We start from the raw sequence: 48183 nt of genomic DNA, 5'->3' as shown, positions 1-48183 counted from the left end.
GACCTATTTATCCTTTAATAATGGATAAAGGTTTCGTGTTTATTAATTTTAAAATTAAGAATTTTTATGTATATATATTTAAAAAATGCAGGTTTAGTCCTGTCTTTATGTATGGCTGTGAGTTTTTCAGTTGCCACTTATGCCAAACAGAAAAGTATTTCATGGCTAGATAGTCAAATAAATAAAGATCCCGAAGTTGTTGCGGCTAAAGAGTTACTTAATGCAAGTAATCATAGAGCCAAGAGCTTAACTAAAGCCGTATATAACCCAGAGCTTGAAGCAAGCTATGAAAAAGAGGGTGATTTTGATAATTATTCTATTGGTATCAGTCAAACGATTGATTTTTGGGATAAGCAATCAGCAAATAAAAGCATTGGTGAAATTGGTGTTTATGCAAACCAGCAACAATTGTTATCTCTACTCGATTCTAAAAAGGCTAACGCTTTAACTGCAATAGTTAATTGGCAAGCAGCAAAAAAGGTGGCTCAGTTACTTTCAGTAAGAGAAAATCAATTACAAACGCTCGTTGGAATTATTGAAGATAAGCGAAAAGCAGGACTTTTAGAGCCACTTGACGCTGAACTGGTTTATTTAAACTTGTCCCAAGTTTTCAGTGAAATATCTGAGTCGCAAATTGCTTTGAAAAATGCAGAGGTAAATGTTCAGGAGTTATTGCCTGATTGGACGCCTAATACTACCAATTTGTTTTCATTTACTTTTGGAGCAACAAACTATTCATTTAACTCTCAGTGGGTTGAGGAACATCCAAAAGTTAAACTCGCTAGAGCGCAATGGAAGATAAAACAATCTAAAGCTCAACTAACCACTATGGAATCTAAAGCCAATCCAACCATTGGAGTTAACGCAGGGAAAAGTGGAGATGAAGACTTGATTGGCGTGACTTTCTCAATGCCTTTAAATATCAGAAATAACTATTCAGATACTGTTAAAGCCGCTTATTCAGAAGCAATTGCAGCAGAGGCTAACTTTCGGTCGGTTTATCGAAAGCAGTCATTTGAAGCAAAAGCTAATTATGAATCGCTTATTGTCAGTAAAAAATATTATGAGCAATGGCAAAAACTGACAAAAGGCAGATTAGATAGCAGCGAAAACTTATTAAATAAGCGCTGGGAAGCTGGTGACATTAATACTTCTGACTACTTACTTGCATTAAATCAACGTGCGGAAGGGCTTCATGCAGGAATACGTTTGGAAAATCAATTCAAGCTTGCAGAAATATCCTTCATTTTAAGTATGGGTCAGTTATCCAAATTTGAGATTTGAGCGCTTTGTTTTTTCAGTAGCGAAAAACGAAATCTTAAATTTATTAAAAATATAGGTTACAAAAATGAATACAGTAATTAGTAAAAAATTTTTAGCCGTAGTAATTAGCTGCCTGTTAGTTGGGTTTACTACAAATCATGATGCTTTTGCACAGTCGTCAGATGGAACTGGTTCTGTCACAAACGTTTCGAAACAAGAAGAAAAAGAACATCAAGATGAGCATGAACACGAAAAGGGACATGAAGAAGATAAAGGTGACCATGACGAGCACGGCCATGAAGGTGGTAATAAAGAGGGAGAAGAAGGACATGAAGAAGGTATCACTATTGATCCAAAGAAGATGTCGCTTGCTAACATTAAAGTGGAAAGTGTTAAGCCTGAATATCAATTTAGCTCCGTATATGCACCTGGCGAAATAAAAGCTAATGGCTATAAAAGTTATGTGGTATCACCACGTACAGAGTCAGTCATTATCAGTCGCCATGCAGCGCTTGGCGAGTATGTAGAAATAGGTCAGAAGTTAGTTACATTATTTAGTGAAGCAATGGCACAAGCACAAGCTGACTATTTAATCGCTTCAACCGAATGGCAACGTGTAAAAAAGCTGGGTAATAAGACGGTGAGTGAAAGTCGATTATTACAAGCTGAAACAACATACAATGCGAGCTATGGCAAGCTCATTGCTTTAGGGTTAACTGAAAAAGCAATAAATGGTATTTCTAACAAAGACATTAAAGCATTTGGACAATATGCATTAACGGCGCACCGTGAAGGTGTCGTGCTTCAAGACGACTTTATCCAAGGGCAACGTGTTGATGCTGGGGATTCAGTCATGTTGTTAGCTGATGAAAAACAACTATGGGTTGAAGCAAAAGTTTCTCCAAATAAAAAGCTAAATTTATCAATTGATTCTCCTGCGGTACTTAAATTAGAAGGCCAGAGTTACAATGCCAAAGTTATCCAAGAAGCCCATACAATTGATCCCGTAACTCGTACAAGAATTATTAGATTGGGGGTACAGAATGCTGATGATAACCTTCATTCAGGTATGTTTGTAAAAGTTTACTTTCAGTTTGCCACAAAGCAGAAAGTGATGGCTGTGCCAGAAGAAGCATTGATCCGCAGCGCAGATGGTGATTGGACCGTATTTGTCGAAGACCACCCTGGAGAATTTAAAGCTGTAGAAGTAGAACTAGGCCGAGCCTTAGGTGATTTTAGGGAAATCATTGGCCTTGATAGTGGGACGCGAATTGTAACCAAAGGCGCATTTTTTGTTGCTTCTGAAATCGCTAAAGGCGGATTTGATCCGCATAACCACTAAGGAGCAAGACTATGTTTAATAAAATAATAGATTGGTCTGTTAATAATAGACTCCTGATTTTGATTGCGCTGTTTGCCACAATTGTCGGCGCAATTATGGTTATACCAAAACTAAATTTAGATGCCTTTCCTGATGTTACTAATGTTCAAGTTGCTGTAAATACTGAAGCGCCAGGACTAGCTGCTGAAGAAGTTGAACAACTCATTACGTACCCCATTGAAGCGGTCATGTATGCCTTACCTGATGTAGAACAAGTGCGCTCAATTTCTAAAACAGGCTTGTCTGGCGTCACGGTTGTTTTCAAAGAAGGCACCGACATTTACTTTGCAAGACAACTTGTATTTGAGCGTCTTCAAGCCGCAAAAGAACTGATACCAGAAGGTGTCGGCACACCCGAAATGGGGCCAAACACCTCAGGGCTAGGCCAAGTATTTCAGTACCTTCTTATTTCAGATAAAGATGCAGGCTATGATGCTATGGCACTCAGGAGTCTCAATGATTGGGTAGTAAAATTACTCGTTATGCCTGTCGATGGTGTTACTGATGTACTCTCCTTTGGAGGTATTGTTAGGCAGTACCAAGTAAATGTAGATCCATCTAAGCTTCTTTCTTATAACCTAACGCAAGAAGACGTTGTTGGTGCCCTAGATAACAACAATGCCAATGTTGGCGGATGGTATATGAACCGTGGGCAAGAGCAGCTTGTTATTAGAGGTGCAGGTTGGTTTGAAAGTGGTGACGCTGGTATTAGTAATATCAAACAAGTTCCCGTCAAAACAGTTGATGGGACAGTTGTGACGGTTTCGGATATTGCTAAAGTTGAAATGGGCAGTGAAATTCGTCAAGGTGCTGTCACAATGACGCGCAAAACCGAAGACGGTAAAGTCGAAAATTTAGGTGAAGTTGTCTCTGGCATTGTCTTAAAACGCATGGGGTCTAATACTAAAGCCACCATTGATGGTATCAATGCAAGAATCCCATTGATTAATCAAGCATTGCCTAAAGGTGTTCGCTTTGAACCATTTTATGATCAGGCTGATTTGATTGAAAAAGCCGTTGATACAGTAGTTGATGCACTATTACTAGCATTTATTTTCATCTGTATTGTATTAGCACTATTTTTAATGAATATACGTGCAACCTTCCTTGTCCTAATATCTATTCCAATTTCAATTGGTATCGCGTTAATGATCATGGCTTGGTGGGGCATTTCTGCAAACCTTATGTCATTGGGTGGCATTGCCGTAGCCATTGGTATGCTAGTTGATGGTTCAGTCGTGATGGTTGAAAACATGTTTAAGCATTTAAATAGACCAGACTCTACCCATTTAAAAACTGTAAAAGAAAGAGTGCCTAGTGCTGATACTGATCCACATGATGTAGAACAAGATGAGCATGGTATTAAGTTACGTCTTCAAAATGCGGGTAAAGAAGTGGCTCGTCCCGTATTTTTTGCAGCTTCTATTATTTTAGTCGTATTTACGCCTTTATTTAGCTTTGAAGGTGTTGAGGCAAAGTTATTTCAACCTATGGCAATAAGCATCATTTTAGCTGTTATATCTGCTATTGTGGTTGCGTTGTTTGTTGTACCCGCTTTAGCTACTTATTTATTTAAGTCAGGTGTAAAAGAGAGGGAAAGCTTTGTTCTTAGGCCATTAGACAAACTCTACAGAAAAGGGCTTACATTCGCACTAAAACGCACCAAATTAGTCATTTCAGCCGCACTTATATTAGTTTTCTCTGCCTTTGCATTAGTTCCATTAATTGGTACTGAATTTGTACCTGAGTTAGAAGAAGGGACGATAAACTTAAGAGCAACGCTTGCACCTTCTTCCAGTTTAGATACCGCGCTCACTGTGGCACCAATTCTAGAAGAAAAACTAATGGCTTTCCCTGAAGTAACCTATGCATTAAGCCGAATTGGTCGAGCAGAAATAGGTGGAGACCCAGAGCCTGTGAATAACATCGAAATTTACATAGGGTTGAAGCCTGTTTCTGAGTGGACCAGTGCATCTAATCGATATGAACTTCAAGGAAAAATGGAGAGATCTTTAGAAGAATTCCCTGGGTTGCTACTCAACTTTTCTCAACCTATTGCGACTCGTGTCGATGAGCTACTATCTGGTGTTAAGGCTCAGTTGGCGATAAAGTTGTTTGGGCCTGAACTTGAGGTACTGGCGGCTAAAGGTCAAGAAATAGAAACAGCAATTAAAAACATTGAAGGTGCAAGGGATGTTGCATTGGAGCAAATTGCTGGTGAAGCGCAATTGGTGATAAGTCCTAACAGGCAAGAACTATCACGCTTTGGATTGTCTGTGAGTGACATAATGGAGGTTGTGCGTGATGGTATTGGTGGTGTTGAAGCCGGACAAATAATCAATGGTAATGAACGTTATGATATTTACGTTCGCATAGAGGAAGAGTACCGAAGTAACAAAGAAGCTATTGCTGATATTCGGCTTCAATCACCTACTGGTGCTTGGGTGCGGCTGGGTGACGTAGCCTCAGTCTCATTTGAGTCAGGCCCACCACAAGTTAGACGCGATGATGTACAACGAAGAGTCGTTATCCAAGCAAATGTACAAAATCGAGATATGGGAAGCGTGGTTGCCGATATCAGAACGGTAATTGCTGAAAAGGTTGACTTACCTTCAGGTTATTCTGTTTCGATTGGCGGCCAGTTCGAAAGTCAAAAACGTGCTCAAAATAGGTTAGCTATAGTTGTACCTTTATCGTTAGCACTAATCGCACTACTACTTTACTTTGCCTTTGGTTCTGTTGGTCAAGCTATGCTGATATTGGTCAACGTGCCGCTTGCTGTAATTGGCGGAGTTTTCTCCTTATATTTATCTGGACAATACTTGTCTGTACCAAGCTCCGTTGGCTTTATTACCTTATTTGGTGTAGCGGTATTGAATGGGGTCGTTATGGTAGAAAGTATCAACCAACGTATTAAAGACGGTCTAGAAGCATCTAAAGCCGTTTTTGAAGGCGCTACTTCAAGATTAAGACCTGTACTTATGACTGCTATAACATCAGCTTTAGGTTTGATACCGATGTTAATGTCTAATGGTGTTGGTGCAGAAATACAGCGCCCATTAGCGAGTGTTATTGTTGGCGGCTTGGTAACTGCAACACTGTTAACATTATTTGTTTTACCTGTTTTATATCGCTGGTTTTCAGAGAAAAAAATAAAAGAGCTATCCAGATAAAATTACTGTGAACTCTAACCCCACGCTAAAGTCACGTTTAGCGTGGGGTTATTGAGTAGATGAACGAAAAGAAAGATTAGATTTAACAATAAACTAATAGTCATGACTGCTTTGTCGGAATATTTGTCGTTAAACAGGCCAAAGCTAACTTCCGCTTTCGTATCTTTGCAGTCTTAATCTCTATGTGTCTCAAGGTCGGATTATGGCACGTGCCAGACTCTAACTTCGAGTCTGGCTTAGGTTCAAATTTAAGCATCGATCTGTTCTGATACTTCTAACGCATCATCAACTTCTATTCCCAAGTACCTGACAGTGCTCTCTAGTTTTCTATGGCCAAGTAGAAGCTGACAGGCTCTTAAATTTTTAGTTTTTTTGTAAATTAGTGATGGTTTGGTACGTCTCATTGAATGAGTGCCATATTGAGTCTTATCTAACCCAATTGAGGTGACCCAAGAGTCAACTATACGTCCATATTGACGGGTTGAAAGGTGTTCAGAGGAATGAATTCGTGACTTAAACAAGTAATCATAAGAATTGAGAGTAAATTGCTCTATGAGCGCCACAATTGATTTCCTTGTATTTCCAGTAATTTCAAATTGAACAGGCATACCAGTCTTTTTTTGAACGACTATTGCCCGTGATTGGATTGCTTTACCATGTGCAATGTCATTAACTTTTAGTGAAACTAAATCACACCCTCTTAGTTTGCTATCTATGGCTAGGTTAAATAGTGCTAGATCTCTTATTTTATGAAAAAGTTCCAGTCGTATTCGGATAGCCCATATTTGCTGTAATTTTAGAGGTAACTTTTGTCCTACAAGCTTATTTTTATTCCAAGGCTCTTTAGGCTGATATATAGTTAACTGGTGCATTAGTTGTACTCCGGTGTTTATGGAGTTTTAAGCTTAGCTCGCTACAAAAGAATTCGGGTATGAGCGAGGAGCGGACACTGAAAAGTTAAATTTATTATTACTTCTTTGAGTAAGAGCCTAATTCTGTTCGATAACATTATTAAACGCCGCTTTGGGGAAAAATAACATGCTTAATATCTCGCTATTTTAATTACTTGTTTACAAAGGAAATTATTGGTGAAATTATCGGGGTATGTAATATACGCCGTTTTGGTGTGTTATAAACCACCAAAACGGTGTTCAATAAGCTGTTAGCCATTAATTCATACGTACGGAGTTTATATGCTTACCCATTCCTTCGAAGACCTGACTCAAACGTTTAGAGTTCTGCTTGAATCGAATCAAAGATTAAAACAATTAATTGATATTGATAGAGCAGAAGCCGTGGGTACTGTGGAAACTGCAATTAACGCAAAATTAAATGCATTCCATAATTTATATGATTTGATGGCGCAAGAATTAGGAAAGCCAGTAGATTGGTATTCAGTCCCTGAACTTTGCATAATTCTGGCAATTCGCAATGCTCGCCACCATAACAAAGCAAACAGAATTAGAAGTTTATGGAACTACCATAATCAAGTTTGTGAAAAGCCTACAAACAAAAAGAAGTATCTATACGTAAATTCTGTTGTACCTGAAGAGGAAGAAGGTGGAGGGTACTTTGATATACCTCTATCTTGGTCTGATTTAGACGATTTGTTAACTTTGCCACGAAATGAATCAAGATTGAGAGCTAATGCTAGAGATCTAATTCGTAACTATTTAAATGCAGATAAATTTGAAGAAGAGGCAAAATCTTTAGGTTTCAGTAAATCTCAAATATTTTTCAACTTTGTGCCTTTGTCTCTGAATGCAGGAATTGCATTGCACCCATTTGTGAAAGAGCATGTGACACCTGATTCAGTAGAGTCTGAATTTTTTTTACAGCACTTTGAAAATACAGCCTCAGCACTGACTAAAGAACACGACTATCAAGAGTTCACATTTTCACTACCAGAGTAAATGGCTAACAAGAGTCTAAGGTTACGACAGTCCGCAAATGGCACTCAGCCGATAGTCGGTATAGAGTGGTTTAACTTACAGTGTAAAGCAGTTATATATCGCTAACGTGGTAAATTAGATTGTTTCTGGTAAATTCATCATTTTTGTCGGATGGCGTGGCTCCGCCACTTATCCGACCTACGTCAAAATGTAGGTTGGTTAAGCCGAAGGCGCCACCCAACAGGCTTTCAAATTCACTTTTTATCCGCTCATGGCACAAATGCGACTGTTAGATTTGATAAAGTCCTACAGTTTAAACCTGACAGTTCAAGTTAGTACTTATTAAAATAAACGAAGCTAACTACTTGAACTGGCTTATTCGATGTCGCTTATCATTCTGCCCGAACCCCGAACCCCGAACCCCGAACCCCGAACCCCGAACCCCGAACCCCGAACCCCGAACCCCGAACCCCGAACCCCGAACCCCGAACCCCGAACCCCGAACCTCGCAATTAAGCTATCAGTTTCTCCGCAAGGTTGAGTTCCATTGTGGCTTTTAGCAATCGGTATAAATTAATAGATGCGTCTATTTCTTCTTTACGGTTGGTTAAGCTTTCAATATTTAAGCCCAGCGGCACACCTAAGTGGGCGCAGCTTTTTAAAATTGAGTCGAGGTTTTCGCGACAAATACGCACCGATTCGCTTAATGTATTTTCCGAATCAAGCATGCGCCATTTAGTTGCCTCTGGCACTGAGATACCTAGCCACTGCATAAACTCCAAGGTTTTTTCACCACCACAAGGCGTAAAGGTTAATATAATCCGATTAGGTGTCAGGCCTTGTGCTTTGCATGTGCGCGCATAACTGGTTATTAAATCTATAGTTGCTTGTGCGTTGTAAACGGCTTGAGAGATAAAAAACTGGCACCCTTGTGCTGTTTTTTCTATTAAGCGTTGGTGCTCGTTGCGCTTATTGGCATGGCGCTCAGCAATGGTTACACCACCTAAAAAGAAGTCTTCAGACTGCTCTGCCAGTGTTTTATAGGCATTCGGTAAGCTCAGCTTTATATCTCCCGCTGATGAAGGACTACCCACTAACACCACGTTTTTTAAATCGTAGTCATTTTTAGTTTCATCTAACCACGCTTTAAACTCACTCACACCGCGCTGAGCTACACTTTTATAAGTAATTACATCAAGATCAGATAAGCCTCGTAAGAGTTGACTGTACTCGCGCGGATCAACTGTTTGCTTAAATGCAAATGGGCGCGCTTGCTCTGTACGGCTGCTTTCATCTTGAATGTCATAAATAATCACACCGTCATATTCAATTTCGTGTAAACGGCCTAATAATTTTTCGGCAATGACTGTTAATTGCGCTTTATCAGTCCCAATTTTTGGCGGTGTTGTGCCAATTAGGTAAACACCTTGGTTGGTGTCCTGTATTTTTTCTTGAAGTGATAAAGCCATAATCCTCATTCCAGCTTAATTTGTGATGATGGATTTAATATAGCAGCCATTTAGACGTCTAGATAGATTTATTTATTGAAAGTTTCTCAACTAACGTGAATTATTTTCATAGTTAAATTAAATAACTGACACAGTTGTTTACATAATTAATAGGCTTAGGGCTCTTATATTTAATTACTTTACGGCATACTTAGTTTGGTAAATGTTTTAAAAATTGCTCAATTTAAAAAGGGATAACAATGAAATTTAAATTATTGGCAACTAGCCTAGCGGTATCGCTGGCCTTAACAGGTTGTGCTATGCCGCAAAGTCAAAACACGCAAACAGCAGCTCAACAAGAACAAGTTAATAAAGCAGATGAGCGTGTTTTTTCACAAGATTACCTAATAGAAGAGCTAGATAACGGCCTACGTGTGATGGTAGTTAAAACCGATTACCCAGATGTAGTATCGCTACAAATACCGGTATCTGTTGGCTCGCGTAATGAAGTGGAAGCAGGTAAAACTGGTTTTGCTCACTTTTTTGAACACATGATGTTTAAAGGCTCACAAAAGTTTCCGCAAGATGTGTATTCAGATATTCTAAAAAATTCAGGGGTTGATAACCGCGCCTACACAACTAACGATTACACTAACTACCACTTAAATTTTTCAAAGCAACATCTTGATAAAGTACTTGAGATTGAAGCTGATATTTTTCAAAACCTAAGCTACACCGAAGAGCAATTTAGAACCGAAGCGCTAACGGTTAAAGGCGAGTACTTAAAAAATAACGCCAGTCCAATTCGTAAATTATTAAGTGCAGTACGCCAAGAAGCGTTCGAAAAACATACCTATAAACACACTACTATGGGCTTTTTTGAAGACATTGAAGCTATGCCAGATCAAATGGCCTACGGTAAAGAGTTTTTTGATAAGTTTTATAAGCCTGAATATGTATCGCTTGTGATTGTTGGTGATGTTGATCCAAAAGAGACCATGGCGATGGTTAAAAAGCACTGGGGTAACTGGCAAAAAGGCGACTATGTTGCTGATATTCCAAAAGAGCCAACTCAGCAAGCGCCAAAATATGTGCATGAGCAAAACGAGGGATTACCTGGCCATTGGTTACTTGTGTCGTATAAAGGGGCTGCATGGGAGCCTCAGAAAAAAGACAGAGCCGCATTAGATTTACTGTCGCAGCTTTATTTTTCGAGCAATTCAGATATTTACCAAGAGCTGGTAGTAGAAAAGCAAATAGCGAGTCAAATGTTTACCTATAACCCTGAAACTAAAGATCCAGGGTTACTGCATGTATTTGTAAAAGTTGAAAATGCCGATGACTTAGCCACAGTGCGTGATGCCATTAACCGTACTTATGCTAAAGCACGCACTGAGTTGGTTGATAGCCAAAAACTCAGCGATTTAAAGTCTAACCTTAAATACAGTTTTATAAATGGTTTAGATTCATCGCAAGCAATTGCCTCTACACTTGCCAGCTATATGCATTTTGAGCGCGATCCTGAGGTGATTAACCAACTGTATAAATCGGCAGACAATATCACTAGCGAAGATATTAGAGCCGTTGCAAATAAGTATTTTGTTGATAATGCGCGCACCACAATTACTATGTCGGCACTTGATAAAGCCCCTGGTTTTGAACAAGAAAGCGACTTAAATGCTTTGGTAGCCAAGTATCAGCAAACACCGAGTAAGCCTATCTTTAAGGTGCTGGATAAAACCAATAGCTCGCCGTTAATCGATATTAACTTATTATTTAATACCGGTGCCGCTGCCGATCCGCAGGGTAAAAAAGGTGTAGCGGCACTGACTGCCGCAATGCTGGCGCAAGGTGGCTCAACCTCAATGAGTTACAAAGATATTAAAAAGGCAATGTACCCGCTGGCGGGTAGTTTTGGTTATCAAATAGATAAAGAAATGCTGTCGTTTCAAGGGCGTATCCATAAAGATAATGCAGCTCAGTGGTATGCTTTAGTGAGTGAGCAGCTTCTAAACCCAGGCTTTAGAGAAGATGACTTTAAACGTCTGAAAAAAGAAATGATCGATGGCATTAAATCGGGTTTAAAAGCTTCTAATGATGAAGAGTTGGGCAAAGAAGTGCTCTACAGTGTGCTTTATAAAGGCCACCCTTATGAAAGCTATAACTACGGTGATTTATCTGATTTAGAAGCGCTTACTCTTGATGATGTTAAAGCGTTTTATAATGCTGAGCTTACACAAGCTAAACTTACTGTGGGTTTAATTGGTGCTGTGCCTAAAAAGCTTAAAGCACAAATGTTAGCTGACTTAGCGACACTCCCTAAAGGCGAACAAAGCCGCTTAACAATCCCTGATGCGCCAGAACTTAAAGGTCATCATGCAACGATTGTTGAAAAGTCAGCGCAATCAACGGCTGTGTCGTTCGGGTTCCCTATTGATACCATTCGTAGCAGCGAAGACTGGACCGCCCTGTGGTTAGTGCGCTCGTACTTTGGTGAGCATCGCAGTTCTAACAGTTACTTGTACGAACGTATTCGTCAAACGCGTGGTATGAATTACGGTGATTACGCCTATATTGAATACTTCCCTAGAGGTATGTTTCAAACAAAACCTGATGCAAACTTAGGGCGCTCTGAGCAAATATTCCAGGTGTGGCTGCGTCCACTGCGCTCAAACAACGATGCGCATTTTGCTACCCGTACCGCATTATTTGAACTAGATAAGCTAATTAAAAATGGCATGACTGAGGCTGATTTTGAAGCTACACGTAACTTTTTAATTAACTTTGTGCCACAAATGGTTGCTAGTCAAAATCGTCAGTTAGGTTATGCGTTAGATAGCGAGTTTTATAACACCGATAGTTTTGTAAACTACGTCACAAGCAAACTGAAAACATTGACTGTTGACGATGTAAATCGAGTGATTAAAGATAACCTACAAACTGAGAATATTCACTATGTGTTTGTTACCGGTGATGGTGAAGATATGCAAAAACGTTTAGCAACTATGCAAACCTCGCCTATGGTGTATAACACCGATAAGCCTTCCGAGTTAGTGGCTGAAGATAAGGTAATTGCTGATTATAAACTGGCAATTCCTGCAAAAAATATTGAAGTAGTAAAGGTGGATAAAGTATTTCAATAATTTAAGTTTTTAAGTATTAAAAAATGCCCCTGTGCATTAAGCATTGGGGCATTTTTATATTTTAGGTTTTAAATACTAGTTACTTACTAAAAGTACTGAGGCTGCACCAAGAGCAAAACTAATAACAGAGCTAATAATCAAACCTGCAATAAAACTTTTAGATGGACTGTTATTGGCATCATTTTGGTTGTTTTCATCAAGCTTAATAAGCTCACCTTGGCGTACTTCAAATACCGCACATAAGGCCATGGTGGTTTCTTTTGAGGCTGCACCTTCTTTTTCTACTCGTTGAATGGTTCGTAAGCTTACATCGCAGGCATCGGCAAGCTGTTGTTGTGTCCAATCGAATGTGTGCCTGAGCGACTTTACCGTTGTAGGGTTTAATTGCATGTTAAAGTTTCCCTACAAATAGTTCCATTACTGCTGCAGTGGTATAGCCAAATACTGCACCACCTAATGCACAGCCTAGAATAAATAAAGCTGCTTTTTTAGGATCGCTAGGAAGACTACTTTGAACTTGCTTGGCAAGCACTTCTTGATCTTTGTAAAGAGTGCATTCAAGTCGTCCTGTCAGTATATTGAGCATGTCAAATTTCACTTGGTACTGCGAATTTTCAAAATCAAATGTGTGTGAGCTTTTTATATTAACGCTGCGTCTGCTGCTAACTAAGTCATCGTTAATATAGACTTCTTCTTTACCTGTAAAGTAGCTTCCAAAACAGGCTATTTGGTTATCGCCATCTTGAAAGTAAAATTTATAGCCTAATTTTTTTGTATTTAATATGTCGTTTTTCATCATCGTTATCCTTGTTGAGTTGATGATGCTAATTTAGCGTTTATTATTATTTTTTACGCCGTCAGCAGTACGCCAGTGGCTATTTTGGCACATGACACACGTGCTGTCATATATTGTTATTTATTGATTTTTATTAACTTATTTTATTTTTGCACAAATGCTCAAACCTTCCTAGCTGTCATATAGTATGGCTTTGAAAAAGTAATATAAGCCTGAAATTTAACTAGTTATATATAATAACCAGAACAAATAACGAAGGGATTAACACCTAGGCGGCTAAATCCGTTAGAATTGGCGGTAGGCTCTTTGTAATAACTTAAGGCAGTATTATGCGTCATGAAATTTGGCAACAGCTTCGTAGTGAAGCAAATGAAGTAGTAACTCGTGAACCCCTTTTAGCGAGCCATGTGTATTCGTGTATTTTAAATCATGAGTGCTTAGGGTCGGCATTGAGTTTTATTGTTGCTAACAAGCTAGCTGATGCTGTGGTTTCTGCTTTTACAATCCGTGAGCTGTTTGACCAAGCTTTTGTAAAGTGTGACCGCATGCTGACACATGTTGCTCATGATATTAAAGCAGTAAAAGATCGTGACCCTGCCGCCGAAACCTACCTTACTGTGATTTTAAATTTAAAAGGGTTTCATGCGATACAAGCACACCGCTTAGCTAACTGCTTATGGCAACAAAACCGTAAAGAGCTTGCGCGCTTTATTCAAAGTCGTACCTCAGAGGTGTTTGGGGTTGATATTCACCCTGCTTGTAAAGTAGGCCAAGGCATCATGTTTGACCATGCCACCGGTATTGTTATAGGTGAAACCGCCGTAATTGAAGATAATGTATCTATATTACAATCGGTTACATTAGGTGGTACGGGTAACGAGCAAGGCGATCGCCACCCTAAAATCAGAGCGGGCGTACTTATTGGCGCGGGCGCTAAAGTGTTGGGTAATATTGAAGTGGGCGAGGGCGCACGTATTGGCGCAGGTTCAGTGGTATTAAGCCCTGTACCACCTCACACAACTGCTGTTGGCGTACCTGCAAAAATTATTGGTCGTCCTGATTGCGAGTGTCCGGCAGAAAGTATGAACCAAAACTTTTTAGAATATCCCGAGCCAGAAAACGAATCGCACACCAGTGCAATGCTTTAAAAAATAAAAATTAAAGGGAATTAAAATGAACAAACATAGTTTTTTAATGCTTCTTGGTGGTTTTGTGTCAGGTGTTAGCTTAACGTGGGGTTATTTAAATTTTTTTGCTGCTGCACCTGAAAAGTTTGTTATTACAGAAGTTGAACATCAACAGCCTAGTATTGTGCAACACAAAAAAAGCGATACGACCAAAGTGACAGACAACATTAATAGTGTAGTTGCAAATAATGCCGCTGCTTCAAAAGAAATGAACGATGTGGACTCAAATTTATTAGCAGCTTCATCTGTAGATGAGCTACCTCTTGAAGCACAAGTCGTTGAATTAAAAAAGCAGCTTACTGAGCAAAAAGCAACCATGAATCGTGTTCTAAAAGAGCTGCGTGCCCCAAATGATGTCGAAGCCGCTTTACAAGCACAGTTCGATGAACAAATACGCAATGAGGAGTGGGCTTATCAAACTGAAACAGCACTGCAAGACTTTTTACTTACTGCAGATTTAGTCGCAATGCCTGATATTATTAGCGCAGAGTGTAAAACATCGGTTTGTAAATTTAAATTAGCCGCACCAACAGATAAAGATTCGTTCGACCATACCCACTGGCGAGAACTCAATGATAAATTAATGAAACAAGAGTTTTGGCTGCAGTTTAAAAGAACAACCTCAACCTCCAGCGACAGTGAATTAACCATGCTAATGACAACAGAGCTTTAGCTAAAATGTTTACGACGCTGTTGATTTTATTGTGCCATTGCCAAGCTCTGTAATTAAAACATCACCTGCTTTTACATCTTCCACTGATTTAACCACTTTATTTTGCGCTGTTTTAGTAATGCTGTAACCGCGCGCTAATACATTAAGGGGGCTGACCGAATCAAGCCGACTCGCTTGTAAGGCAAGCGTATTATTTGCGTGTTGTAGTTGCTGCTGCATCGCTTGATTTAGCCTTGCATGGAGCTGTGCTAACTGATGGTTTGCATTTGCTAGCTTTTTATCTGGTGATTGGCGCATTAGTCTGGGTGTTAAATTAGCTAACACGCGTTCTTGTTGATATAAACGCTGACGCATTGCCTGTTGCAGTGCAATACTCAACTCATCTAAGCGTTGTGATTTTTGGTTTAGCTGATTGCGCGGGTGGCACAAATTTAAGCGATGCTGTAGCTGAGTTGCCAGTGCACGTTTATCGGCAATGTCGTGTTTAAATGCATTCGCTAAACGACTAATTAACTGATTAACCCTATTATGCAGCTCTTGTGTATTGGGGCTTACGAGCTCTGCGGCTGCAGAAGGAGTTGCTGCGCGTACATCAGCGACATAATCGCTAATTGTGGTATCTATTTCATGGCCAACAGCGCTCACAATTGGCAGCGAGCTTTGATAAATAGCACGAGCAAGTTGTTCATGGTTAAAGCACCATAAATCTTCTAATGAACCACCGCCGCGCCCGAGTATGATAACGTCGACTTCATTACGTAAATTTGCCAGCTCTATTTGCTTGATTAAATGGCCATGCGCTTCTTTGCCTTGCACCATCGCAGGGTAAATAACCACTTCTAATTGCGGAGCACGACGCTTTAAAACAGTTAAAATATCTTTAATTGCGGCGCCTGTAGGTGAGGTGATCACCCCTATGCGATTTATGTTTTGGGGCAGGGGCTTTTTATAAGCGGAGCTAAATAAGCCCTCTGCAGCCAAACGCATTTTTAGCGCGTCAAACTCTTGCTTAAGTTGCCCTTCGCCGGCAGGCTCCATATGTTCAACAATAAGCTGGTAGTCACCACGGGGTTCGTACAAAGATACACGTGCTTTAACGGTTACTTGTGCGCCGTTAATTGGTCGGTAACTTTGGTTGCGATTATTGCCTCGCCACATGGCGGCTTTAATTTGCGCTTTATCGTCTTTTAACGAAAAATACCAATGCCCAGAAGCAGGCGCAATAAAGTTAGAAATTTCACCGGTGAGTACTAAAGACGCAAAACCTTGTTCAAGTAAGGCACGTATTTCACGATTAAGGCGAGATACGGTATAAACCGTTTGCGAGGGCTTAGAAAACATAAAAACTACCAAAAAACATTTATAAATCTAGCTTATCATAAATAAATACAAAATATTATTTACTAGTGCCTACAACGCTGTTAAAATTTGGCCGCAATTCCTTATCTTAGATCCACATGTGAGAAGTTGCCAAAATGCTTAGAATCGCTAAAGAAGCTCTTACCTTTGATGACGTACTTTTAGTACCTGGTCATTCTACTGTTTTGCCACATACGGCAAATATTTCAACTCGCTTAACGCGTGGTATCAAACTTAACTTGCCGCTCATTTCAGCATCTATGGATACTGTTACTGAAGCTCGTTTAGCTATTGCACTCGCGCAGGAAGGTGGTCTTGGTTTTATTCATAAAAACATGACCATTGCAGAACAAGCGAAAAATGTTCGTAAAGTTAAAACCTATGAAGCAGGTATTGTTTCATACCCTGTTACAGTAACCGCCGATCTGACTATTGCTGATGCCGTTGAGCTGTCTCAGGAAAAGGGATTCTCAGGTTTTCCGGTCACCGATAGCGAAAATAACCTAGTAGGTATTGTAACTAGTCGTGATATGCGCTTTGAAACTAAGCTTGAACAGCCAGTTTCAACAGTGATGACGAAAAAAGAAAACCTAGTAACGGTTAAAGAGGGAACGGCTCGCGAAGATATCTTGAGCTTAATGCACGAACACCGCATTGAGAAGATTCTTGTGGTTGATGATGCGTTTAAACTTAAAGGCATGATCACCGTAAAAGATTACCAAAAAGCACAAGACAAACCAGATGCATGTAAAGACGAGCAAGGTCGTTTACGTGTAGGTGCTGCGGTAGGTGTTGGCGCGGGTACTGATGAGCGTATTGCTGCATTAGTTGAAGCCGGTGTTGATGTACTACTAATCGATACTTCTCATGGTCACTCACAAGGCGTTATTGACCGTGTTGCAGCGACTCGTCAAGCTTACCCTGATTTACAAATTGTTGCGGGTAATGTGGCAACTGCCGAAGGTGCTATTGCGCTTGCAGATGCCGGTGTTGATGCTGTTAAAGTAGGTATCGGCCCAGGTTCTATTTGTACTACACGTATTGTTACTGGTTGTGGTGTACCACAAATAACAGCTATTTCTGATGCGGTTGAAGGCCTTAAAGGTCGCGATATTCCAGTGATTGCCGATGGCGGTATTCGTTTTTCTGGTGATATTGTAAAAGCATTGGTTGCGGGTGCATCGTGTGTAATGGTTGGCTCTATGCTCGCGGGTACTGAAGAAGCACCAGGTGAAGTGGAGCTTTATCAAGGTCGCTATTACAAGTCTTACCGTGGTATGGGTAGCCTAGGTGCGATGGATCAAAAAGAAGGGTCATCGGATCGCTACTTCCAAAAATCAAACCAAGCTGACAAGTTAGTACCAGAAGGCATTGAAGGTCGTGTTGCTTATAAAGGGCCAATTGCGACCATTATTCACCAACAAGTGGGTGGTCTTCGCAGTGCAATGGGCTTAACCGGTTGTGCCACAATCGAAGAATTAAACACTAAACCACAGTTTGTACGTGTAACTTCTGCTGGTATGGGTGAGTCGCATGTTCATGATGTGCAAATCACTAAAGAAGCACCGAACTACCGTTTAGGCTAATCAGCCTTTAACAACTTGAAAAAAGTGGGCTAACCTTTGTTAGCCCTAATATAGTCACACAGCTTAAGCTGGTGGCGTTTAGCACCTGACTTTACGAGATACTTCATGAGCAAAGACATTCACGATTCACGAATCCTCATTTTAGATTTTGGTTCACAATACACGCAGTTAATCGCCCGTCGCGTGCGCGAAATTGGTGTTTATTGTGAGCTTTGGGCTTGGGATGTAACCGAAGAGCAAATTCGCGAGTTTAACCCACAAGGTATTATCCTTTCTGGTGGCCCAGAATCAACCACGCTTGAAAATAGCCCGCGTGCTCCTGAGTATGTATTTAATGCAGGCGTTCCAGTACTTGGTATTTGTTACGGTATGCAAACTATGGCAACGCAGCTTGGCGGCCGTGTACATAGCTCAGATAAAAAAGAATTTGGTTACGCACAAGTTGAAAAAGTGGGTAACTGTGCATTATTTGATGCCATTGAAGATCATATTACTGATGGCGGCAATGGCGTACTAGATGTGTGGATGAGCCACGGTGATAAAGTAATGGAAATTCCAGATACGTTTAAAACCACAGCTAAAACATCTACCTGCCCGCATGCTGCGATGTCTAACGAAGAAAAACGCTTTTACGGTGTACAATTTCACCCAGAAGTAACGCACACACATCAAGGTCAACGTTTACTAGAGCGTTTTGCTATTGATATTTGTGGTTGTGAAAAATTATGGACGCCAGCAAAAATCATTGATGACGCCATTGAGCGTATCAAAGAAACTGTAGGTGACGACGAAGTTATTTTAGGCTTATCAGGAGGTGTAGATTCATCGGTTGTGGCTATGCTTATTCACCGTGCTATTGGTGAGCGCCTAACCTGTGTATTTGTTGATAACGGTTTACTTCGTTTAAACGAAGGCCAGCAAGTTATGGATATGTTTGGCAATAAGTTTGGTTTAAACATTGTTAAAGTAGATGCCGAAGATCAATTTTTAAATGACTTGGCAGGTAAATCAGACCCAGAAGATAAGCGTAAAGCTATTGGCCACACGTTTATTAATGTATTTGATGAGCAAGCTAAAAAGCTTAAAAACGCGAAATGGTTAGGTCAAGGTACAATTTACCCTGACGTAATCGAATCAGCGGCATCAGCGACTGGTAAAGCACACGTGATTAAATCGCACCATAATGTGGGCGGCCTACCAGATGACATGCAAATGGGCTTAGTAGAGCCATTACGTGAGTTATTTAAGGATGAAGTACGTAAAATTGGTTTAGAGCTAGGTTTACCGTACGACATGCTTTACCGTCACCCATTCCCAGGGCCAGGTTTAGGTGTGCGTGTACTTGGCGAAATCAAAAAAGAGTACTGTGACTTACTTCGCCGCGCGGATGCTATCTTCATTGAAGAGCTTCACAAAGCAGAGCTTTATCATAAAGTAAGCCAAGCGTTTACTGTATTCTTACCGGTTAAGTCGGTAGGGGTTATGGGCGATGCACGTAAGTATGATTGGGTTGTTTCACTTCGTTGTGTAGAAACCATCGACTTTATGACTGCGCGTTGGTCACATTTACCGTATGAGTTTTTAGGTGTGGTTTCTAACCGTATCATTAACGAAATCGACGGTATCTCACGCGTTGTTTACGATATTTCAGGAAAACCACCTGCCACTATCGAGTGGGAATAATCCTATGCTGCAAGCCATTATTTTATTAATGGCTTGCTTTTTTATATGGAGATTAATTTTTTAACCATCGCCCAATTATAAACCCACCTAATTTAAAACCACCAAGCAGAACTTTATTAATACAATGACACAGTAGGGTGCATAAGAATATCAATCAAAACCTTAATGGCATTGAATAAGCTCGGTAAACTGTCCTTGTAGCGCTGCGCTTTGTAGACACTGTAAAAAGTACGGCTAAATTTGAAAACGTATCTATAATATAAATGAAAACAAACAACTCAGGTATGAGATCATAATTTTATCCTTATTTGCAGTATACGATGTAAGCCCTTTCGCTGAAACTAGCTACAAATTAATAAAATGAATGTGTTAACACAGGTAAGAATAAAAGCGTTTTATTAATGCTTTGCTTTTCTACTGTAATGCTTAGAGCTCCATATTGATAACATGGACAAGCAAGCAAAAATACGCTGTTTATTGGAGGAGGAAATTGTTAAATACCATCCTACGTCTCCTATAGCTATTTATTGAAGCATAACTTGATATAAGGGTAGTGAGGTTTTTTGTGATAACTGATACATCAACGGTTAATAGGTTCGAAGAGCAAATGCAACTTTTCATCCTTTGGTTATTGTGTGTGGGTGGATTGTTAACTGCAACTAGCTTACTTATACTTGAGCTGCAGAATAATATATTATCACTAGTGATAATTGGTGTGTGGGAGTTATGCACATTAAGCGCTATTGCCTTTAAAAAAATTCGACAACGCTTATTAACGCTATTGGCTATTTTGATTACGTTGGCTTTTCCTTTTCTTATTTTGGTTAATGGCGTTATCCCGGTAAGTCTAGCGCCGCTTTTTGTGGTAGTATTAGTGCTCGTCTTAAAGAGCAAAACGCGTATTATCTGCATTTGCATCTTAAATATTGCGCCATTAATGTTACTTGCCAATGCTGAGCCCCAAACCACAGCGATAGTGGTGCGCATTGTGTTTAGCAGTATCGTTCTTTCCATCTTAGTTTATTATTTTCTTAATAGTTATCAAGCCCTAGTCGATAAAACTCAATCGCAATTAGATACCAACGAACGAATATACGGGGTCATTGGGCATGAGTTGCGAACACCCGCTGCAACCATAAAAATGCTGATAGATATTGAGCTTGAACAAAACTGTTCGAAAAATATTTTAGAGGTGCAGCGGTTATCAAGTCACTTACTGTGTGTATTAGATGATATGAAGACGTCCTCTAATAGTACTTCGTTAGGCATGTACAAAAATAATGAAACTATATCGGTTCATGATACTGTTGAACGGGCGATTGAAGGAGTAAAGCCTTTAGCCGAAAAGTATAATTTTATTATTAACTTCTCAGCAAAAAGAGCAGTTACAGAGCATCATATAGGCTCCACTAAAGCTATCTTCCAAATTATTCAGAACTTAATTAAGAATGCCATATTACATAGTGGTGGCAGCACAGTCACTGTAATTAAATCAACCGAATCTTTAAGTCATGATAAAACCCATTATCGTATTAATGTTATTGATGATGGTAAAGGTATAGATGCTAAGTTTCGAGATAAGATGTTTAATGCATTTGAGCGTGGCGAGACATTGAGTGAAGGCACTGGACTTGGGCTTAATATCTGCAAGCAAATAGCTAACACTTTGGTAGAGGGGGATTTAAACTATATTAGTAGCAAAAACGGTGGCGCTAATTTTGAGCTTACCTTTGTTTTACATAGTGTTGATGAGGATGATGCAACTTCATTATTAACAGATGATTTCGAATTACTACAAAACCTAAAAATACTATTAGTCGAAGATACACCAATTTTGCGCATGGTAGCTAGTAAGATCCTTAGCCAAAATGGCGCGATAGTGACTGAGGCAGAGGATGGTATTATTGGTTTAAATCAGGCAGGCACAGGCGATTTTGATTTAGTCATTACAGATATCATGATGCCAAATTGTGATGGCTACGAACTAACTACTAAACTTCGTGAGCAAGGCTTTGCTAATCCTATTATTGGTGTAACAGCTGCCACGGTTGGCAGTGAAGCTGAACGCTTAATTTCGTGCGGCGCGAATGCGGTTTTACCTAAGCCACTAACACTTTTAAATATTACAGAAGAGCTGAAGAAGTTAAAAGTAATTAAAGTTTAAGTGTTTACTGGTAATTACTCTATGGCTAATTTGAAGTCAGAGTATCTATTTTAGTTTTACACTGTGTGAGCTAAGACAGTATAAGCTAGTGAGAGTGGTTGTTAAAAAGTGAAAAATCATAAATTAGCATGCTAATTCGCCGTTTTGTTTATTTAAAAAGCAAACAAACCAAAAAGTTGATTTTTTACTTTACCTTTGTCAAAAGGTCTTTATAATTCATCGTCATTGCAGGGGCGTAGTTCCAATTGGTAGAACAGCGGTCTCCAAAACCGACGGTTGGGAGTTCGAATCTCTCCGCCCCTGCCATTTCTTCTTTACATCGTTTTGATTACTTCCTATATTATTCATCTTACTAATCCATCGAGTTGTTATGCATTCACGTTACGCATCTGTTTTTGGTATAGAAAAGCTTGAACTTAATCAACACTTTCGCCCAGCTCAAGCTGAGTTGTCAGCGACTTCATCGTTAATACTCTGTGATACATTAAAAGATGATATTGAGCGTGCCTTTGCACCTGTAACAATAAACTCAATTGTTAAATCATCAACCATTGAGTTTAGTGAGCAACAATTAGGCCTGCCTGATTCTAACCTAACCTGTGCGCAAAAACGTGCGTTATGGGCTTTAATGAGTGAACACCTTGATACACTTTAAGTCGGTTACCGATGAGAATATCAATGAGCTGATGGCCATTGAAAATGCCTGTCATACACACCCTTGGACGTTAAAAACAATGCAGTCGTGTTTGCAGGGTCGCTATTTCAATTTAGCTGCGTTCAAAGACGAGCAAATGATAGGCTTTTACATTGGTGAAAAAGCAGGGCCCGATTTTACCTTAATGGATATTTGTGTTGCCCCGAGCTTTCAGGGACAAGGATTTGCTAAGCAGTTATTAACGCAGTTTATAGCGTACGGCGAGCAACACAGTGCCGAAAACTTATTTTTAGAAGTGAGAGAGTCTAATACGCGGGCGATTGCTTTGTATGAGCGTGCGGGCTTTATTGAAATGTCAGTACGTAAAAATTATTACCCCAGCGATGCGCCAAATAAAAATGGCTTTGAAGATGCGATTTTAATGGGCATGGCACTGGGTTTAAATTTTTAATGATTACTTATTAGCGATGGCTTGTTCTATTGCTGTAATGAGTTCTACAACGCGTTTTTCTCTTTGAGTCATATCATTGCCTTTTAAACTTTGCTCAAGCGCTGATGCGCTATGGTAAATATCATCAAAGTTAAAACAACCGGCACTGCCCTTAATACTGTGGGCAAGTGCGCGTAGTGTTTCGCAATCTTGGTTGTTATAAAGGGTTTTTATCTGCTTTAAGTAATCAGGTAAACTTGCCAAATAATTAGCATTTATTTGCTGAAATTTCTCACTTTTTAATAAGCTATCCCACTTATTTTGATTATCGCGTTCAAGGTGTAAATAGCTGACTAATACATTTTCTAGTGCGTCTTTATCAATGGGTTTACCAAGCGCTTTGTTACAGCCTGCTTCAAGGTAAGTATCTATATCATGGTTCATGACATTAGCGGTTAGGGCGATAATTGGGCCATCGTAGGCGGCATCTCTGAGCATTTTAGTTGCTTCTAAGCCGCCCATAACCGGCATTTGCATATCCATGATTATAAGCTGGTAGTCGTTCACTAGTGCCATTTCTACTGCTTGTGCGCCATTATTGGCTATATCAGGCTCTAACCCCCATGTTTGAAGGAGTAATTTTATCAGCAACTGATTATCGGGGTTATCTTCTGCCACTAAAATATGCGCATCAAAGTTATTGGTTGCAAAAGAAAGTTGCGGGTCTTTTTCGGGTGATAGCTGAGAGTGTTCAGTCAAAAGCAGGTTACTACTAAGCCCATTACCTAAATGGCAATCTATATCGATAGTAAAGCAACTACCCACACCCACTTCACTGGTGACGCTGACATCGCCACCGAGCAGCTGAGCCAAGTTTTTTGAAATACATAGCCCTAATCCTGTACCACCAAATCGGCGTGTGGTTGTGGCATCAGCTTGTTCAAATGGCGTAAATAATCGACTTATTTGGTTTGCCGACATGCCTATACCGGTGTCTTCAACTATAAATGTAAGAATTTTTGGTGCTTGAAACTTTGCTGTAATTGTTACTTGGCCTTGCTCAGTAAATTTAACTGCGTTACTGGCAATATTAATCAGTATTTGTTTTAAACGAGTAACGTCACTATTTATGGTATGTGGTAATGGTAGCGAATAATTAATTGTAAATGAAAGCTGTTTCTCTTGTGCTAAAGGTTTAATGATTGATTCAACATCATGAATAAGCTGCACAACATTTAATGGTGTTTGCTCAACAGCGAGTTTTTCGGCTTCAATTTTTGATAAATCGAGGATGTTATTAATAAGCTCTAATAAATGTTTTGAATTACGAAGAATAGTGCCTAAATGATGTTTATCGTTTGTTTTCTTATCGCTATGCAGTAGTTGCTCGGTAAAACCCATAATAGCAGTGAGCGGAGTGCGAATTTCATGACTCATATTGGCTAAAAAACGGCTCTTAAGCTGGTTTGCTTGCTCTGCTTGAGCGATGGCTGTTTCAAGCTTGCTATTCATTGATTCAAGTGCCTTAGTACGGCTCTCTACTTTGTCTTCTAAGTGATGCTTATATTCTTCTAGCTGCTCTTGATAGTGCTTAATTTGGTTAATCATGTGATTAAAGTCGTTAAACAGTATGCCTACCTCATCGGTTGTATAAGCAGGCAGTGTTACTGAGAGGTCGCCATCACCAACGCGATGACTTGCTTCACCTAGTAATTCAATTGGGTTAAGCAGTAAATTGCGCACCACAATAAAAATTAAGATCGGTAGGGTGATCACAGAAATAATTACAATTAACCCTGTGATGACACTAATTGCCTTACCTGATTGATACAGTACCGCTTTAGGAATGGTCGACACATAATAGTAGCCGCCACTCATTTGGGCTGCGAAAATCAATCGTTCTATTTTATCAACGCTCGAAAGCTCAATGGTTGATAAGCTGCCAATATCAGCTAGGTCATTAATTTTATTAAGTTCATACTCACTAACATAGTGGCCACGCATTTTGTAATCAGAGCTAAATAAAATTTTACCATCATTGGCGAGCAGTAAATTTAAGGTGTTGTTATAAGGGGCTTCTAAAATACTGGTGTTTAAAATTGAAGGGTCGACCTTAAGGACAATAAAACCAAGTTGTTGTGGGCGTTTTAAATAGTAGTCAACGCTGTATATGCGTTGCACAAAATATAAGTTGGTGGTGCCATCTTCTTTTTGCACCATAAACTGCTGCTGGCTTAAATTGCTTTGTATGACTTGGTCAAAAAACGGATAAGACTTTGGCGCGACAGTTAAATTACTGGAGTAATAGGCATCACTTTCACCGGTTTTTGAGACTAAATTAATACTAATAATATCAGGGTAGGCTTCACTGTAACTGGCAAATACATCCATTAACGCGCCAAGGCGATAGGTATAGCTGGCGTCTTCAAATAAATCTTTAGCTAAAAAGTCACTTAGTACCGGTGAGGCAGAGAGTAACTTAGCCGTTGCATGAAAAGAGTCTATATAGTTGAATACTTTTTGCTGTTGTTGCTCTACAAAGCGACTCATTATCAAGTCAGCTTGTTTTTGCGTAGAGTTAGTTACATTAGTGAGCGTAAACCCACCTAAAAATAACAACGGCAGTATAACCAGTGGAGTTATATACCATAATAATCGAATACTTAGCTTACTGGTTTTCATTACCCAACATCAAATCCTCCATGTAATCGAACAATAATATGATTTACAGAACCATTACTCAAGCTTGGTGTTAAGTTAGTGGGCAATTTATAGCGTTATTGTTAATAATCGCTGAAAACACCAAACTTAAAAAAGATCCGTTAATAACCAACCATTGATTGTTTATAAAGCCAAGATCAGCGAAAATAGTCTTCAATTACGATTAACTTAACGGATAGCGTCACAAGAGCTAATTTGGGTTCTTGTTGGGGTATGTTGCGCTTTCTAGGTTTGCTTGTTTTTAGCCTTGAAAGCTCAGCATACTAAAATACAAATACATCCGTATATCAACTAAAAGAACCTTTTTAATGGCAGACCAAAATCTCCTTAGCGAAATTAATAAACGCCGTACCTTTGCGATCATCTCGCATCCGGATGCGGGTAAAACCACTATCACAGAAAAAGTATTGTTATTCGGACAAGCAATTCAAAAAGCCGGAACAGTAAAAGGCCGTGGCTCTAATCAGCATGCTAAGTCTGATTGGATGGAAATGGAAAAAGAGCGTGGTATTTCTGTGACTACCTCAGTAATGCAATTTCCATATAACAATGCGTTAGTTAATTTACTTGATACCCCAGGACACGAAGACTTCTCTGAAGATACTTACCGTACATTAACCGCGGTAGATTCGTGTTTAATGGTGATAGATGCCGCCAAAGGTGTAGAAGAACGTACCCGTAAGTTAATGGAAGTAACACGCCTGCGCACCACGCCGATTGTTACCTTTATGAATAAATGTGACCGTGATATTCGCGACCCAATGGAACTACTCGACGAAGTAGAAACAGAGCTAAATATTGCTTGTGCACCTATTACGTGGCCAATTGGCTGTGGTAAAGAATTTAAAGGTGTTTACCATATCCATAACGAAGAAACTATTTTATACAAAACAGGTCAAGGCCATACTATTCAAGAAGTGCGTAGCATTAAAGGACTTGATAACCCAGAGCTTGACCAAGCGATTGGTGATGAACTTGCAGCCCAGTTACGTGACGAGTTAGAGCTGGTTATTGGTGCATCACACGAGTTTGATTTAGATCTGTTCTTAGCGGGTGAGTTATCGCCTGTATACTTTGGTACTGCACTTGGTAACTTTGGTGTAGATCATGTTCTAGATGGACTGACTGAATGGGCGCCAACGCCTTTACCTCGTGAAACAGAAGACCGCCAAGTTGTAGCCACAGAAGAAAACTTCACTGGGTTTGTATTTAAAATTCAGGCCAACATGGATCCAAAACACCGTGACCGTATTGCCTTTATGCGTATTGTATCGGGTAAATACAGCCAAGGCATGAAAATGAATCATGTGCGTATAGGTAAACAAGTGAGTATTTCTGATGCGGTAACCTTTATGGCGGGCGATCGTGAGCGTGCGGCTGATGCTTACGCTGGTGATATTATTGGCTTACATAACCACGGTACGATTCAAATTGGTGATACCTTTACCCAAGGCGAAAAAATTAAGTTCAGCGGTATTCCAAACTTCGCCCCTGAATTATTCCGCCGTATTCGTCTGCGCGATCCATTAAAACAAAAACAGCTATTAAAAGGACTGGTACAGCTTTCAGAAGAGGGCGCAGTACAAGTATTCAGACCATTAATTAATAATGACTTAATTGTAGGTGCGGTAGGTGTGTTGCAGTTTGACGTGGTGGTAGCGCGTTTAAAAGCTGAATATAACGTTGATGCAATTTACGAAAGCGTGAATGTAAATACAGCCCGTTGGGTTAGCTGTGATGATGTTAAAAAGTTTGAAGAATTTAAACGTAAGTGCGAAAGCAACTTAGCACTTGATGGTGGCGATAATTTAACTTACATCGCGCCGAGTCGTGTAAATCTTAACTTGTCGACAGAGCGTTACCCTGAAGTGACATTTAATCACACGCGTGAAAACTAGCACTTAGCCTCTAGAATTAACACAAAGCCTGCTTTGGCGGGCTTATAAAGGTAAATAATATTATGAATATTCGTACTATTTTAGTAGAAAAAGCCATTGCCGCTATGACCGCCGCAGGCCTACCAGAAGATACTAACCCAGCGGTTACCCAAAGCACTCGCCCACAGTTTGGTGATTACCAAATTAATGGCGCGATGGGCGCAGCTAAAAAAATGAAAAGTAACCCGCGTGAATTGGCGCAAAAAATTATTGATCAGTTAGATGTAAGCGACATTGCCGAAAAAACGGAAATTGCTGGCCCTGGTTTTATTAATATTCACTTAAAGCCGGAGTTTTTAGCTCAAAGCGTACAAGCTGCTAATAACCACGCAAAACTTGCCGTAAATGAGCACGCCAAACCACAAAAAGTAGTGGTTGATTACTCATCGCCTAACCTTGCAAAAGAAATGCACGTAGGTCACTTACGCTCAACTATTATTGGTGATGCCGTAGTACGTGCGCTTGAATTTAGAGGCGATACCGTTGTTCGTCAAAATCACATGGGTGATTGGGGCACACAGTTTGGTATGCTAATTGCGCATTTAGAAGATCAAATTAACCAAGGTGTTGATTTAGATACTGTTGCGCTTGCTGATTTAGAAACCTTTTACCGCGATGCGAAAAAGCGTTTTGATGACGAAGAAGGCTTTGCCGATAAAGCGCGTAACTACGTAGTTAAACTACAAGGTGGCGACGCACATTGTGAAAAACTGTGGAAACTATTTATTGCCACTTCAGTTAAGCATTCTGAAGAAGTATACAAGCGTTTAAATGTAACACTAACACCTGCCGACATTATGGCTGAAAGTGCTTATAACAGTGAACTTAACGATATTATTAGCTTATTAAAAGATAAAAATATCGCAGTAGAGTCGCAAGGCGCACAAGTGGTATTTTTAGATGAGCTGGCAAATAAAGACGGTGAACCTTCAGCATTTATCGTACAAAAATCAGGTGGCGGCTTCTTATATGCAACCACTGATTTAGCAGCGTGTGATTATCGCTCAAACAAGCTAGGCGCTGAGCGTATTTTAATCTTTGTTGATGCGCGCCAGAGTCTTCACTTTAATCAAGTAGAGTTAACTGCACGTAAAGCCGGTTTATTACGTGATGAAACTAGTTACGAGTTTTGTCCATTTGGCACCATGATGGGCGCTGATGGTAAACCATTTAAAACCCGTACAGGCGGCACGGTTAAATTAGCTGATTTACTTGAAGAGTCAATTACTCGCGCAGCAGCTAAATTGGCTGAGCGTGAATCAGATTTATCTGACGAAGACCGTAGTGAAATTGCACGTAAAGTGGGTATTGGCGCAGTTAAATATGCTGACCTTTCCAAGCATCGTACCAGCGATTACATCTTCAACTGGGACAGCATGCTAAGCTTTGAAGGCGCAACAGCCCCTTACTTACAATATGCTTATACGCGTGTTCGCAGTATTTTCCGTAAGTCTGGCGTTGATGCTGCAAGCTTAAAAGCCAATGTAAGTATTATTGAGCCGCAAGAGAAAACCCTCGCGCTTAAATTATTACAGTTAGAAGAAGTTCTTGATCTGATGATCAATGAAGCCACACCGCACGTATTATGTGGTTATTTATACGAACTAGCTAGTTTATACATGACATTCTATGAAGCTTGCCCAGTACTTAAAGAGGGCGTAGAGCCAAGTGTTCGTGATAGCCGTTTAGTGTTGTGTAATTTAGTGGCAGATACGCTGAAAACGGGTTTAGATCTGTTAGGCATCGAAGTCATGGAGCAAATGTAATCTGCTACGTGTAGTTCGCTTTGACTGCGTTGTCGTGCTTTTTTAGCCTAAGTCACATACAAAAACGTATGCTCCTTGGCATAAAAAAGCACTTCGCCTTGTCAGCACTTCTACACTTGCAGATGCGAAGCTTGGCACTAAATAGTTGGCCCTAATCACATACAACTACGTATGCTCATAGGGATAAGTCGGAGTGTCCGCCTTATCTTAGACTAAACTACTTAGGTGAACGTCTGCTGCGTGTAGTTCGCTTTAGCTGCGTTGGTAAAACTATTTAGCCTAAGTCACATACAAACCGTATGCTCCTATGCATAAATAGTTTTACCGCCTTGCTAGCACTCCTAGACTTACAGATAATTTTAGGTTTAGGTGTTAGATTTATATTGACACTGTTCGGTATGTTCACCAATTTTGTAGCTGATAGCTGATAGCTGATAGCTGATAGCTGATAGCTGATAGCTGATAGCTGATAGCTGATAGCTGATAGCTGATAGCTGATAGCTGATAGCTCTTTAGAAGGATTTGATATGAAACTCGAAGATATTCGTCGTGAATACCTGCAAGATGCGCTCAGTGAAGACAACTTGCTTGATGATCCGTTTAAGCAGTTTGAAACCTGGCTTGAGCACGCTGTTGCTAGTAACTTGCCCGACCCTACAGCAATGGTGGTCGCTACGGTTGATGACACCGGTCAGCCTTCACAGCGTATTGTGCTGCTAAAGCATTTAGATGATAACGGTTTTGTGTTTTTTACTAATACCGGTTCACGAAAAGCACAAGAGCTTAAAGGCAATAATAAAATTTCCTTGCACTTTCCATGGCACCACATGGAGCGCCAAGTAATTGTATATGGTGAGGCGCAGCCGCTTCCAACGTCTGCCGTGGCTAAGTACTTTTTATCACGTCCAAAAGAAAGTCAATTAGCCGCTTGGGCGTCGCAACAAAGCCGCCCGGTGTCGTCGCGCAAAGTGTTAATGGAAACCTTTGCCAATATGAAAAACAAGTTTGCCAAAGGTGAAATACCACTCCCTGATTTTTGGGGCGGATATTGTGTTGTGCCGCAAAAAATCGAGTTTTGGCAAGGCGGAGCTCATCGTCTACATGATCGCTTTATGTATCAGCGTCAGGCCGATAATAGCTGGCAAATAACGCGCTTAAATCCGTAGTGGGCTAGTTTTTTGAAGTTTATAGACTCGCATTGCCATCTTGATTTTAGTGAGTTTGATGCAAACCGCGAATCACTTATTAATGCCTGTGTAGCAAAGGGCGTTAGCCAATTTATTGTGCCAGGTATTAGCTTGGCGCAATCTCAAAACCTACTAGAGTTTAAAGCAACCTACCCACAAGTCAGCATAGCGGCAGGGCTGCATCCTTATTTTTTAGAGCAACACCAACAATCACATTTAGAGTCATTATTTAATTTTGCTAAAGCAAATAAAACACAGCTGGTGGCTATTGGTGAGTGCGGGCTCGATCGCAGTATTTCCAATCTTGAAAAACAAACCTTTTTGTTTGAGCAGCAAATAGCGCTTGCTAATGAGCTTGATTTACCGCTAATTGTTCATCACAGGCAAAGCCATGATTTAATTGCGCAGTCGTTTAAGCGTTGTAGGCCAAAAAACGGCGGTGTGCTCCATGCTTTTTCAGGCTCAATTCAACAAGCGCACTATTATATAAAGCAGGGTTTTAAACTTGGAGTCGGTGGGGTTATAACTTACGAGCGTGCAGCTAAAACACGTGCAGTTATAGCAAAGCTTGAGCCGCAGCATTTAGTGCTTGAAACTGACTCACCTTCAATGCCGCTAAGTGGCTATCAAGGGGAGGTAAATACCCCATTGCATATTCCTAACGTATTTGATGCGCTTTATGGTTTAAAACCAAATAGCGATAAATTTCAATTAGCTGAGCAGCTTTATGATTCATGCTCAGAGGTTTTTTGTATATAACGATTTACTTGCCAGCGCTTTAATCCTCGGCCTAATTGCCAAGTAAAAATACAGGCAATCACTAACATAAGTAGCACTTGGCGACCTAAATCATGAAAATGATTATGGCTAGCCGATACCGCAGCACGGGTTAAATAGGTAATAGATACAAAGCCAATCGGGCGGTTGTCGTCTGAAATAACTTGCTCAACAAAAGGCGTTTTTAACTTACTAATACCCGGTGATGAGTCAGGTAATAAGCCATACACATGATGCGATTGCCAATTATCGCTGCTCGCAAGTACCACACCTTGTTTGTCATAAATAGTGGCCGAGAGTACAAATTCATCTTTACTGATATTGTTGCATAAGGTGGTCAGTTGCGATTTGTTTTTTTCTATCAGCGGATTTTTAGCATTCAGTGCCATAAACTGAGTGAGAGATTTAGCTGCGCTATTGGCATTATCGTAAAGCAGTTGATGACTTTGAAAGCTACTATTTATACCCACCCAGCTTAATAATACAAAGCAGCCAGCGGCCAATAGCAAACGGACTAAACGCTTTTTTTGCGAGGCTGTAAGTGGATTTTTAAGATGGTTATTTTTCATAGTCACCGTATATGCTGCTGACAGCATTTTGATTTGATGTTACAACTACACTATAACCTTAAATCCACCCTGATGGCGAATTTTGTATCTTATATCCTTATCATCAATGCGCTAAATGTCAGGAAATATAAACGGAGATCCCATGTCGAACGCGAACATGGCACAGCACAGCGCTGAGCAACCATTATCACAACTTACCCTAAATAAATGGTTCAGCTATCAAAAGGGCGTATTTGCACCTTTAAATACAATTCCAAGCAGAGAACGAGGGCTTTTTAGTATCGCATTTGCAGGCGATTTTAGTATGGCGCATATCAATAGCATGATTGAATTTTTTGCCACTCATCAGCAAAATGTGACAGCAATGTGCCAATACCAGCCAGATTTAGGGTTATCTCCGGCATTATGTTTTTATATAGAAAATACAGAGCAGGCAATAAACCCACTTGAACTTCAAACTTTTGCAAATACCTTGACGTGTCAGTTAGTGCAAGTAACCAATCCCCCTGATTTAAAAAAACCAGGATTATTGGTAATGGATATGGATTCAACAGCCATTACTATTGAGTGCATTGATGAAATTGCGCGTTTAGCTAATGTATATGACGAGGTTGCCAGCGTGACCGCGCAGGCAATGGCAGGCAAGCTTGATTTTAGTGAGAGTTTAAACCAACGCGTTGCCAAGCTTGAAGGCATTGAAAAGTGCTTAATTGATGATCTTAAAAGTGCACTGCCTTTAATGCCAGGTATTAAAGCGTTGTGCCAAATTTTAAAGCACCACCAATGGTATTTAGCCATTGCATCAGGCGGATTTGTGCCGTTTGCAGAGCGTGTACAAGAGTTAATTAATTTAGATGAAGTCCATGCCAATGTGCTGGAATTTAAAGACGACAAACTGACCGGTAAGGTGTTAGGAGGCATTGTTGATGCTGAGCAAAAAGCGGTTATTTTAGAATCGCTTCAACAAAAACTAGGCCTTGAAAAAACGCAAACAGTTGCCATTGGTGATGGCGCAAATGATTTAAAAATGATGGCTCAAGCAGGATTAGGCGTTGCTGTGCATGGCAAACCTAAAGTAGTTGAACAAGCCCAAGCGGCTATTTGCCAAGGCTCGTTATTACAATTGCTGTATATGTTGGCGGTTCCGCTAAATCCATCACAGGGTTAACGTAAACGGTTTAACCAAATTAGTTTTCGCCTAGACATTTGCTCAACCTGTTGTTTGTTGAGCGATAAATGTACAAGGGCTTCGTCACTTACATCAATAATATCGCCAACTCCCGATACTGACCACAAGGCATCCTCTAAGTCTTTAGCCTTGTGAATTGCGTATTGGCTAACGTATTTTAGCTCATTTGCTAAGTAGTCAGTATCTAGTCGACCAGTACGTGAAATATATAAACGCATTATAAAAACCAGCTCAGACTTCAGCCCTTTACTTACTTGCTGTTTAAACTCGCTGCAGTCGGTGCCTAAAATACACTGACTGGTAATTGCATCGGCTATATTTTCTTTTTTAGGATCGAAGTTAATCACCAAACTAAATTCTAATGGCGAGTCTTGGCGAGAGCGCTCTTTAATATTCGGGGTGATCACATCAGCAATGTGCGCTTTAGTAATAATATTTGATAAGTCTGTTTTAGTATTTAGCAGTGAAAAATTTTGTAAAATAACATGCAGAGGGCTTGGATATAAACCAAATCCCATGGCGCCAATTTCAAAGTGAGCCATTGATTTATGTAAATATATTGGGAACTGGCAAAGTGTTTTGGTTACCATATTTCTAAGTGCTGTAGAAAGCCCAGGTACTTTAGGTGACTCTTCTGCTATTTTTAATTTTTGTTTATTGCTGTCAATTAAAAGAGTAAAAAAATCGACCCCAGTATGAGGCGACTTTTTCTCTACGTGTGCTTTTAAATTAATCGTGGTTAACGATTTACTCACCGCCATTACTTCATATTGAATAAGGCTTAATGAATAACTTTTGGTGATTTTTTGTAAATCGGGGAATGACAGCGACACGATATCGCCTTTTTTAAAGTTTACTTCTTGATTGCACTCTAGTTGCAAACCAAAGACTGAAAAGTCCCGAGTATGGCCATGCAGCACTGAGTCACGGGTGTTAATAACGACGCTGGTTTTATAAAGGTAACGCTTATTAGAACGAAGGTTCACGTACTCTAACGGCACGGTATTTAGCTCCGGCGGTGATGCATGCTTACTGTGGCCAAACAATTTCAATTTATTGGCCAAGGCTTTATCAAATTCATACTGTTGATAATGCTGTTGTTCATGCTTATTACCTACTTGAGTAAGTAGCATTAAATATTTTACGTCTTTTATGGCGCCTTCAACACGTGGTGAAGGCGGTTTATTAAGTTTCTCAATATCTTTACCCAAAGAGTTAGGTAAAGATAAAGGAATATAAGCATCTTCAGTATGGCTTGGCATCAATTGTAATTTAAAGCAGCGCCAACTGTCTCTTCGGCTACCAAAACCAAAAAATAACGCTTTTAATTGTGCATGTTGCTCAAGCTCTGAACGAGTGGCTGAATAGTAGTAAATTTTTCCTGCAGAGACATGGGTAAAGGTATATAAATATTCCTCTTTTACAGCAACAGGTTTTAGTGCCAAGTTACGAATACGCTTATGGTTTAACACACTGTATAGGCAAGATACTTTGCGCTCATCGGTAAAGTAACGCTGAATAAACAGGCTGTTTTCTGTAGTTAAACTTAAGCTTGGATAATAAACACCGTTTTTTTGACTTATAAAAACGTATAGCGAATTGACCCTAGGAATGTAATATTGCTCGTATCCTTTAGAAATAACTGCATCGAGGGTGTTATCTAAGTTCACTTTGTAGCGGCGTTTATTGCCGTGAATAAAGCTTTTTAAAAAATGGTCAAACGCGGTGTTGTTTTCTTTAAATGTGCGTTTTAAGCGAATATGATTAAATTCATCCGAGGTGTTTTCTATCGCAACCACTTCGTATTCAATCCCATTTTTTAACCCAAGCTCAAAATCTTGTTCAAGGCCAACTAAGTGCATAACAATAAGCTGACCTTTTTTTAAGTTATAGCGGGATGCCAACTTAATTTTACAGCCACTGAGTGAAATATCAGAAGTACTTGCTTCAATTTTTGTTTGCTCATCGTACTCAATAGTAATTTTAATTGAGTAATTCATTCGCTCTTCGCTACGACTTTCATAAGCCGCAAACTTAATTACATCGGTGGGTAGTTCGGGTAATGGTTCAATTATTTTAGCTGGGGTGGTCGTTGATTTTTGCTGTAATACACGATAATTATTTTCGGTATTCATCACCGCTTCGTACACGGCAAGGGTGTAGCCTTTATGTTGTTTTATTGCTGCTTCGAATACTTCAATGGCGGTGTCATCCATAAAGTGTTGTTTACCGTTATGCTCATATGGTTTTACTTGGCCGGTTACTGAGCCACGCAGATCAATAAAGCGGTCTATCGGCTGAGATAAACGCGACATTTCCATTTTTATTAAAAACTGCTCGGGTTTGCTTAACTCGGCGGTTTTTGACTTGAAAATGAGATCAAACTTAGCATTTCCCAAATACTGTTTTAATTCATTTACAAGCGCTTCATGCTTGAGCAATACGTCTTCAGCCATTTATAAATCATCACCGTCTAATTTAAAAGTAGGTATACTGTTGCAATCATTTATTAGAGAATTAAATAAATCTAATATCGAAAAGTAGTTAAATGCGACCACGATATTATGCGTAACTATACTTTGTGTTTATTGTTATTCGTTATGAGCCAATTAATTGGCATGTTTTTATAAGCTTTTTAAAGCAAGAAGCATGCCCTAAAGCAGGTTAAATGAAACTACATCAGTATAGTGTGAGTGTGATACTAAATGCGCTATTCCACAAGGCGTTGTTGCTAAGGTAAAGCCAGCAATGGCAAAATAAGCGCTTAACAGTCAATATTTCAAAATAAAGAATAGTAGGTAAGGTTTTAAATGGCTAAAGCGGCAAAAGTAGAGTTTGTTTGTACAGAATGTGGCATGAACTATCAACGCTGGCAAGGTCAGTGTCGCTGCGGTGCGTGGAACACATTAGCAGAGTTTAAACCTTCTGCAGGGCAAAGCAAAAAAGTAGCAGCTCGTGCAAGTGTCGGTGGCTACGCCGGTGGTATTGGCGGTGGCTCTAAAAAAATTAATGAAGTAGCAACCTCAGAGGCAGAAAAACAGCTTACTGAAATTGGCGAACTTGACCGTGTACTAAGCGGCGGTGTAACCACCGGCTCGGTTAATATTATTTCTGGCGATCCGGGGGCGGGTAAAACCACGCTACTATCGGATTTAGTGGCAAGAATGTCTCAGCGCATGCCATCGCTTTATTGTACTGCTGAGGAGTCTTTGTCGCAGTTTAAAAACCGAGTAAACCGTTTAAAACTTAACTATAACGAAGATGAGCTCTATTTACTTTCTGAAACCAGTGTTGAAACCATTATTGAAGAGCTGGATAAAAACAAAATTAAGTTTGCCGTTATCGACTCTATTCAAGCCGTGGTCACCGACACCGCTAATGGTAGCCCTGGCTCACCCTCGCAAGTAAAAAGTGCCGCTCAAGCGCTAACCCAATATTGTAAGCAAAACGATGTCACTATGTTCATTATTGCTCACGTAAATAAAAATAATGAAATAGCTGGCCCGCAAACATTAGTGCATATTGTTGATGCACTGTTACATATTGATACCAACGATGGTCAAGTGCGTACGCTGCGTGCTAATAAAAATCGCTTTGGTGATATAGATACTGTGGGCATTTTTAAAATGTGTGAACGCGGTATGCTCAGTGTGGATAACCCCAGCGAAATTTTCTTATCCGGTTCAACCACTGAATCACCGGGGTCGACGATTACCTGTATTCGTAAAGGTAATCGTAATTTACTACTCGAAATTCAATGTTTAACCACTGAAACAGAAGCAGAATTTCCACAGCGAGTATGTGTTGGTTTAAATATGAACCGGATTAAAATGCTCACTGGTATTTTACGTAAACACACTAAAACTAAAATATTTCACGATACGTTTTTTAATATTGTGGGTGGTCTAAAAATTGATGAATCAGAAACCTGTATTGATTTAGCGCTTGTTACTGCACTTTTAAGTAGTTTGAACGAGTTTGTTGTACCTCGAACCACCTGTATTATGGGGGAGCTAAGTTTAAACGGTGATGTGCGTCCAATCGACAGTGGTGTACCCCGTGTTAAAGAAGCGGCGCAACATGGGTTTACTGAAATATTTATCCCATTTCGTAACTACCATAAATCGATGGAAGGGCTGGGTGCTAAAATAACGCCAGTTAAAACAGTGCACGAGCTACTGAGTTTAATTAACTAGCAAACAAAAAAGTGCTTAACGATGCATGTTCTCAATGTTAGTCTTGCTTAAAGCCACTTATATAAAGAGTTTAATAAGGAAATGACATGAAAAAATTAGTGATTGCAGCCGCGATTATTGCTGCAGGTGTGGGTGGCGTAAGCTATGCAAACTATGTTGCAACACAAGAGGTACGTGCTGAGGTTGATAAACAGTTGGCCTTGGTCAGCGAACAAACAGGTGCTAGTTTTAACTACGCAGAGCTATCGGCGAGTGTTATTTCAAACAGTGTTGCCATTAGTAATATTGAAGTGACTAGCCCTGAGGGCGATAAAATTGCCACGGTTGAGCATGTTGAAGTGACAGGCTACGAAACCGATAAAATATCGCCACATACTGCTTTTACGTTAAAAAACTTTCAATTTGATAAAAGCTTTGTCGATACACTGCCTGCAGATACAAATACACAACTTGCCTCAGCCAGTTATGATTTACACTCTTCATTAGATTACGATGAGCAATCAGGTAACAGTGATATTGTTGTTAAGCTGCAAGCTAATGATATTGCCAGTATTGATATGGACATGGGGCTTGCTAATTCTAAAGCGCTTATGGACGCTTCACTTGAAATCAGTAAGGCTCAACAAGCTGCAGGCACTACGCCACTTACTTATGAGCAAGAGTTACAGCAGCAAACAATGATTATGCAAGCAATGAGTAAGCTAGAGCCACGTAATGTTAGCTTAGTTGTTAATAACCAAGGTGATCTTAAAGGCTTATTAGAAAGCGAGTTGGCAAAGCAAGGTATGACGTTAGAGCAAATGCAAACAATGCTTGATCAACAGCTTCAACAAGCACCTGTGACCGAAGAAATAGCCAAGGCGTTAACTGATTTTGCTAAAGGACTAAATTCGTTTAGTGTGTCAGCAAAACTGCCTGAAGGTAAAACTATGATGGAAGTGAATCAGCAACTAATGATGTTAGCAGGACAACCCGAAGAGCTGGTTAAGTTTATAAATTTAGAGGTTAAAGGCAAATAACAGCGGTAAGTTATAAGCCGTCAGGATTCAATTTAAAACAAAAAAGCCGTACTTGATTATTCAAGTACGGCTTTTATTATTTTAGCTGATAGTTAGTGAAGAATACGCGCTCTAATTGTACCTTCAACCGCACTGAGCTCTTTAAGTGCGACTTCTGAGTGATCGGTGTCTACATCAATAACCACGTAACCAATTGCTTCATCGGTTTGTAAGTACTGTGCGGCAATGTTAATACCGTGCTGAGCAAACGCTTGGTTAATTTGCGTTAGCACGCCAGGGCGGTTGTGATGCACGTGTAACAAGCGGCTGCGATTAGCAAGCTCTGGCAATGATACTTCAGGGAAGTTAACTGCGGTAATAGTTGAGCCGTTATCTGAGTACTTAGCGAGTTTACCCGCTACTTCAATACCAATGTTCTCTTGTGCTTCTTGAGTAGAACCACCTATATGCGGCGTTAAAATAACGTTGTCGAATTCACGCAGTGGCGATATAAATTCTTCATCGTTAGATTTTGGTTCAACTGGGAATACGTCAATTGCTGCGCCGCTGAGTTTTTTGTCTGTTAGCGCTTCTGCTAGGGCGTCAATATCAACGACAGTACCACGTGAAGCGTTAATTAAAATAGAGCCTTGCTTCATTACCGCCAATTCAGCCGTGCCAATCAGGTTTTTAGTTTGCGGTGTTTCAGGTACGTGCAAGCTAATAATATCAGCGCGTTGCAATAGCTGCGTTAAGTTATGTACTTGTGTTGCATTACCTAAAGACAGTTTGTCTTCAATGTCGTAATACTCCACGTTCATACCAATATTTTCAGCCATAATGCCCAACTGAGTACCAATGTGACCGTAGCCAATAATACCTAAGGTTTTACCGCGCGCTTCAAACGAGCCATTGGCTGTTTTTAACCAGCCACCACGGTGCGCAGCTGCATTTCGCTGTGGAATACCACGTAATAAAAGCAGTATTTCACCTAGTACAAGCTCAGCTACAGAGCGAGTATTTGAAAACGGGGCATTAAATACTGCAATACCGCGTTCACGTGCTGCATTTAAATCTACTTGGTTGGTACCAATACAAAAACAACCGATAGCAACTAGTTTTTCAGCTGCATTTAATACCGATTCATTAATATGAGTACGAGAACGCAGCCCGACAAAGTGCACATCTTTAATGCGCTCAATAAGCTCGTCCTCAGGTAGCGATGTTTTAACGTAGTCGATATTGCTATAACCGTTACGTTTTAGCGTTTCAACAGCGCTTTGATGAACACCTTCAAGCAAGAGAATTTTAATTTTGTCTTTTGCTAACGATACCTTACTCATAACCATATCCTATTTAATTTGTGGCCCATTTTTTGTGCCGATAATCACTTTATCAGCACCGCGCTCTGCAAATAGGCCGTTGGTGACTACGCCAACAATTTGATTTATTTGTGTTTCAAGCTGTTTAGCATGGGTAATTTTTAAATTATGTACATCTAAAATAACGTTGCCGTTATCGGTTACAACACCTTGGCGATACACAGGGTCACCGCCAAGTTTTAATAATTCGCGGGCAACATAGCTGCGCGCCATCGGAATAACTTCAACTGGCAGCGGGAAATCCCCTAAGGTATCGACTAGTTTGGTGTCATCAACAATACACACAAACTGTTTAGCCACTGCCGCTACTATTTTTTCACGGGTGAGCGCTGCACCACCGCCTTTAATCATTTCGTTTAGAGCGTTAATTTCATCTGCGCCATCAACGTATACATCCAGAGCATCAACATCATTTAGCTCAAATACTTCTATACCAAGTTCTTTTAAACGTGCTGTAGACGCTTCTGAACTAGATACTGCACCAACAATGGTGTCTTTTACTGTGCCTAAAGCATCAATAAAATGATTAACGGTTGAGCCTGTACCAACACCCACTATGGTGTTTTCTTTTACAAACTCCAGTGCAGCCCATGCAGCTGCTTTTTTTAATTCATCTTGTGTCATTGCTATGTGCTCATTTATGTCAAAAATAGACTGTTAGTTTACAAGATTTATTGTTACCAACAGTAGGTTTTATTGGGTGTAATAATAGTTTTAAGAGGCACATCCCACGATTCAATTGGGAGCTTATCCACTTGTTGGCATTCGTGTGCTAGGCCAATAAGTTGTGGTTGCTGCCAGTTTTCTTCGTGTAAACGTGCCAAGGTTCTATCGTAAAACCCACCCCCCATTCCAAGGCGATTACCAAATTTATCAAATGCAACAAGTGGCATAAGTAGATAATCAAGCGCTGGCAATGGGCATATTTGAGAGCAGTTCAGCTTAGGCTCCAAGATACCATAGCGGTTTGCTCTCATGGGTGAGTTTTTTTCATATCGTTGAAATAGTAAATTAGCCCCGTTGAAAGGGTGAATTACAGGTAAGTAAACATGCTGTTCAATGCTCCATAATTCATTAATTAACAATGAGGTATCTAATTCGCCATCATTGTTTAAATAAAGCGCGATATGGCTTTTTTTGGCCGAGTTCATGCTTTTTAAATATTGAATAAAATTCACTTTAAGCGAGTGGGCCGCTATTTCTTGCTGGTTTTTTGATAGGTTATTACGTGCTTTACGAATATCGTGTCTTATTTGTGCGCGATTATTACTCATTAAATAACTAAACCGTAATTAAAAAGAGAATAAATTAGGAAATAATAAGTACACAGCAAGCACAATAAGTAATATTACGGCTGTAGAAATCAGCGAATATAAAACAAGGTTACTGCGTTTTTTGGGCGTAGTAGAGAGTGGCTCATCTAGCATTAAATCGTCATCTTCCCATGGTTCGTCATTTTCATCAGGCAGTGATAACTCAACCTCGGGGAGACGTTGCTCAAGATCCTCAAGTTTCTCTTCAAGACGAATTAAGCTACTAGTAATGTAATCTAGGGCATCAAATAAGCGCTGATCTCGCTGGCTGTCGTGCGCTTTTTGAGAAGTAGCTTGTGTAGGGGCTGTTTGCTGAAGTTTGCTTTTGATCCCCAGCGTTGAAAGTAACTTAGCTTGCTTAAGGGCTTTCTCTTTGTTGCTAGGAGCAAACAGCGGCTTGCCATTAAAAAATGCCGCCACCTTTTCAGGTGAGGTTTTTAGTTTTTCTGTCAGTGCATTGGTCACTGCTTGGCTGTCTGCGCCTTCTGCAAGTCCTACAAATATAACACGAAAATTGTCGGCCATTTTTTATCCCTAACACGCTTTATTGTATAAGCAGAGTATATACCTAAAATGTTAAACAGTTCGAGACTGTTTTATGACTAACTTAATACACATAGCAAAACGGCCCTAAAAAGGGCCGTTTTAATATTAGCTAGGTGGCTTACAGGCCAGCTGCTGCGCGAAGTGCGTCTGCTTTATCTGTGCGTTCCCATGGGAATTCATCACGGCCAAAGTGGCCGTAAGCCGCTGTTGGAAGATAAATAGGGCGCTCAAGATCAAGCATTTGAATCAGGCCGTAAGGGCGTAAGTCAAAGTGTTCACGAATAAGTTCGATTAAACGCGCTTCTTCTAATTTACCTGTGCCAAATGTTTCAACACTGATAGATGTTGGCTCTGCAACACCAATAGCATAAGACACCTGAAGTTCACACTTGTCAGCAAGGCCAGCAGCAACAATGTTTTTAGCAACATAACGTGCAGCATAAGCCGCTGAGCGGTCAACTTTTGATGGATCTTTACCAGAGAAAGCACCACCACCGTGACGAGCCATGCCACCGTAAGTATCTACAATGATTTTACGACCAGTTAAACCACAGTCACCCATTGGTCCACCAATTACAAAACGGCCAGTTGGGTTAATAAAGAATTTAGTGGCACTAGTAATCAGCTCAGCAGGAAGTACTGGCTTAATAATCGTTTCCATTACCGCTTCTACTAAATCACTTTGCGATACATCTTCGCTGTGCTGAGTAGAAAGTACAACGGCATCAATGCCTACTGGCTTGCCATTTTCGTATGCAAACGTAACCTGTGATTTTGCATCTGGACGCAACCAGTTAAGCTCGCCGCTTTTACGTACTTGTGCTTGGCGTTGTACTAAACGGTGAGAATAAGTAATTGGAGCAGGCATTAATACTTCAGTTTCGTTACATGCGTAACCAAACATTAGGCCTTGGTCGCCAGCGCCTTGCTCTTCAGGGCTTGTACGGTCAACACCTTGGTTAATGTCAGGAGACTGTTTACCAATCGTGTTTAAAATTGCACACGAATCGGCATCAAAGCCCATATCTGAGTGTGTGTAACCAATTTCACGTACTGTTTTACGTGTAATTTCTTCGATATCAACCCATGCGCTAGTCGTGATTTCACCACCAACCATAACCATACCGGTTTTAACGTAAGTTTCACACGCTACACGGGCATGAGAGTCTTGCTCTAGGATAGCATCAAGTACCGCATCAGAAATTTGATCGGCGATTTTATCCGGATGACCTTCAGAAACAGATTCAGAAGTAAATAAATGTTTTGCCATTGTAATTATGCTCACAAATATTGCGCTTCACAAACGTCGGTATTAGCGCTAAAAAATTAAGGCGCGTATTTTATCTAAAACAAATGAACTTGCATAGTTTTTTTACGCCTAGACGTCTAAATAAAATATCTAATAGTAAATGGTTCTTAAAAAATATTCATAATGCCCTATTTTTATGGGTTTTTAATTGCACACAGCCCCCACAATAAGTAAGAATGGGGATAAATAAATACCCGCGCAAATACATATAAAGGTAGGAGAATTCATGCCATCTCGCAAAGAACTTGCAAATGCTATTCGCGTCTTGTCAATGGACGCAGTACAAAAGGCCAAATCTGGTCACCCTGGAGCCCCTATGGGCATGGCTGATATCGCAGAAGTATTATGGCGCGATTATCTAAAACATAACCCAACAAATCCAGAGTGGGCTGACCGAGATCGATTTATACTCTCAAATGGTCACGGTTCAATGCTAATTTATTCTCTACTGCATTTAAGTGGTTATGACTTGCCACTGGACGAAATTAAAAACTTCCGCCAAATGCATTCTAAAACACCAGGCCATCCAGAATATGGATACGCGCCAGGAATTGAGACCACTACGGGCCCATTAGGTCAAGGGATCACAAATGCGGTAGGTATGGCGATTGCTGAAAAAGCATTAGCAGCGCAGTTTAACCGTGAAGGCCACGACATTGTTGATCACCACACGTATGCGTTTATGGGTGATGGCTGTTTAATGGAAGGCATTTCTCATGAAGCATGCTCACTAGCCGGTACATTAGGCCTAGGCAAGTTAGTGGCATTTTGGGATGACAACGGCATTTCAATCGACGGTGAAGTTGAAGGTTGGTTTAGTGATGATACCCCAGCACGTTTTAAAGCATACGGCTGGCATGTAATTAGTGACGTTGATGGCCATGATAGCGATGCAGTAAGTGCAGCAATTGCAGAAGCTAAAAGCGTGACTGATAAGCCAACACTAATTTGTTGTAAAACTATTATTGGTTACGGCTCACCTAATAAATCAGGTAGCCACGATTGTCACGGTGCACCACTAGGTGATGACGAAATTAAAGCGTCTCGCGAGTTTTTAGGTTGGACGGGCGATGCATTTGAAATCCCTGAAGATATTTATGCACAGTGGGATAACAAAGAAAAAGGCCAACAGCTTGAAGCAAGCTGGGACGAAAAATTTGCCGCATATGAAAAAGCATACCCAGAGCTAGCAGCAGAATACAAACGCCGTACACATTCAGAATTACCAGCTGACTGGGCTGAAAAATCACAAGCGTACATTGAAGAGCTGCAAGCAAACCCAGCAAACCCAGCATCACGTAAAGCGTCGCAAAATGCATTAAATGCGTTTGGCCCGTTACTACCTGAATTTATGGGTGGTTCTGCCGATTTAGCGGGTTCAAACTTAACAATTTGGGATGGCTCTAAAGGCTTAACTGCTGATGATGCAAGTGGTAACTACATTTACTACGGTGTACGTGAGTTTGGTATGTCGGCCATTATGAACGGTATTGCACTGCATAAAGGCTTTATTCCTTACGGTGCAACGTTCTTAATGTTTATGGAATACGCACGCAACGCGGTACGTATGGCTGCATTAATGAAGCAACCAAGCATTTTTGTATACACGCACGATTCAATCGGTTTAGGTGAAGATGGTCCAACTCACCAACCAGTTGAGCAAATTGCGAGCATGCGTTTAACGCCTAACCTATACAACTGGCGCCCATGTGACCAAGTTGAGTCAGCAATTGCATGGCAACAAGCTATTGAACGTAAAGACGGTCCTACATCATTAATCTTTACTCGCCAAGGCTTAGAGCAGCAAGCTCGTGATGCCCAGCAATTAAGCGACGTTAAAAAGGGTGGTTACATCTTAAGTTGTGACGGCAATCCAGAGCTTATTTTGATTGCAACGGGTTCTGAAGTACAGCTAGCGCAAGACTCTGCGAAAGAGCTACGTGCGCAGGGTAAAAAGGTACGTGTTGTATCTATGCCATGTACTGATGCGTTTGAAGACCAATCGCCTGAGTACAAAGAAAGTGTATTACCAGCAAGCGTTTCACGTCGCGTAGCGATTGAAGCGGGTATTGCTGATTACTGGTACAAGTATGTAGGTCTAAATGGCGCCGTAGTTGGTATGACCACCTTTGGTGAGTCGGCACCGGCAAACGAGCTATTTGAGTTCTTCGGCTTTACGGTAGAAAATGTAGTTAACAAAGCAAACGCATTGTTTTAATTAATTACTTTAGTGTTTTAAAAGCCCGCGCTGTGTAAACAGGGCGGGCTTTTTTATGAGCTGTACTTTTATCACTTCTCTAAAGCATAGCGTCTCATCGCCCTCTTTGTGCACAAATTATTAAAAATTTATTTGAACACAGAGAAGCAAGTGAGGTAATACAAAACCCAAATTTCAAAGTCAATTCTGCTGTTTGATTACTTCCTCTAAAGCGTAGCGTCTCATAGTCCTCTTTGTACAAAAATCATTAAAAGACCTGTTCAAAAGTTTAGCCCGTTGCTCACAACCTATTTCCCATAAAGTCTTTCATTTTTAATCTTTTGGCTTCTAAATGAGTAATTTTCACAGCACTTAACTTGCAAGGTTTTTGTGTATCAGGCACTGTGGAGGTAACAAAATTATAAATTAATAACAGGAGTTAACATGCCAAAGTTCGATAACGTTAGTGTGGTTAAAAAAGCCAATGTATATTTTGATGGCAAAGTATCAAGCCGAACTGTGCTTTTAGGAAATGGTGAAGCGAAAACCTTGGGTTTTATGCAACCCGGTGAATTTGAGTTTAATACTAACCAAAAAGAGTGTATGGAGTTGTTAGCAGGGCAGTGGGATGTACTATTACCTGGTGAAACACAGTGGCAAACATTTAACGCGGGCGAGTCATTTAACGTTGATGCTAATGTGAGCTTTCATGTAAAAGTAAGTGATTTTGCAGATTATTGTTGTTCATACACCGATTAATTTATTGGTTGATTAAATTATCAACACCTTTAAAGGCCGCTACAAAGCGGCTTTTTGCATACTTAATGCTAAATGAATGATCTAAATCAGGTGGGGTAATAAATAATTGCGTAATTTTCATTTTTTCTCTTGTGTTAATTCGTTTAGCCCCCAATACTAACTATGAGGTAACAAATAAAAGGATACCCTATGAAAATTAATCTTTCTGGTCACCATGTTGACGTTACTGATTCTATTAAAGAACACATTAACGAAAAGTTCTCAAAAGTCGCGAGCCATTTTCCATCATTGATATCTCTAGATATTATTCTTTCAAAAGAGCATCATAAGTTCCAAGCAGAAATTAGCACAAATTATGAAGGTGCGCGTATATCGGTAAAAGGGGAAAACGAAGTTATGTATCCTGCTATTTCCAGCGCAGCTAAAAAACTCGATGCCGCACTAAAGCATCGTAAAGGGCAAATAAAAGCGAACTTACATGAAAAGCCTGTAAGTACCACACCTGAAATAGCACACGAAATCATCCAAGAGATGGATTTAAATTAATAACTAACAATGTGTTATTTTTAAAAAGAGCCTAAGGGCTCTTTTTTATTGCCTGTAAATTAGGTAAGTTATGCACTCACACAGTTTATTAATGATAAAAATTAATAATAAAAGCACATAACACACCAAATTTGAGAAGTTAATGCAGTACACACAAAGCACATGGAAGTCTCGGTTAGGGGCGCTCGGCCCGGGTATTTTAATGGCCACCGCTGCCATTGGTGGCTCACACTTAGTTGCATCGACCCAAGCTGGCGCATTATTTGGCTGGCAGCTATTTTGGCTTATTGTGGTGGTTAACGTTTTAAAGTACCCGTTTTTTCGTTTTGGTATGGAGTACACACTCGCTACTAAAAATAGTTTAGTCGAAGGGTATAAAAACCAAGGGCCTGGCTATTTTTACAGTTTTATTGCCCTCAATATTATTGCCGCTGTGGTAAATACCGCAGGTGTATTGTTGCTTACGGCGAGCTTATTACACTACGCATTACCTATTAGCATTCCTGTTACCTTATTGTGTTGGGTAATATTGGCCGTGTGTTTAATTATATTATTACTGGGGCATTTTAAAGCGCTCGATAACGTAGCAAAAGCTATTATGGGGCTACTTACTATAGCAACCATCACTGCATTGGTTATTGCTATAAATAACGGCCCAGTAGCGCCTGTAAACTACGTTGGCCCCTCACCATATGAACTTGCCATGTTAGGCTTTATGGTTGCCTTAATGGGCTGGATGCCGGCGCCTATTGAAATATCGGCACTAAGCTCTTTATGGCTTAAAGAAAAACAAACTCAGCAAAGTGTGACTAAAAACCAAGGCTTATTCGATTTTAATCTAGGTTATTGGTTAACCGCCGGGCTTGCGCTGGTATTTTTTAGTTTAGGTGCGTTAGTGCAATATGGGCAAAACAGTAATATAGAACTCGGTGGTGTAGCGTTTGCTAAACAGCTGATTGATATGTACGCATCAACAATAGGCGAGTGGGCAAGGCCCTTGGTATCAGCCATCGCGTTTTTGTGTATGTTTGGCACCACTCTCACCGTACTTGACGGTTACGCCCGCACACTTAACGAATCACACAAATTACTTGGTTTTAAGCAATCTAAACACAGCTTAAATACGTGGCTTATACTGCAAGCATTGGCCGGTATGGCGGTTATTTTATTTTTTAAATCAGCCCTTGGCCCTATGCTTACCTTTGCAATGACACTTGCTTTTGTAACCACACCGGTTTTTGCATGGCTTAACTTCAGCCTAGTGCGCTCAGAGCCCGCGATTAAACACAGTCTACTTTTGCGTAGCTTAACGTGGTTAGGTTTAGTGTACTTGGCTGGTTTTGCTGTAGCGTTTGTGGTTTGGAAGTTGATGTGATTTTATTTTCGAGGTTCGAGGTTCGAGGTTCGAGGTTCTAGGTGAAAGGTGCCAATCAAACGACCTCTACATAAATACCGACTAGTGTGGACCACAATAGCCTGCGGTGGGCGAGAATTGGCCTGTCAAAAGTAATAGCTAGGTGAAAAAGATGATCATACTTGAAAGCCAAGTATTTAAGACAATCCCTAAGTCTCCAGAACAGAGCTGTATCTTTTTAAATAATACGCAAACAGGTAAAGTTGTTGATGGTACTTATTTGGAACTTTGTATTAAAGCAGGTTGTAAATACCTTGTCTTTATGACGGATGACACTCCTTACGAGGATATGCTTCATATCCATCTCTTGAATGAGCACCTTGATATTGTTGATTCAGCTACGATTGGTAGCATGTATTCAACGGGATCTTTTCGAAATTATAATATTCAAAACTCGAACACGTTAACTTTTCATTTTATTGGCGATGCTAAATGGAAAATAGAAATACTAGATAGCAAGGAATTCTTATTTCCTCTTGTTTCTTCACTTAAAGGAGTTTCGAGAAAGAATATTTTTTATCAATATTTTAAAATTTATAGTACC

The 48183-nt window shown here is 40.2% G+C and carries 37 protein-coding genes and 1 tRNA gene; 25 read left to right on the top strand and 13 right to left on the bottom strand.

Annotated elements, in window-relative coordinates; translation table 11 throughout:
* Window positions 1–66 precede the first annotated feature (66 nt).
* The 3 genes from A9479_RS13150 to A9479_RS13140 all read left to right on the top strand — a co-directional run bounded on the left by A9479_RS13150 (window position 67) and on the right by A9479_RS13140 (window position 5817).
* Window positions 67–1284, top strand: coding sequence for a TolC family protein (locus tag A9479_RS13150; RefSeq protein WP_008468875.1), 1218 nt, complete (start codon window positions 67–69; stop codon window positions 1282–1284).
* A gap of 64 nt (window positions 1285–1348) precedes the next feature.
* On the top strand, window positions 1349–2605 hold the full coding sequence (locus tag A9479_RS13145; protein ID WP_002962258.1) for an efflux RND transporter periplasmic adaptor subunit: 1257 nt from the start codon (window positions 1349–1351) through the stop codon (window positions 2603–2605).
* Between the two features lie 11 nt (window positions 2606–2616).
* Window positions 2617–5817, top strand: a complete 3201-nt coding sequence (locus tag A9479_RS13140) for an efflux RND transporter permease subunit (RefSeq protein WP_004588883.1) — start codon at window positions 2617–2619, stop codon at window positions 5815–5817.
* Between the two features lie 248 nt (window positions 5818–6065).
* Here A9479_RS13140 and A9479_RS13135 read toward each other — a convergent pair whose 3' ends face one another.
* Window positions 6066–6689 (bottom strand): tyrosine-type recombinase/integrase, encoded by a 624-nt coding sequence (locus tag A9479_RS13135; RefSeq protein WP_004589486.1) that lies wholly within the window; start codon window positions 6687–6689, stop codon window positions 6066–6068.
* Between the two features lie 321 nt (window positions 6690–7010).
* Here A9479_RS13135 and A9479_RS13130 point away from each other — a divergent pair, with 321 nt between their 5' ends.
* Complete coding sequence (locus A9479_RS13130) at window positions 7011–7730, top strand: hypothetical protein (RefSeq protein ID WP_058155173.1); 720 nt, start codon at window positions 7011–7013, stop codon at window positions 7728–7730.
* A gap of 491 nt (window positions 7731–8221) precedes the next feature.
* On the opposite strand, the gene A9479_RS13125 is transcribed toward A9479_RS13130, so the two are convergent.
* Entirely contained in the window at window positions 8222–9178 is a 957-nt protein-coding gene (locus A9479_RS13125) for a methylenetetrahydrofolate reductase (RefSeq protein ID WP_064663618.1), read from the bottom strand.
* A gap of 239 nt (window positions 9179–9417) precedes the next feature.
* Here A9479_RS13125 and A9479_RS13120 point away from each other — a divergent pair, with 239 nt between their 5' ends.
* On the top strand, window positions 9418–12300 hold the full coding sequence (locus tag A9479_RS13120; RefSeq protein ID WP_064663617.1) for a pitrilysin family protein: 2883 nt from the start codon (window positions 9418–9420) through the stop codon (window positions 12298–12300).
* 75 nt (window positions 12301–12375) lie between these two features.
* Here A9479_RS13120 and A9479_RS13115 read toward each other — a convergent pair whose 3' ends face one another.
* Both A9479_RS13115 and A9479_RS13110 read right to left on the bottom strand, forming a co-directional pair.
* On the bottom strand, window positions 12376–12690 hold the full coding sequence (locus A9479_RS13115; protein WP_013465706.1) for a helix-turn-helix transcriptional regulator: 315 nt from the start codon (window positions 12688–12690) through the stop codon (window positions 12376–12378).
* 1 nt (window position 12691) lies between these two features.
* Window positions 12692–13099, bottom strand: coding sequence for a hypothetical protein (locus A9479_RS13110; RefSeq protein WP_055013075.1), 408 nt, complete (start codon window positions 13097–13099; stop codon window positions 12692–12694).
* A 326-nt stretch (window positions 13100–13425) separates the two neighbouring features.
* On the opposite strand from A9479_RS13110, the gene cysE reads away from it, so the two are divergent.
* Together cysE and A9479_RS13100 are read left to right on the top strand one after the other, a co-directional pair.
* Window positions 13426–14244, top strand: a complete 819-nt coding sequence (cysE, locus tag A9479_RS13105) for a serine O-acetyltransferase (protein ID WP_010387694.1) — start codon at window positions 13426–13428, stop codon at window positions 14242–14244.
* Between the two features lie 25 nt (window positions 14245–14269).
* The gene (locus A9479_RS13100) at window positions 14270–14956 is read left to right on the top strand and encodes a hypothetical protein (protein WP_064663616.1); all 687 of its coding nucleotides are present in this window, start codon (window positions 14270–14272) and stop codon (window positions 14954–14956) included.
* Window positions 14957–14965: 9 nt separating this feature from the next.
* Here A9479_RS13100 and xseA read toward each other — a convergent pair whose 3' ends face one another.
* Window positions 14966–16297, bottom strand: a complete 1332-nt coding sequence (gene xseA, locus A9479_RS13095; RefSeq protein WP_064663615.1) for an exodeoxyribonuclease VII large subunit — start codon at window positions 16295–16297, stop codon at window positions 14966–14968.
* Between the two features lie 134 nt (window positions 16298–16431).
* Between xseA and guaB the strand changes: the two genes are divergently transcribed.
* The 6 genes from guaB (at window position 16432) to rimI (ending at window position 22854) form a co-directional block, all read left to right on the top strand.
* Window positions 16432–17901, top strand: a complete 1470-nt coding sequence (gene guaB, locus A9479_RS13090; protein WP_008110278.1) for an IMP dehydrogenase — start codon at window positions 16432–16434, stop codon at window positions 17899–17901.
* A gap of 105 nt (window positions 17902–18006) precedes the next feature.
* Window positions 18007–19584, top strand: a complete 1578-nt coding sequence (gene guaA, locus A9479_RS13085) for a glutamine-hydrolyzing GMP synthase (RefSeq protein ID WP_010387703.1) — start codon at window positions 18007–18009, stop codon at window positions 19582–19584.
* 565 nt (window positions 19585–20149) lie between these two features.
* On the top strand, window positions 20150–21748 hold the full coding sequence (locus A9479_RS13080; RefSeq protein ID WP_231893566.1) for a response regulator: 1599 nt from the start codon (window positions 20150–20152) through the stop codon (window positions 21746–21748).
* A 229-nt stretch (window positions 21749–21977) separates the two neighbouring features.
* Window positions 21978–22054, top strand: a tRNA-Trp gene (locus A9479_RS13075).
* Window positions 22055–22118: 64 nt separating this feature from the next.
* On the top strand, window positions 22119–22403 hold the full coding sequence (locus A9479_RS13070; protein WP_010387704.1) for a hypothetical protein: 285 nt from the start codon (window positions 22119–22121) through the stop codon (window positions 22401–22403).
* Complete coding sequence (gene rimI, locus A9479_RS13065; RefSeq protein ID WP_010387705.1) at window positions 22390–22854, top strand: ribosomal protein S18-alanine N-acetyltransferase; 465 nt, start codon at window positions 22390–22392, stop codon at window positions 22852–22854. The genes A9479_RS13070 and rimI overlap by 14 nt, the downstream gene beginning before the upstream one ends.
* Before the next feature lie 3 nt (window positions 22855–22857).
* Here the strand turns inward: rimI and A9479_RS13060 are convergent, their stop codons facing one another.
* Window positions 22858–25515, bottom strand: coding sequence for an ATP-binding protein (locus tag A9479_RS13060; RefSeq protein WP_064663614.1), 2658 nt, complete (start codon window positions 25513–25515; stop codon window positions 22858–22860).
* A 347-nt stretch (window positions 25516–25862) separates the two neighbouring features.
* Between A9479_RS13060 and prfC the strand changes: the two genes are divergently transcribed.
* From prfC to A9479_RS13040, 4 genes are all read left to right on the top strand, one after another.
* Window positions 25863–27452, top strand: coding sequence for a peptide chain release factor 3 (prfC, locus tag A9479_RS13055; RefSeq protein ID WP_028833913.1), 1590 nt, complete (start codon window positions 25863–25865; stop codon window positions 27450–27452).
* Between the two features lie 62 nt (window positions 27453–27514).
* Window positions 27515–29257: an arginine--tRNA ligase gene (gene argS, locus A9479_RS13050; RefSeq protein ID WP_064663613.1), complete on the top strand. Its 1743-nt coding sequence runs from the start codon at window positions 27515–27517 to the stop codon at window positions 29255–29257.
* A gap of 527 nt (window positions 29258–29784) precedes the next feature.
* A complete protein-coding gene (gene pdxH / locus A9479_RS13045) occupies window positions 29785–30423 on the top strand; it encodes a pyridoxamine 5'-phosphate oxidase (protein ID WP_024602100.1) in 639 nt (212 codons plus the stop codon).
* A gap of 12 nt (window positions 30424–30435) precedes the next feature.
* Window positions 30436–31203: a TatD family hydrolase gene (locus A9479_RS13040; RefSeq protein ID WP_064663612.1), complete on the top strand. Its 768-nt coding sequence runs from the start codon at window positions 30436–30438 to the stop codon at window positions 31201–31203.
* Here the strand turns inward: A9479_RS13040 and A9479_RS13035 are convergent.
* On the bottom strand, window positions 31170–31790 hold the full coding sequence (locus tag A9479_RS13035; RefSeq protein ID WP_024602098.1) for an AhpA/YtjB family protein: 621 nt from the start codon (window positions 31788–31790) through the stop codon (window positions 31170–31172). The genes A9479_RS13040 and A9479_RS13035 overlap by 34 nt on opposite strands.
* A 142-nt stretch (window positions 31791–31932) precedes the next feature.
* Between A9479_RS13035 and serB the strand changes: the two genes are divergently transcribed.
* Window positions 31933–32958 carry a phosphoserine phosphatase SerB gene (gene serB / locus A9479_RS13030; RefSeq protein WP_064663611.1) on the top strand — a complete coding sequence of 342 codons (1026 nt, stop codon included), beginning with the start codon at window positions 31933–31935 and terminating at the stop codon, window positions 32956–32958.
* Here the strand turns inward: serB and A9479_RS13025 are convergent.
* Window positions 32955–35435 (bottom strand): PilZ domain-containing protein, encoded by a 2481-nt coding sequence (locus tag A9479_RS13025; RefSeq protein WP_064663610.1) that lies wholly within the window; start codon window positions 35433–35435, stop codon window positions 32955–32957. The genes serB and A9479_RS13025 overlap by 4 nt on opposite strands.
* Window positions 35436–35789: 354 nt before the next feature.
* Here A9479_RS13025 and radA point away from each other — a divergent pair, with 354 nt between their 5' ends.
* Both radA and A9479_RS13015 read left to right on the top strand, forming a co-directional pair.
* Window positions 35790–37175, top strand: coding sequence for a DNA repair protein RadA (gene radA / locus A9479_RS13020; RefSeq protein WP_013465693.1), 1386 nt, complete (start codon window positions 35790–35792; stop codon window positions 37173–37175).
* An 86-nt stretch (window positions 37176–37261) separates the two neighbouring features.
* Entirely contained in the window at window positions 37262–38194 is a 933-nt protein-coding gene (locus A9479_RS13015; RefSeq protein ID WP_028833920.1) for a hypothetical protein, read from the top strand.
* 92 nt (window positions 38195–38286) lie between these two features.
* Here A9479_RS13015 and serA read toward each other — a convergent pair whose 3' ends face one another.
* From serA to metK, 5 genes are all read right to left on the bottom strand, one after another.
* Entirely contained in the window at window positions 38287–39516 is a 1230-nt protein-coding gene (serA, locus tag A9479_RS13010) for a phosphoglycerate dehydrogenase (protein ID WP_064663609.1), read from the bottom strand.
* A gap of 9 nt (window positions 39517–39525) precedes the next feature.
* Window positions 39526–40179: a ribose-5-phosphate isomerase RpiA gene (rpiA, locus tag A9479_RS13005; protein WP_013465690.1), complete on the bottom strand. Its 654-nt coding sequence runs from the start codon at window positions 40177–40179 to the stop codon at window positions 39526–39528.
* Between the two features lie 53 nt (window positions 40180–40232).
* Window positions 40233–40829 (bottom strand): 5-formyltetrahydrofolate cyclo-ligase, encoded by a 597-nt coding sequence (locus A9479_RS13000; RefSeq protein ID WP_064663608.1) that lies wholly within the window; start codon window positions 40827–40829, stop codon window positions 40233–40235.
* A gap of 18 nt (window positions 40830–40847) precedes the next feature.
* Complete coding sequence (locus A9479_RS12995; RefSeq protein ID WP_064663607.1) at window positions 40848–41393, bottom strand: hypothetical protein; 546 nt, start codon at window positions 41391–41393, stop codon at window positions 40848–40850.
* A 139-nt stretch (window positions 41394–41532) separates the two neighbouring features.
* Window positions 41533–42684 carry a methionine adenosyltransferase gene (metK, locus tag A9479_RS12990; RefSeq protein ID WP_010387726.1) on the bottom strand — a complete coding sequence of 384 codons (1152 nt, stop codon included), beginning with the start codon at window positions 42682–42684 and terminating at the stop codon, window positions 41533–41535.
* Window positions 42685–42949: 265 nt separating this feature from the next.
* On the opposite strand from metK, the gene tkt reads away from it, so the two are divergent.
* From tkt to A9479_RS12965, 5 genes are all read left to right on the top strand, one after another.
* A complete protein-coding gene (tkt, locus tag A9479_RS12985; RefSeq protein ID WP_028833925.1) occupies window positions 42950–44941 on the top strand; it encodes a transketolase in 1992 nt (663 codons plus the stop codon).
* Window positions 44942–45364: 423 nt separating this feature from the next.
* The gene (locus A9479_RS12980) at window positions 45365–45679 is read left to right on the top strand and encodes a pyrimidine/purine nucleoside phosphorylase (protein WP_058155157.1); all 315 of its coding nucleotides are present in this window, start codon (window positions 45365–45367) and stop codon (window positions 45677–45679) included.
* A 189-nt stretch (window positions 45680–45868) separates the two neighbouring features.
* Complete coding sequence (gene raiA / locus A9479_RS12975) at window positions 45869–46225, top strand: ribosome-associated translation inhibitor RaiA (RefSeq protein WP_013465684.1); 357 nt, start codon at window positions 45869–45871, stop codon at window positions 46223–46225.
* Between the two features lie 142 nt (window positions 46226–46367).
* Complete coding sequence (locus A9479_RS12970; RefSeq protein ID WP_064663606.1) at window positions 46368–47600, top strand: NRAMP family divalent metal transporter; 1233 nt, start codon at window positions 46368–46370, stop codon at window positions 47598–47600.
* A gap of 151 nt (window positions 47601–47751) precedes the next feature.
* On the top strand, window positions 47752–48183 hold a 432-nt coding region (locus tag A9479_RS12965; protein ID WP_064663605.1), incomplete at its 3' end, for a hypothetical protein.

The organism is Pseudoalteromonas sp. MQS005, assembly GCF_001661605.1.
Classification (GTDB): Bacteria; Pseudomonadota; Gammaproteobacteria; order Enterobacterales; family Alteromonadaceae; genus Pseudoalteromonas; species Pseudoalteromonas tetraodonis.
Note: the sequence above shows the minus strand (reverse complement) of the source record. Positions and strands in the feature narration are given on the sequence as shown.

Excerpts from the sequence above, each read along its gene's own strand:
- A9479_RS13035 (WP_024602098.1), bottom strand. The coding sequence starts at position 31,790 with ATGAAAAATAACCATCTTAAAAATCCACTTACAGCCTCGCAAAAAAAG.
- A9479_RS12980 (WP_058155157.1), top strand. The coding sequence starts at position 45,365 with ATGCCAAAGTTCGATAACGTTAGTGTGGTTAAAAAAGCCAATGTATAT.
- A9479_RS13120 (WP_064663617.1), top strand. The coding sequence starts at position 9,418 with ATGAAATTTAAATTATTGGCAACTAGCCTAGCGGTATCGCTGGCCTTA.
- serB (WP_064663611.1), top strand. The coding sequence starts at position 31,933 with ATGTCGAACGCGAACATGGCACAGCACAGCGCTGAGCAACCATTATCA.
- argS (WP_064663613.1), top strand. The coding sequence starts at position 27,515 with ATGAATATTCGTACTATTTTAGTAGAAAAAGCCATTGCCGCTATGACC.
- A9479_RS13125 (WP_064663618.1), bottom strand. The coding sequence starts at position 9,178 with ATGGCTTTATCACTTCAAGAAAAAATACAGGACACCAACCAAGGTGTT.
- A9479_RS13060 (WP_064663614.1), bottom strand. The coding sequence starts at position 25,515 with ATGAAAACCAGTAAGCTAAGTATTCGATTATTATGGTATATAACTCCA.
- A9479_RS12970 (WP_064663606.1), top strand. The coding sequence starts at position 46,368 with ATGCAGTACACACAAAGCACATGGAAGTCTCGGTTAGGGGCGCTCGGC.
- A9479_RS13130 (WP_058155173.1), top strand. The coding sequence starts at position 7,011 with ATGCTTACCCATTCCTTCGAAGACCTGACTCAAACGTTTAGAGTTCTG.
- raiA (WP_013465684.1), top strand. The coding sequence starts at position 45,869 with ATGAAAATTAATCTTTCTGGTCACCATGTTGACGTTACTGATTCTATT.
- A9479_RS13025 (WP_064663610.1), bottom strand. The coding sequence starts at position 35,435 with ATGGCTGAAGACGTATTGCTCAAGCATGAAGCGCTTGTAAATGAATTA.
- tkt (WP_028833925.1), top strand. The coding sequence starts at position 42,950 with ATGCCATCTCGCAAAGAACTTGCAAATGCTATTCGCGTCTTGTCAATG.
- A9479_RS13140 (WP_004588883.1), top strand. The coding sequence starts at position 2,617 with ATGTTTAATAAAATAATAGATTGGTCTGTTAATAATAGACTCCTGATT.
- A9479_RS13135 (WP_004589486.1), bottom strand. The coding sequence starts at position 6,689 with ATGCACCAGTTAACTATATATCAGCCTAAAGAGCCTTGGAATAAAAAT.
- prfC (WP_028833913.1), top strand. The coding sequence starts at position 25,863 with ATGGCAGACCAAAATCTCCTTAGCGAAATTAATAAACGCCGTACCTTT.
- guaB (WP_008110278.1), top strand. The coding sequence starts at position 16,432 with ATGCTTAGAATCGCTAAAGAAGCTCTTACCTTTGATGACGTACTTTTA.
- cysE (WP_010387694.1), top strand. The coding sequence starts at position 13,426 with ATGCGTCATGAAATTTGGCAACAGCTTCGTAGTGAAGCAAATGAAGTA.
- A9479_RS13150 (WP_008468875.1), top strand. The coding sequence starts at position 67 with ATGTATATATATTTAAAAAATGCAGGTTTAGTCCTGTCTTTATGTATG.
- xseA (WP_064663615.1), bottom strand. The coding sequence starts at position 16,297 with ATGTTTTCTAAGCCCTCGCAAACGGTTTATACCGTATCTCGCCTTAAT.
- serA (WP_064663609.1), bottom strand. The coding sequence starts at position 39,516 with ATGAGTAAGGTATCGTTAGCAAAAGACAAAATTAAAATTCTCTTGCTT.
- A9479_RS13145 (WP_002962258.1), top strand. The coding sequence starts at position 1,349 with ATGAATACAGTAATTAGTAAAAAATTTTTAGCCGTAGTAATTAGCTGC.
- A9479_RS13110 (WP_055013075.1), bottom strand. The coding sequence starts at position 13,099 with ATGATGAAAAACGACATATTAAATACAAAAAAATTAGGCTATAAATTT.
- A9479_RS12995 (WP_064663607.1), bottom strand. The coding sequence starts at position 41,393 with ATGGCCGACAATTTTCGTGTTATATTTGTAGGACTTGCAGAAGGCGCA.
- A9479_RS13070 (WP_010387704.1), top strand. The coding sequence starts at position 22,119 with ATGCATTCACGTTACGCATCTGTTTTTGGTATAGAAAAGCTTGAACTT.
- A9479_RS13000 (WP_064663608.1), bottom strand. The coding sequence starts at position 40,829 with ATGAGTAATAATCGCGCACAAATAAGACACGATATTCGTAAAGCACGT.
- pdxH (WP_024602100.1), top strand. The coding sequence starts at position 29,785 with ATGAAACTCGAAGATATTCGTCGTGAATACCTGCAAGATGCGCTCAGT.
- radA (WP_013465693.1), top strand. The coding sequence starts at position 35,790 with ATGGCTAAAGCGGCAAAAGTAGAGTTTGTTTGTACAGAATGTGGCATG.
- rpiA (WP_013465690.1), bottom strand. The coding sequence starts at position 40,179 with ATGACACAAGATGAATTAAAAAAAGCAGCTGCATGGGCTGCACTGGAG.
- guaA (WP_010387703.1), top strand. The coding sequence starts at position 18,007 with ATGAGCAAAGACATTCACGATTCACGAATCCTCATTTTAGATTTTGGT.
- A9479_RS13015 (WP_028833920.1), top strand. The coding sequence starts at position 37,262 with ATGAAAAAATTAGTGATTGCAGCCGCGATTATTGCTGCAGGTGTGGGT.
- metK (WP_010387726.1), bottom strand. The coding sequence starts at position 42,684 with ATGGCAAAACATTTATTTACTTCTGAATCTGTTTCTGAAGGTCATCCG.
- A9479_RS13115 (WP_013465706.1), bottom strand. The coding sequence starts at position 12,690 with ATGCAATTAAACCCTACAACGGTAAAGTCGCTCAGGCACACATTCGAT.
- A9479_RS13100 (WP_064663616.1), top strand. The coding sequence starts at position 14,270 with ATGAACAAACATAGTTTTTTAATGCTTCTTGGTGGTTTTGTGTCAGGT.